44 protein-coding genes (1 of these 44 cut by a window edge) are annotated in these 45,802 nt (G+C 72.5%); 25 read left to right on the top strand and 19 right to left on the bottom strand.

Annotated features, from left to right (window positions below; genetic code table 11):
* Positions 1 to 26, bottom strand: partial view of a hypothetical protein gene (locus tag ACFYYF_RS21580; RefSeq protein ID WP_361679381.1) — the beginning only. The gene continues 232 nt to the left of window position 1, outside the view; the window shows 26 of its 258 coding nt (coding positions 1-26); its start codon is at positions 24 to 26; its stop codon lies beyond the left edge, outside the window.
* Between the two features lie 210 nt (positions 27 to 236).
* The gene (locus tag ACFYYF_RS21585; RefSeq protein WP_361679378.1) at positions 237 to 1,097 is read right to left on the bottom strand and encodes a 3-hydroxybutyryl-CoA dehydrogenase; all 861 of its coding nucleotides are present in this window, start codon (positions 1,095 to 1,097) and stop codon (positions 237 to 239) included.
* A gap of 168 nt (positions 1,098 to 1,265) precedes the next feature.
* Between ACFYYF_RS21585 and ACFYYF_RS21590 the strand changes: the two genes are divergently transcribed.
* Positions 1,266 to 2,513, top strand: a complete 1,248-nt coding sequence (locus ACFYYF_RS21590) for a glycoside hydrolase family 10 protein (protein WP_388778011.1) — start codon at positions 1,266 to 1,268, stop codon at positions 2,511 to 2,513.
* A gap of 37 nt (positions 2,514 to 2,550) precedes the next feature.
* Here the strand turns inward: ACFYYF_RS21590 and ACFYYF_RS21595 are convergent, their stop codons facing one another.
* Positions 2,551 to 2,748 carry a DUF1918 domain-containing protein gene (locus ACFYYF_RS21595; protein WP_361679372.1) on the bottom strand — a complete coding sequence of 66 codons (198 nt, stop codon included), beginning with the start codon at positions 2,746 to 2,748 and terminating at the stop codon, positions 2,551 to 2,553.
* An 88-nt stretch (positions 2,749 to 2,836) separates the two neighbouring features.
* Positions 2,837 to 3,811 carry a DMT family transporter gene (locus ACFYYF_RS21600; protein ID WP_388778015.1) on the bottom strand — a complete coding sequence of 325 codons (975 nt, stop codon included), beginning with the start codon at positions 3,809 to 3,811 and terminating at the stop codon, positions 2,837 to 2,839.
* Here ACFYYF_RS21600 and ACFYYF_RS21605 point away from each other — a divergent pair.
* Positions 3,810 to 5,246, top strand: coding sequence for a PLP-dependent aminotransferase family protein (locus ACFYYF_RS21605; protein WP_388778017.1), 1,437 nt, complete (start codon positions 3,810 to 3,812; stop codon positions 5,244 to 5,246). The genes ACFYYF_RS21600 and ACFYYF_RS21605 overlap by 2 nt on opposite strands.
* Before the next feature lie 164 nt (positions 5,247 to 5,410).
* Complete coding sequence (locus ACFYYF_RS21610; protein WP_361679363.1) at positions 5,411 to 6,004, top strand: histidine phosphatase family protein; 594 nt, start codon at positions 5,411 to 5,413, stop codon at positions 6,002 to 6,004.
* On the opposite strand, the gene ACFYYF_RS21615 is transcribed toward ACFYYF_RS21610, so the two are convergent.
* Together ACFYYF_RS21615 and ACFYYF_RS21620 are read right to left on the bottom strand one after the other, a co-directional pair.
* The gene (locus ACFYYF_RS21615) at positions 5,986 to 6,429 is read right to left on the bottom strand and encodes a DUF6314 family protein (protein ID WP_388778020.1); all 444 of its coding nucleotides are present in this window, start codon (positions 6,427 to 6,429) and stop codon (positions 5,986 to 5,988) included. The two genes, ACFYYF_RS21610 and ACFYYF_RS21615, sit on opposite strands and share 19 nt — an antisense overlap.
* 1 nt (position 6,430) lies before the next feature.
* Positions 6,431 to 7,246, bottom strand: coding sequence for a LysR substrate-binding domain-containing protein (locus ACFYYF_RS21620; protein ID WP_388778023.1), 816 nt, complete (start codon positions 7,244 to 7,246; stop codon positions 6,431 to 6,433).
* Positions 7,247 to 7,328: 82 nt separating this feature from the next.
* Here ACFYYF_RS21620 and ACFYYF_RS21625 point away from each other — a divergent pair, with 82 nt between their 5' ends.
* The gene (locus ACFYYF_RS21625) at positions 7,329 to 7,721 is read left to right on the top strand and encodes a DUF5997 family protein (RefSeq protein WP_361679356.1); all 393 of its coding nucleotides are present in this window, start codon (positions 7,329 to 7,331) and stop codon (positions 7,719 to 7,721) included.
* A gap of 46 nt (positions 7,722 to 7,767) precedes the next feature.
* On the opposite strand, the gene ACFYYF_RS21630 is transcribed toward ACFYYF_RS21625, so the two are convergent.
* A complete protein-coding gene (locus tag ACFYYF_RS21630) occupies positions 7,768 to 8,112 on the bottom strand; it encodes a hypothetical protein (protein WP_388778027.1) in 345 nt (114 codons plus the stop codon).
* A 78-nt stretch (positions 8,113 to 8,190) separates the two neighbouring features.
* Positions 8,191 to 9,240, bottom strand: a complete 1,050-nt coding sequence (locus ACFYYF_RS21635; protein ID WP_388778030.1) for a hypothetical protein — start codon at positions 9,238 to 9,240, stop codon at positions 8,191 to 8,193.
* A 288-nt stretch (positions 9,241 to 9,528) separates the two neighbouring features.
* Here ACFYYF_RS21635 and argC point away from each other — a divergent pair, with 288 nt between their 5' ends.
* From argC to ACFYYF_RS21660, 5 genes are read left to right on the top strand one after another with little or no spacing between them, the layout of a single operon-like run.
* Entirely contained in the window at positions 9,529 to 10,557 is a 1,029-nt protein-coding gene (gene argC, locus ACFYYF_RS21640; protein WP_388778033.1) for an N-acetyl-gamma-glutamyl-phosphate reductase, read from the top strand.
* Positions 10,554 to 11,708 (top strand): bifunctional glutamate N-acetyltransferase/amino-acid acetyltransferase ArgJ, encoded by a 1,155-nt coding sequence (argJ, locus tag ACFYYF_RS21645; protein ID WP_388778036.1) that lies wholly within the window; start codon positions 10,554 to 10,556, stop codon positions 11,706 to 11,708. The genes argC and argJ overlap by 4 nt, the downstream gene beginning before the upstream one ends.
* Entirely contained in the window at positions 11,705 to 12,619 is a 915-nt protein-coding gene (argB, locus tag ACFYYF_RS21650; RefSeq protein WP_361679342.1) for an acetylglutamate kinase, read from the top strand. Before argJ ends, argB begins: the two co-directional genes overlap by 4 nt.
* Positions 12,616 to 13,824, top strand: a complete 1,209-nt coding sequence (locus ACFYYF_RS21655; RefSeq protein ID WP_388778039.1) for an acetylornithine transaminase — start codon at positions 12,616 to 12,618, stop codon at positions 13,822 to 13,824. Before argB ends, ACFYYF_RS21655 begins: the two co-directional genes overlap by 4 nt.
* 23 nt (positions 13,825 to 13,847) lie before the next feature.
* The gene (locus ACFYYF_RS21660) at positions 13,848 to 14,384 is read left to right on the top strand and encodes an arginine repressor (RefSeq protein WP_328454389.1); all 537 of its coding nucleotides are present in this window, start codon (positions 13,848 to 13,850) and stop codon (positions 14,382 to 14,384) included.
* Positions 14,385 to 14,464: 80 nt separating this feature from the next.
* Here ACFYYF_RS21660 and ACFYYF_RS21665 read toward each other — a convergent pair whose 3' ends face one another.
* The 5 genes from ACFYYF_RS21665 to ACFYYF_RS21685 all read right to left on the bottom strand — a co-directional run bounded on the left by ACFYYF_RS21665 (position 14,465) and on the right by ACFYYF_RS21685 (position 19,404).
* Positions 14,465 to 15,202, bottom strand: a complete 738-nt coding sequence (locus ACFYYF_RS21665) for an FAD:protein FMN transferase (protein WP_388778425.1) — start codon at positions 15,200 to 15,202, stop codon at positions 14,465 to 14,467.
* A 46-nt stretch (positions 15,203 to 15,248) separates the two neighbouring features.
* Complete coding sequence (locus ACFYYF_RS21670) at positions 15,249 to 16,052, bottom strand: FMN-binding protein (RefSeq protein WP_388778042.1); 804 nt, start codon at positions 16,050 to 16,052, stop codon at positions 15,249 to 15,251.
* 19 nt (positions 16,053 to 16,071) lie between these two features.
* Positions 16,072 to 17,451 carry a ferredoxin reductase family protein gene (locus ACFYYF_RS21675; protein ID WP_361679333.1) on the bottom strand — a complete coding sequence of 460 codons (1,380 nt, stop codon included), beginning with the start codon at positions 17,449 to 17,451 and terminating at the stop codon, positions 16,072 to 16,074.
* 83 nt (positions 17,452 to 17,534) lie between these two features.
* The gene (locus ACFYYF_RS21680) at positions 17,535 to 18,035 is read right to left on the bottom strand and encodes an FMN-binding protein (protein WP_388778045.1); all 501 of its coding nucleotides are present in this window, start codon (positions 18,033 to 18,035) and stop codon (positions 17,535 to 17,537) included.
* 7 nt (positions 18,036 to 18,042) lie between these two features.
* On the bottom strand, positions 18,043 to 19,404 hold the full coding sequence (locus ACFYYF_RS21685) for a ferric reductase-like transmembrane domain-containing protein (protein ID WP_388778048.1): 1,362 nt from the start codon (positions 19,402 to 19,404) through the stop codon (positions 18,043 to 18,045).
* A gap of 617 nt (positions 19,405 to 20,021) precedes the next feature.
* On the opposite strand from ACFYYF_RS21685, the gene ACFYYF_RS21690 reads away from it, so the two are divergent.
* Both ACFYYF_RS21690 and ACFYYF_RS21695 read left to right on the top strand, forming a co-directional pair.
* Positions 20,022 to 20,711: a response regulator transcription factor gene (locus ACFYYF_RS21690; RefSeq protein ID WP_388778050.1), complete on the top strand. Its 690-nt coding sequence runs from the start codon at positions 20,022 to 20,024 to the stop codon at positions 20,709 to 20,711.
* A 98-nt stretch (positions 20,712 to 20,809) separates the two neighbouring features.
* Positions 20,810 to 22,249 carry a sensor histidine kinase gene (locus ACFYYF_RS21695; RefSeq protein WP_388778427.1) on the top strand — a complete coding sequence of 480 codons (1,440 nt, stop codon included), beginning with the start codon at positions 20,810 to 20,812 and terminating at the stop codon, positions 22,247 to 22,249.
* A 255-nt stretch (positions 22,250 to 22,504) separates the two neighbouring features.
* Here the strand turns inward: ACFYYF_RS21695 and ACFYYF_RS21700 are convergent, their stop codons facing one another.
* The 3 genes from ACFYYF_RS21700 to ACFYYF_RS21710 all read right to left on the bottom strand — a co-directional run bounded on the left by ACFYYF_RS21700 (position 22,505) and on the right by ACFYYF_RS21710 (position 24,771).
* Positions 22,505 to 23,203 (bottom strand): L,D-transpeptidase, encoded by a 699-nt coding sequence (locus ACFYYF_RS21700; RefSeq protein ID WP_388778053.1) that lies wholly within the window; start codon positions 23,201 to 23,203, stop codon positions 22,505 to 22,507.
* A gap of 3 nt (positions 23,204 to 23,206) precedes the next feature.
* The gene (locus tag ACFYYF_RS21705) at positions 23,207 to 23,794 is read right to left on the bottom strand and encodes a pyridoxamine 5'-phosphate oxidase family protein (RefSeq protein WP_388778056.1); all 588 of its coding nucleotides are present in this window, start codon (positions 23,792 to 23,794) and stop codon (positions 23,207 to 23,209) included.
* Between the two features lie 134 nt (positions 23,795 to 23,928).
* Positions 23,929 to 24,771, bottom strand: a complete 843-nt coding sequence (locus ACFYYF_RS21710) for a hypothetical protein (RefSeq protein WP_388778058.1) — start codon at positions 24,769 to 24,771, stop codon at positions 23,929 to 23,931.
* Between the two features lie 248 nt (positions 24,772 to 25,019).
* Between ACFYYF_RS21710 and ACFYYF_RS21715 the strand changes: the two genes are divergently transcribed.
* The 5 genes from ACFYYF_RS21715 (at position 25,020) to ACFYYF_RS21735 (ending at position 31,219) form a co-directional block, all read left to right on the top strand.
* Entirely contained in the window at positions 25,020 to 26,213 is a 1,194-nt protein-coding gene (locus ACFYYF_RS21715) for an argininosuccinate synthase (RefSeq protein ID WP_361679316.1), read from the top strand.
* Positions 26,214 to 26,343: 130 nt separating this feature from the next.
* Positions 26,344 to 27,777: an argininosuccinate lyase gene (gene argH, locus ACFYYF_RS21720; RefSeq protein WP_365486304.1), complete on the top strand. Its 1,434-nt coding sequence runs from the start codon at positions 26,344 to 26,346 to the stop codon at positions 27,775 to 27,777.
* A 244-nt stretch (positions 27,778 to 28,021) separates the two neighbouring features.
* A complete protein-coding gene (locus tag ACFYYF_RS21725; RefSeq protein WP_388778062.1) occupies positions 28,022 to 28,993 on the top strand; it encodes an aldo/keto reductase in 972 nt (323 codons plus the stop codon).
* A 160-nt stretch (positions 28,994 to 29,153) separates the two neighbouring features.
* Positions 29,154 to 29,705 carry a TetR/AcrR family transcriptional regulator gene (locus tag ACFYYF_RS21730; protein ID WP_388778065.1) on the top strand — a complete coding sequence of 184 codons (552 nt, stop codon included), beginning with the start codon at positions 29,154 to 29,156 and terminating at the stop codon, positions 29,703 to 29,705.
* A complete protein-coding gene (locus ACFYYF_RS21735) occupies positions 29,702 to 31,219 on the top strand; it encodes an MFS transporter (protein WP_388778067.1) in 1,518 nt (505 codons plus the stop codon). The genes ACFYYF_RS21730 and ACFYYF_RS21735 overlap by 4 nt, the downstream gene beginning before the upstream one ends.
* A 378-nt stretch (positions 31,220 to 31,597) precedes the next feature.
* Here ACFYYF_RS21735 and ACFYYF_RS21740 read toward each other — a convergent pair whose 3' ends face one another.
* Entirely contained in the window at positions 31,598 to 32,287 is a 690-nt protein-coding gene (locus ACFYYF_RS21740; protein ID WP_361679301.1) for a lysophospholipid acyltransferase family protein, read from the bottom strand.
* Between the two features lie 399 nt (positions 32,288 to 32,686).
* Between ACFYYF_RS21740 and ACFYYF_RS21745 the strand changes: the two genes are divergently transcribed.
* The 3 genes from ACFYYF_RS21745 to ACFYYF_RS21755 all read left to right on the top strand — a co-directional run bounded on the left by ACFYYF_RS21745 (position 32,687) and on the right by ACFYYF_RS21755 (position 35,071).
* Positions 32,687 to 33,847 (top strand): glycerophosphodiester phosphodiesterase, encoded by a 1,161-nt coding sequence (locus tag ACFYYF_RS21745; protein ID WP_388778069.1) that lies wholly within the window; start codon positions 32,687 to 32,689, stop codon positions 33,845 to 33,847.
* A 170-nt stretch (positions 33,848 to 34,017) separates the two neighbouring features.
* Entirely contained in the window at positions 34,018 to 34,512 is a 495-nt protein-coding gene (locus ACFYYF_RS21750; protein ID WP_388778072.1) for an RNA polymerase sigma factor, read from the top strand.
* A gap of 55 nt (positions 34,513 to 34,567) precedes the next feature.
* Positions 34,568 to 35,071, top strand: a complete 504-nt coding sequence (locus ACFYYF_RS21755; protein WP_361679293.1) for a GNAT family N-acetyltransferase — start codon at positions 34,568 to 34,570, stop codon at positions 35,069 to 35,071.
* A gap of 24 nt (positions 35,072 to 35,095) precedes the next feature.
* Here ACFYYF_RS21755 and ACFYYF_RS21760 read toward each other — a convergent pair whose 3' ends face one another.
* Positions 35,096 to 35,542 (bottom strand): hypothetical protein, encoded by a 447-nt coding sequence (locus tag ACFYYF_RS21760; protein WP_388778429.1) that lies wholly within the window; start codon positions 35,540 to 35,542, stop codon positions 35,096 to 35,098.
* Between the two features lie 40 nt (positions 35,543 to 35,582).
* Positions 35,583 to 35,942 (bottom strand): hypothetical protein, encoded by a 360-nt coding sequence (locus ACFYYF_RS21765; protein ID WP_361679290.1) that lies wholly within the window; start codon positions 35,940 to 35,942, stop codon positions 35,583 to 35,585.
* A gap of 582 nt (positions 35,943 to 36,524) precedes the next feature.
* Between ACFYYF_RS21765 and ACFYYF_RS21770 the strand changes: the two genes are divergently transcribed.
* The 6 genes from ACFYYF_RS21770 (at position 36,525) to cobT (ending at position 45,655) form a co-directional block, all read left to right on the top strand.
* Complete coding sequence (locus tag ACFYYF_RS21770; RefSeq protein ID WP_388778076.1) at positions 36,525 to 37,559, top strand: methionine ABC transporter ATP-binding protein; 1,035 nt, start codon at positions 36,525 to 36,527, stop codon at positions 37,557 to 37,559.
* Positions 37,556 to 38,293, top strand: coding sequence for a methionine ABC transporter permease (locus ACFYYF_RS21775; protein ID WP_388778079.1), 738 nt, complete (start codon positions 37,556 to 37,558; stop codon positions 38,291 to 38,293). The genes ACFYYF_RS21770 and ACFYYF_RS21775 overlap by 4 nt, the downstream gene beginning before the upstream one ends.
* Positions 38,294 to 38,391: 98 nt before the next feature.
* Positions 38,392 to 39,225: a MetQ/NlpA family ABC transporter substrate-binding protein gene (locus tag ACFYYF_RS21780; protein WP_388778082.1), complete on the top strand. Its 834-nt coding sequence runs from the start codon at positions 38,392 to 38,394 to the stop codon at positions 39,223 to 39,225.
* A gap of 176 nt (positions 39,226 to 39,401) precedes the next feature.
* The gene (locus ACFYYF_RS21785) at positions 39,402 to 40,040 is read left to right on the top strand and encodes a GNAT family N-acetyltransferase (protein WP_361679278.1); all 639 of its coding nucleotides are present in this window, start codon (positions 39,402 to 39,404) and stop codon (positions 40,038 to 40,040) included.
* A gap of 374 nt (positions 40,041 to 40,414) precedes the next feature.
* Positions 40,415 to 41,626 (top strand): precorrin-6y C5,15-methyltransferase (decarboxylating) subunit CbiE, encoded by a 1,212-nt coding sequence (gene cbiE / locus ACFYYF_RS21790; protein ID WP_361679276.1) that lies wholly within the window; start codon positions 40,415 to 40,417, stop codon positions 41,624 to 41,626.
* A gap of 345 nt (positions 41,627 to 41,971) precedes the next feature.
* On the top strand, positions 41,972 to 45,655 hold the full coding sequence (gene cobT, locus ACFYYF_RS21795) for a nicotinate-nucleotide--dimethylbenzimidazole phosphoribosyltransferase (RefSeq protein ID WP_388778086.1): 3,684 nt from the start codon (positions 41,972 to 41,974) through the stop codon (positions 45,653 to 45,655).
* The last annotated feature ends 147 nt before the right edge of the window (positions 45,656 to 45,802 follow it).

The following is a 45,802-nucleotide window of genomic DNA, read 5'->3' on the forward strand; positions in this document are numbered from 1 at the left end:
GCGGGATGCTCGGGGTCGGCGGTCACGAGTCCGCTCCTTTCCGTGGTCGGCACATCCCTGTGTCTGCGCACGGAAAGTCAACTCGCCTGGTGGACAGGTGGGGAGAGTGTGCGCCGGGCATATGCGGGCCCGGTCCGCACACGGCGTGTGAACACCGCGGGCCCGGCACCGTGGAAGGTGCCGGGCCCGCGTGAACTCAGCGAAGCGGAGCGGGTGTTCTCCCGCCGTTCGGCAGCTCAGCCGTAGCTGTAGAAGCCCGAACCGGACTTGCGGCCCAGCCGGCCGGCGTCGACCATGCGCTGGAGCAGCGGGGGAGCGGCGTACAGCGGCTCCTTGTACTCCTGGTACATCGAGTACGCGACCGAGGCCACCGTGTCGAGGCCGATCAGGTCGGACAGCTTCAGCGGGCCCATCGGGTGGGCGCAGCCCATCTCCATGCCGTTGTCGATGTCCTCGCGGCTCGCCATGCCCGACTCGAACATCCGGATCGCGGACAGGAGATACGGGATCAGCAGCGCGTTGACGACGAAGCCCGAGCGGTCCTGGGCGCGGATCGCGTGCTTGCCGAGCGCCTTCTCGGCGAAGAGCTGGGCGCGGCCGATGGTGCCCTCGGAGGTGGTCAGCGCCGGGATCAGCTCCACGAGCTGCTGCACCGGGGCCGGGTTGAAGAAGTGGATGCCGATGACCTGGTCCGGACGCGAGGTCGCGACGGCCAGCTTCACCAGCGGGATCGAGGAGGTGTTGGAGGCCAGGATCGCGTCCGGCCTGGTCACCACCTGGTCGAGCACCTGGAAGATCTCGGTCTTGACCTGCTCGTTCTCGACGACGGCCTCGATCACCAGGTCACGGTCGGCGAACTCGCCGAGGTCCGTGGTGAAGCTCAGCCGGTCCTGGGTGGCCTTGAGCTCGTCCTCGGAGATCTTCCCGCGCCCGGCCGCCTTGGACAGGGAGGAGAAGAGCCGGGTCCGGCCGATCTCCAGGGCTTCGCCGGTGGTCTCGGCGACCTTCACGTCCAGTCCGGCGCGGGCGCACACCTCGGCAATGCCCGCTCCCATCTGGCCGCAGCCCACCACTCCGACGCGTTCGATGTCGGTCACATCGTCCCCTTCGCTGATCCGCACTGCCTGGCAGGTCGTCCGTTGTTCGGTCCCTGCTCCGAACGTGCACGTTACTCCCAAGTATCGATGATCGATCGTCGGGGTGGTGCATGCTGAGTGCCGATACGGTACGTGACCGGACGGATCCGAGACGTGAGGGGTACGGATATGGGGCGACTGCCACGCAGGGCGTTCGCGGTGGCCGCGCTCGCGACGCTGTCGGGGCTCGGTACGGCGGGGGACGCGGCGGCCGTCCAGGACGCGGCCGCGCCGCGGCGGCAGGCGGCCCGGCCCGCCATGCGGGGCATGTGGCTCGCGACCGCCTCGAACCGCGACTGGCCCTCACGCACCGGCCTCACCCCCGCACGCCAGCGCGCCGAACTGCTCGGCCACCTGGACACGGCGGTACGCCTGCGCCTGAACACCGTGATCTTCCAGGTCCGTCCCGCCGCCGACGCGCTGTGGCCCTCGCCGTACGAGCCCTGGTCCCGTTACCTGACCGGCGTCCAGGGCCGGGACCCCGGCTGGGACCCGCTGGGCACCGCGGTGCGCGAGGCCCACGCGCGCGGTCTGGAACTGCACGCCTGGTTCAACCCGTACCGCGTCTCGGGACAGCCGGACCCCCGCAGACTCGCGCCCTCGCACCCCGCGCGCCTGCACCCGGACTGGACCGTGCGGTACGGCGGGAAGCTCTACTACAACCCCGGGCTGCCCCCGGTCCGCACCTTCGTCCGGGCGGCGATGCTCGACGCGGTGCGCCGGTACCCCGTCGACGGCGTGCACTGGGACGACTACTTCTATCCGTACCCGGTACGGGGCGAACGCTTCGACGACGACAAGGCGTACGCCGAACACGGCGCGGGCTACCGGGACAGGGCGTCCTGGCGGCGCCACAACATCGACCTGCTGGTGCGGGAGATGGCGGAGGGCGTCAAGAAGGTCCGCCCCGGGGTCCGCTTCGGCATCAGCCCCTTCGGCGTCTGGCGGAACGCCTCGACCGACCCGCTCGGCTCACCGACCCGGGCCGGCGTCGAGACGTACGACGACCTGTACGCCGACACCAGAAAGTGGGTCGCGCGGCGCTGGATCGACTACATCTGCCCCCAGCTCTACTGGAACATCGGCTTCCCCGCCGCCGACTACGCGCAGCTGCTCGCCTGGTGGGCGCGGGTCGTCCGGGGCACCGGCGTCCAGCTCTACGCGGGCGAGGCGCTGTACAAGGCGGGCGACCCGGCGCAGCCCGCGGCCTGGCAGGACCCGGCCGAACTCTCCCGCCATCTCACCCTCGCCCGCCGCCATGCCGAAGTGCGCGGGCACGTCTTCTTCGCGGCCTCGGAAGCCGGTGACGACCGGATCGGCGCGATGGCACGGGTCGTCGCCGACCACTACCGGCAGCCGGCGAAACCCCCGCGCTGAAGCGTCCGCCGGCCTCCCGGCGTCCGTCACGGCCGCCCTACTTCGGCGGCATCTCCCGGTGACGGATCTCCGAGTCCGGGCCCGGCGAGCACACGGCCTCGTGTCCGTCCTCGAACCGCACGCGGTAGGGGGGAGAGCCTTTCGCTCCCATGACCTCGGTGATCTCCGCGACCTTGTCGTGCTGGCCGACGGTCCGGCCGTGCTGCACCAGCTTGTCGCCTTTGCTTGCGTGCATCTGAACGGTCTCCTCGCCTGTACGGGAGCTGCGGTTCACGGCCTTGGGTCCAAGGCCCGGGGCTGCGGCGCGGCCCGTGCGGATGAGATCAGCCCCGTGCCCGCTGGGTCAGAGCGATGCAGACGAGGACGGCGGCCGCCGTCAGGGGCGCCGCCGGGGTGAGCCGCTCGCCCAGGAGCAGTACCGACCACACCAGTGTGAGCAGCGGCTGGGCGAGCTGCAACTGGCTGGCCCTGGGAATCCCGATCGACGCCATCCCCCGGTACCAGACGACCAGGCCGAGGAACTGCGAACCGACCGCGACCCACAGCAGACCGGTCACGCTGTGCGCCGTGAGGTGGACCGGTTCGTACGACAGCGCCAGCAGCGCGCCCGGGACGCTGAGCGGCAGACACAGGAGCAGAGCCCAGCCGATGACCTGCCAGCCCGGCATCACCCGGGCCAGCCTGCCGCCCTCGGTGTAGCCCGCCGCGCAGATCAGCAGGGCCGCGAAGAGGTAGGCGTCCGCGCCGGTCAGGGCGCCGCCGCTCTGCTGCACGGTGAACGCGATCACGGCCGCCGCGCCCGCGCAGGCCGCGAGCCAGAACGTCCGCGAGGGCCGGGCGCCGGTGCGCAGTGCCGAGAACAGCGCCGTCGTGAGCGGCAGCAGCCCGACGACGACGGCGGCGTGGGCGGTGGTCGAGGTCCGCAGCGCGAGCGTCGTCAGGAGCGGGAAGCCGAGGACGACACCGGCGGCGACGACGGCGAGGCCCGCCAGATGCCGCCGGGCGGGCCGGGGGACCCTCAGCGCGAGCAGCCAGCCGCCCGCGACGACCGCCGCGAGGACGCAGCGCACCGTCACCAGCGACCAGGGGCCGAAGCCCTCCAGGCCCCAGGCGGTGGCGGGGAAGGTGAGGGAGAAGGCGGTGACACCCAGGGCCGCCTGAAGGGTGCCCGAGCGACGGTCCGCCGGAGCCGGATTCCAGGCCGGGGCGGGACCCCTGTTCCGGGCGGAGGCCGTCGGCTCGGCGGCGGTGCCGACCGCTATCCCGGTCCGCTCGATAGCGCTACTCTGTGCTCTCATGCAAGAGCGTAGCAGTGTGGATGATCTGGCGGAACGGTTGCGGCAAGAGCTGGACCGCTACTCTCCAGGTGGAAAGCTGCCGTCCAGCCGGGCGCTCGTCGAGCGGTTCCGGGTGAGCCCGGTGACCGTGTCACGGGCGCTGGCGCAGCTCGCGGCCGAAGGGCTCGTGGTCACCCGGCCCGGTGCGGGCGCCTTCAGGGCGCGGCCCCGGCCCGCCCTCACGTCCACCGGGGACACCTCCTGGCAGGAGGTCGCGCTCGGCGCGGACGCCGCGACCGAGGCCGTCCCGCGCACCCTGGACGCCTCCGGCGTCCTCGTCTCGCTCGCCGCGCCCGCACCCGGTGTCATCGAGTTCAACGGCGGCTATCTGCACCCCTCGCTCCAGCCGGAGCGGGCGATGGGCGCGGCCCTCTCCCGGGCCGGCCGCCGCCCAGGGGCCTGGTCCCGGCCGCCGATGGAGGGCCTGCCCGAACTGCGCGAGTGGTTCGCGCGCGGTATCGGCGGGGCGGTCGGCGCCGCCGAGGTGCTGGTCGCGGCCGGCGGTCAGACCGCCCTGACGACCGCCCTGCGCGCGCTCGCGCCGCCCGGCGCCCCGGTCCTGGTCGAGTCGCCCACGTATCCGGGCATGCTGGCCATCGCCCGTGCCGCCGGCCTTCGCCCCGTGCCGGTCCCGGTGGACCCCGACGGGGTGAAGCCCGACCTCCTGGCCGACGCCTTCAGGGCCACCGGCGCCCGGGTCTTCGTCTGCCAGCCGCTCTTCCAGAATCCGACCGGCGCCGTGCTCGCGCCCGAGCGGCGCGGCGAGGTGATGCGCATCGCGCGGGACGCCGGGGCCTTCGTCGTCGAGGACGACTTCGTACGCCGCCTGGTGCACGAGGACGCGGGCCCGCTGCCGCGTCCGCTGGCCGCCGAGGACCCGGACGGAGTCGTGGTGCACGTCGGCTCCCTGACCAAGGCGACCTCGCCGAGCTTCCGGGTCAGCGCCCTCGCGGCGCGCGGGCCGGTGCTGGAGCGGCTGCGCGCCATCCAGGTGGTCGACACCTTCTTCGTGCCGCGCCCGCTCCAGGAGGCCGCGCTCGAACTCGTCGGCTCACCGGCCTGGCCGCGTCATCTGCGTACGGTTTCGGCCGAGTTGAAGGCCCGCAGGGACACCATGACCGCCGCGCTGCGGCTGCGGCTGCCCGAACTCGCCCTGCCCCACGTCCCGTTCGGCGGCTACCACCTGTGGGCGCGGCTGCCCGACGGCACCGACGAGTCCGCGTTCGTCGCCGCCGCCCTTCGCGCCGGAGTGGCCGTGACCCCCGGCCGTCCCTACTACAGCGCCGAACCCCCGGCCGCCCAGATCAGGTTGAGTTTCGCGGCGGTGGCGGGGACGGAGGAGATCACGGAGGGCGTACGACGGCTGGCGGCGGCGTACGACGAGGTGCGGACCTGAACGGACGTCAGGGCGACCGGCGCCCGGGGCCGCACACGGCGGGCCGGCCGGTTCCGGGTCGCCCGCACAGCCGGTGCACAGACCACTGGCCGATGTTCTGTGAATATTCGGATACTCTGCGTCACACCCTTGACCTGCGGAGGCGGGCGCTCCACGATCTGCGCATGCATCTTCGGGTCACGTTCGTCGCTGCGGCGCGCAGCTCGGCGCTGCTGGCGGAGCGCTTCGAGGACGACCGGCCGCTGGACCAGGCGGGATGGGAGGAGGCGCAGCGCGCCGCCGCGGGACTGCTGCCGCTGGCGGCGGCCGAGCTGCGCTACTGCGCCCCGACACCCCGCAGCCGGGCCACCGGTGACGTCCTCGGCTACGCCCCGCTGGTCCAGCTCGCTCTGCGTGACTGCGACATGGGCCGCTGGCGGGGCTTCACGCTGGGCGAGGCCATGGCCCGTGAACCCGAGGCCGTGGACTCCTGGCTCTCCGATCCCCGCTCCACGCCCCACGGCGGTGAGAGTCTGCTGACCTTCATCGCCCGGGTCGGCGCCTGGCTCGACACCCGGCCGGGGGAGGACGGCGGCAGCATCGTCGCGGTGGCCGAGCCCTCGGTGGTACGGGCCGCCCTGGTGTACGCGCTGAAGGCGCCGCCCTCCACGTACTGGAACATCGACGTCCGCCCCCTGTCGGCGATCACCGTGACGGGCCGGGCGGGCCGCTGGAACCTCCGCGTCGACGGGGCGCCCGCTCAGCTGGGACGCGTGTAGGCGGTGCTCAGCACCAGGTCCTTGGCGGGCCCCCGCACCCGCCAGACGGACCGCCAGTGGTGCTCGTCCCGGACGGTGAACTCACCCCGGTAGAGATCCGCCGCGCACGGGTGGTCGGCGACGTGACGCCCGCTCGTCAGGTCCAGGTCGTGGAACGGGCGGCCGTCGGAGAACCGTACGAGAGCGGTCCCGGCGGTGGGGCCCGGCAGGAATCGCAGCGTGCGCTCGGCGGGCCGTGCGACGCCCTGCCACACGAACGTGCCCGACTCCCGGTGCAGCAGCCCGCCCTCGTCCAGCGGCCCGAACACCGTCGTGCCGGTGAAGCGTCCCTCGGCGTCGCCCGCGAGGTCCCGCACCGTGCGCTCGACCCGCCAACTGCCCGCCAGGTACGCCAGTACGTCCTCGACCGGCCAGAACCCGTCCATGTCAGGAACTGCGGCGGGGCTTGCCGCGCTTCGCGCCGCCCTTCGGGCCGCCGTTGCCGCCGCGGGGGTTCTTGGCCGCGGCCCTGCCGCCGCCCTTGCCGCCCGACCTGCCGGGCGCGGGCTTGCGCCGGGCGCTGCCGCCCGCGTCCGCCTTGCGGGCGCCGGCCTTCGCCGCGCCCTTCTGCTGGGCCGCGGGCGGGGTCTGGGCACGCCCGCGCGTGCTGTTGACCGTACGTCCGCGCACGATGCCGATGAAGTCCTCGACCAGATCGGTCGTCCGCTCCTCGGGCCAGGCCAGCGCGACCCGCGACTCGGGGGCGTCGGTGACCGTCCGGTAGGTGAGGTCCTTGCGGTGGTGGAGCCTGGCGAGGGACTGCGGTACGACCACGACGCCGATGCCCGCCGCGACGAGTTCCACGGCGTCCGCGGTGCCGGCGGGCCGCTCCAGGGCCGGTTTGCCCGGCAGCCGCTCCCATTCCAGCGGGTCGTCCTCGGGGTGCAGCACGATGTCGTCGGCGAGGTCCTCGCCGCTGACCTGCTCGACCGCCGCGACGATGTGGTCCTTGGGGACCACGACGACCGTCGTCTCCGTGTAGAGGGGGATCGCGCTGAGGTCGGTCCCGTCGACCGGCAGCCGGACGAAGCCCGCGTCCGCGTCGCCGCGCCGCAGGACGTCGTACACCTCGGCGGCGGGCACCGGGACGAGGAGCAGGGGCACGTCGGGCAGGCGCTCGTTCCAGATCCGCACCCACTTCGAGGGCGTCACCCCCGGAACGTAGGCGAGCCTGAACGAGGGGGTTGCTTCGGAGCCGGTCACCCCGTCAGATTACCCGGCGTGGCCGCCGTCGCCGTACCGGCGGTGGTCGGCGGGGGCCCGAGCGCTCGATACCCTTGGCTCCATGAGTTCGCACCAGACCGCCCAGACGATGAAGCCCGCCACCGCGGCGAAGAAGCTGGGTGTGTACCTCGAGGCCACCCCCGCCGAGTTCCAGGAGGGTGTCGTCTCGCGTGCCGAGCTGAACGCGCTGCAGACCGACCCGCCCGCCTGGCTCCAGGAACTGCGCCGCACCGGCCCGCACCCGCGGCCCGTCGTCGCCGCCAAGCTCGGTGTCTCCATCGCGGGTCTCGCCCGCGGCGGCGTCAGCGAGGCCCTCACCACCGAGCAGATCGAGACGCTGAAGACGGAGGACCCCGAGTGGCTGCGGCGTGAGCGCGCCACCCAGGCGGAGGTCCGCAAGGAGTCGGCGCGCATCAAGGAGAAGAACGCGGAGCGGGACGCCAAGCGCTCCTGACCCGGGGAGCCCCGCCGGGATGCCGTCGGCGGCGTCCCGCGGGGGCTCAGCCGCCGGTCCCCGGGGTGCCCGCCCCGTGGGAACCGGGCGTTCCGGGGCCGCTCGCGCCGGGCGGCGGGTTCCGGTCGCCCGAGTTGCCGAACGCCTTGACGAGCAGGTAGATCACCGCGCCCGGCGGGATCAGGAAGATGACGACGGGGAACTGGAACGTACCCGTCGTCTGATGGGCGACGTACCACCCGTAACAGGTGAGGAAGATCCCGCCCAGGACGGCCCAGGCACGGTTCTTGACCGAGGTGCCGGGCACGAAGGCCGCTCCGATCAGGATGATCCCCGACAGGACGGCGAAGATCTCGTACGCGCTCCAGTGAGCGGACGACGACGATGACACGGTGGGTCCTCCACGGTTCTCGGTACGGGGCTCCCGCACGGCTTGTGCGGGAGCCCATTCAGCTGTGCGGCCGCCGGGTCACGTTCCGTCGTGCGGCAGCCGGGTCACGCCGCTGACGGTCACGGGGGCCGGGAGCGCGCCCGAGCCGAGGGTGACGGCGAGTTGTTCGGCCGATTCCCGGGTGAAGCTTCCGGAGATCTCCGTGGTGCCGCCGTCGAGCCGCTGATTGACGGACGGGGCGGAGATCACGGCGCCGTCCAGGACGATGGCCATCTGGTTCTGCGGCGACATCCGCGTGGACAGGCTCCCCGTCAGCTCGGAGAACTGCCGGGCGCCCACGGAGTCGAAGTCCAGCTGTACGACCCAGCGCCCGGTCTGCCGGTCGTTCACCGCCTTGGCCGAGGACACATGGGCCCCGTCCACCGCCGTCGGGCCCAGGATGAACCTGGCGCGCGAGCCGGACCCGCCGCCGTCGCTCCCGCAGGCGACGACGGAGTCCCCCGCGGCGGCCTCCCGCTCCGCCGCGGGCCGCTCCCGTGCCGTGCAGTCCAGCGCCGCGAAGCGCGCCTGGAGCGCCGCGTCCGGGGCGCTCCCCTCGGCCGGAGCCGGCACGGCACTCGCGCTCGCGCTCGCCGAGCCGGCGGTACGGGGGCGCAGGCCGTCGGTGACGGCGCGCCCCCGCGTGGGGGCGGAACTGGCCGACGGCGTCGGGGTCGACGTCGGCGTCGCGCCGACGGGCTCCTCGGCCAGGACGGGACGGAAACCGAGCCGGCCGGACGTGCCCAGCTCGGTGAGGCGCTTCTCGTCCGCGGTGCGGCCCGTGACGGTGATCCCGCCGTCGCGCGCCTCCACGCTCACGTCCGTGAGCCCCAGCGCCCCGGCGCGTGCCCGCATGCGGTCCACGGTCCGGCGCAGGGCGTCGGCCCCCAGCGGTGCCGTCCCGGCGAAGTCCACCACGGACCGCCCCGCGTCCGCCGCCACGGAGGCCGGCGCGGTACCGGACCGGACGGACCCCGAGGTGCCCGGCGGCTTCTTCGCGGATCCGGATCCGGTCACGGAACAGCCCGCGAGCGCCGCCGCGACGGCACAGACGAGGAGAGCCCTGCGCGGGGCCCGGGGAAGAGGCATGCGGGGGATGGTTCCAACGGGCGGCCCTCCGCCGAAGGCGATGCCACCCTTTGACCGGAATTCATCCGAAGGGTGCCCGCTCTTCCCCCGGAACCGATCGACCGATGCTCGAGTGGGGGGCGCGGTAATGGTGGGTATACCGGCTGAGGTGGCCCTCGTCCGCGCCGGGCGTACGGGCCCGGGTGTCGTCGCCCCTTCGCGCCGGGCGGAGCCTCCGGCGGCCGATCACGGAGGATTGCATAAACGTGCAGCGAAACGTATAGTCATGCCATCCAAGAGGAGGGTTCCATGGCGATGCGTGCGGCGGTGGCGGGAGCGAGTGGCTACGCGGGCGGGGAACTGCTGCGTCTGCTGCTGGCACACCCCGAGATCGAGATCGGCACCCTGACCGGCAACTCCAACGCGGGCCGGCGGCTCGGCGGCATCCAGCCCCATCTGCTGCCGCTCGCGGACTGCGTGCTCACCGAGACCACCGCCGAGGCGCTGCGCGGCCACGACGTCGTGTTCCTCGCGCTGCCCCACGGCCAGTCCGCCGAGGTCGCCGAGCAACTCGGCGACGAGGTCCTCGTGGTCGACATGGGGGCCGACTTCCGGCTGAAGGACCCGGCCGACTGGGAGCGGTTCTACGGCTCCCCCCACGCCGGGACCTGGCCCTACGGCCTCCCCGAACTGCCGGGTGCCCGCGCCGCGCTGGAGGGGTCCAAGCGCATCGCGGTACCCGGTTGCTACCCCACGGCCGTCTCGCTCGCTCTGTTCCCCGCCTATGGGGCCGGGCTGGCGGAGGCCGAGGCCGTGATCGTCGCCGCCTCCGGCACCTCGGGCGCGGGCAAGGCACCGAAGGCGCACCTGCTCGGCAGCGAGGTCATGGGGTCGATGAGCCCGTACGGCGTCGGCGGCGTCCACCGGCACACCCCGGAGATGATCCAGAACCTCTCCGCCGCCGCCGGGGAGCCCGTCACCGTCTCCTTCACCCCCACCCTCGCGCCCATGCCCCGCGGCATCCTCGCCACCTGTAACGCGAAGGCGAGGCCGGGCGTCACCGCCGAGTCGGTCCGGGCCGTGTACGAGAAGGCCTTCGCCGACGAACCCTTCGTCCACCTCCTCCCCGAGGGCCAGTGGCCGGCCACGGCGTCCGTCTACGGTTCCAACGCCGTTCAGGTCCAGGTCGCGTACGACGCCGCCGCACACCGCATCATCGCGATCAGCGCCATCGACAACCTGACCAAGGGCACCGCCGGCGGTGCCGTCCAGAGCATGAACCTCGCTCTCGGCCTCCCCGAGGACCTGGGGCTTTCCACGATCGGAGTCGCACCGTGAGTGTCACGGCAGCAAAGGGATTCACCGCGGCCGGTGTCGCCGCGGGAATCAAGGAGAACGGCAACCCGGACCTGGCCCTCGTGGTCAACACCGGGCCCCGCCGCGCCGCCGCGGGCGTCTTCACCTCCAACCGTGTCAAGGCCGCGCCGGTCCTGTGGTCGGAACAGGTCCTCAAGAGCGGCCGGCTGGACGCGGTCGTCCTCAACTCGGGCGGCGCCAACGCCTGTACGGGACCCAAGGGCTTCCAGGACACCCACGCCACCGCGGAGAAGGTCGCCGAGACGCTCGGTGACATCGGCGCGGGCGGTGTCGCCGTGTGCTCGACCGGCCTCATCGGCGTCCTGCTCCCGATGGACAAGCTGCTCCCGGGCATCGGCCTGGCCGCCGCCCAACTCGGCCCGCACGGCGGCGAGAAGGCCGCCATCGCCATCAAGACCACCGACACCGTGCACAAGACGGCCGTCGTCACCAAGGACGGGTGGACCGTGGGCGGCATGGCCAAGGGCGCCGGCATGCTCGCGCCGGGCCTGGCCACCATGCTCGTCGTGCTCACCACCGACGCGGACGTGGACAGCGCCGACCTGGACCGGGCGCTGCGCGCGGCCACCCGCACCACCTTCGACCGCGTCGACTCCGACGGCTGCATGTCCACCAACGACACCGTGCTGCTGCTCGCCTCCGGATCCAGTGAAGTCACCCCGGACCGGGCGGAGTTCGCCGAGGCGGTCCGCGTGGTCTGCGACGACCTGGGCCAGCAGCTCATCCGGGACGCCGAGGGCGCCAGCAAGGACATCAAGGTCGAGGTGATCAACGCCGCGACCGAGGACGACGCCGTCGAGGTGGGCCGCTCCATCGCCCGCAACAACCTCCTCAAGTGCGCCATCCACGGCGAGGACCCCAACTGGGGCCGCGTCCTGTCCGCGATCGGCACCACCCGGGCCGCCTTCGAACCCGACCGGCTCAACGTCGCCATCAACGACGTGTGGGTCTGCAAGAACGGCGGCGTCGGCGAGGACCGCGACAAGGTCGACATGCGCTACCGCGAGGTCCGCATCGTCGCCGACCTCGCCGCCGGCGACGCGACCGCCACCATCTGGACCAACGACCTCACCGCCGACTACGTCCACGAGAACAGCGCGTATTCCTCATGAGCAACGTGACCCGCAAGCACACCGCTCTGCCCAAGGCGCAGATCCTCATCGAGGCGCTGCCCTGGCTGACCCGGCACCGCGGCAAGACCGTCGTCGTCAAGTTCGGCGGCAACGCCATGATCGACGCCGAGCTGAAGGCCGCCTTCGCGCAGGACATCGTCTTCCTCCACCACGCGGGACTCAGGCCCGTCGTCGTGCACGGCGGCGGCCCGCAGATCAGCGCCGCCCTCGACAAGCACGGCATCGTCACCGAGTTCAAGGCGGGCCTGCGCGTCACCAACGAGGACGCGATGGACGTCGTGCGCATGGTGCTGGCCGGGCAGGTCCAGCGCGAGCTCGTCGGACTCCTGAACGAGCACGGACCGCTCGCCGTCGGCCTCACCGGCGAGGACGCGCACACCATCACCGCCACCAAGCACCGGCCCAGGATCGACGGAGAACTGGTCGACATCGGGCGGGTGGGCGAGATCACGGCGATCGACACGGGCGCGATCGAGGCACTGCTCGCCGACGGCCGGATCCCGGTCGTCTCCTCGATCGCCCGGAGCCAGGACGACGGACATGTCTACAACGTCAATGCTGATACGGCGGCTGCGGCACTCGCTGCCGCGCTGGATGCCGAGACCCTCATGGTCCTCACCGACGTCGAGGGTCTCTACGAGGACTGGCCCGACAGCGACGAGGTGATCAGCCGCCTCACCGCCTCCGAGCTCGAAAAGCTCCTTCCCGAGCTGGCCAGCGGCATGGTGCCGAAGATGGAGGGCTGTCTGCACGCCGTACGCAACGGCGTGACCACCGCCCGTGTCATCGACGGCCGGGTCCAGCACTCGATCCTGCTGGAGATCTTCACCGACGAAGGCATCGGCACGATGGTCGTGCCGGACGACGAGGAAGCGGGGGACGCCGAATGACCGGCAGCGCGACGAACGCGGAGCTCACCGAGCGGTGGCAGGGCGCGCTCATGGACAACTACGGCACCCCGCGACTGCCGCTCGTCCGCGGTGCCGGAACCAGGCTGTGGGACGCCGACGGCAACGAGTACCTCGATTTCGTCGGCGGCATCGCGGTCAACGCCCTCGGACACGGCCACCCCGCGATCGTCGAGGCGGTGAGCCGGCAGATCCGCTCGCTCGGCCATGTCTCCAACCTCTTCGTCGCCGAGCCGCCCGTCGCCCTCGCCGAAAGGCTCCTCCAGCTCTTCGGCCGCGAGGGCCGGGTGTACTTCTGCAACTCGGGCGCCGAGGCCAACGAGGGCGCGTTCAAGATCGGCCGGCTGACCGGCCGGACCCACATGGTCGCCACCACCGGCGGCTTCCACGGCCGGACCATGGGCGCCCTCGCGCTCACCGGCCAGTCCGCCAAGCAGAAGCCCTTCCTGCCGCTGCCCGGCGACGTCACGCACGTCCCGTACGGCGACGCGCAGGCCCTCGCCGAGGCGGTCACCGAGGACACCGCGCTGGTGATCATCGAGCCGATCCAGGGCGAGAACGGCGTGGTCGTACCGCCCCCCGGCTACCTGAAGGCGGCCCGCGCCATCACCGCCGCCCACGGCGCGCTGCTCGTCCTGGACGAGGTGCAGACCGGAATCGGCCGCACCGGCCACTGGTTCGAGTACCAGGCCCACGAAGGCGTCCTGCCCGACATTGTCACGCTCGCCAAGGGCCTCGGCGGCGGACTGCCGCTCGGCGCCACCGTCGCCTTCGGCCGTGCCGCCGGCCTGCTGGAGCCGGGCCACCACGGCACGACCTTCGGCGGCAACCCGGTCGTCTGCGCCGCCGGACTCGCCGTGCTCGACACCATCGAGTCCGAGGGACTCCTGGAGAACGTGAAGCGCGCCGGCGAGAAACTGCGCGACGGGATCGAAGGGCTCGGCGACGGTTCCGGCCATCCGCTGATCGACCACGTCCGGGGCGCCGGCCTGCTGCTGGGTATCGTGCTCACCGAGCCGCTCGCGCCCCAGGTGCAGCAGGCGGCTCAGGACGCCGGTCTCCTGGTGAACGCGCCCGCCCCCGATGTCGTACGGCTGATGCCGCCGCTGAACCTCGGCGACGACGAGGTGGACGCGTTCCTCCGGGCCCTTCCCGGCATCCTCGACGCAGCCAACGGGGACGGGTGATCCCGGGAAATGGGACGACGACGATGAGTCAGGCGCAGGACCACGAGCACGCAGGGCCTGCCGTGCCGCAGACCCGCACCGCACGCCACCGCCGGATCGTGGACATCCTCAACCGGCAACCGGTGCGCTCACAGAGCCAGTTGGCGAAGCTCCTCGCCGACGACGGGCTGAACGTCACCCAGGCGACGCTCTCCCGGGACCTCGACGAGCTGAACGCGGTGAAGATCCGCAACAACGACGGCGACCTCATCTACGCGGTGCCGAGCGAGGGCGGATTCCGCACCCCGCGCGCACCGCTGGGGGAGTCGGCCAAGGAGGAGCGGATGCGCCGGCTCTCCTCGGAGCTGCTGATCTCCGCGGAGGCCTCGGCCAACCTCGTGGTCCTGCGCACCCCGCCGGGCGCCGCGCAGTTCCTCGCGTCGGCGATCGACCAGGCGGAGCTGCACGACGTCCTGGGCACGATCGCGGGCGACGACACCCTGATGCTGATCAGCCGCGATCCCACGGGCGGACAGGCGCTGGCCGACCATCTGCTGCGGCTGGCCCAGAACGATCACTGACGCGTACGACGGTGGAGGCGCACCCCGCTCGGGGGTGCGCCTCCACCGTCGTACGCCCCCCGGGGTGAGGCCGGCGCCGCTCACCCCAGGCGCCGGGCGAGACCTCCCGTGCAGCGGACCTCGTTGCCCGCCGTGATGAGCAGCGCCTCCACGTCCGGAAGCGACTCCAGCCAGTCCAGGCCCGCCCGCGAGCCCATCGCGAAGGCCGCGGTCGCCCAGGCGTCCGCCCAGGTCAGCCGGGGGCCCACCACGGTCACGGCCACCAGGTCGGTCACCGCCGACTTCCCGGTGCGCGGGTCGACGATATGGGCGCCGCGCTCGGCGGTGCCCGAGGTCGCGACCGCCAGCTCGTCGACGCCGGCCGCGGAGACCACCGCGGCGAGCGCTCCCGGGCGCAGCGGGTCGGAGACGCCCACCCGCCAGGGCCGGTGCGGTCCGGGGACCCCGCAGAGCTGGACGTCGCCGCCGCCGTTGACGCTCACCCCGCTCGCCCCGGCCCCGGCGAGGTGCAGGGCCGCCCGCTCGGCCGCCCAGCCCTTGACGATCCCGGTGGGATCGAGCCGCCCCTCGTACCGCGTGCTGAACCAGCCGTCGCTGACCCGTTCCGCCTCGGCACCCAGCTCCAGCACCTCGGCGACCTGCGGGTCGCACTCCTCGACGGTGACCTCTCCGCGCGCCAGCCGCGAGATCTGGCTGTCCTCGCGGTAGGTGCTGAACACCTCGTCCACGCGGTGCAGTCGGGCGACCGCCTCCTCCAGCGCCGCCCGCACGGCGGCGGGTTCGCCGCCGCGCACGTCGAAGGAGAAGACCGTGCCCATCACCTCCTCGGCATGGCGCAGCTCCTGCGGCGCGTCCTGCCCGGGCTCAGACACCGGCCTTGTCCAGAGCCGACTGGAGGGACTTCTTGTAGCCCTCGCTGGTGTAGGTCGCGCCGGAGACGGTGTCGATGTCGGCGCTGCCCGCCGCGACGGCCTGCTGGTTGAGCTTGGGCACCGAGAGTTCGGTCTTCTGGGAGCTGGTGCCGCCCGAGGGCGCCTGGACCGCCTCGGCCTTGGTGATCTTCTTGCCGGTGAGCGTGAGCCGGACCTGGACGGGCCCGTACTGGGTGTCGGCCACGGTCCCGGTGACGACGCGCGCCTGCGCGGCCGGTGCCGCCGACGCGGACCCGGCGTCGCCCGAGGACCCGGAGGACCCCGACGTGCCCCCGGCGGTCTTCGCCTTGTCCAGCGCCGACTGGAGGGACTTCTTGTACCCGGTGCTGGTGTAGGTCGCCCCCGAGACGGCGTCGATGTCGGCGCTCTGCGCCGCGACGGCCTCCTGGTTGAGCTTGGGCACCGAGAGTTCGGTCTTCTGGGAGCTGGTCCCGCCCGAGGGCGCCTGGACCGCGTCGGCCCTGGTGATCCTGCCGCCGCTCATGGTGAGGCGGACCTGGACCGGACCGTACTGGGTCTGCACCGCGTCGCCGAGGACGGTGCCGGCGCCGGCCTGTTCGGCGGCGCCGCCCTGCGCCGCTCCCTGCGCTGCCCCCGTCTGCTGGGGCGCGCCCCCGGCCTGCGCCGAGGCGGCGGCCGGGTCGGACGCGGGCTTGAGCGCCAGCAGCAGCACGATCCCGGACACGGTCGCGGCGCTGGCCAGCATGAACCGGCGGATGGGGTGATTCTTCTTCATCGCTCCTGACTCCCGTCGCTCACATCTCGAACGACTCGTGATGGATGCGGCGGGCGGGGACCCCCGCGCCGCGCAGTGCCGCGTACACCTCCTGGGCGAAGCCGGGCGGCCCGCACATGAAGACGTCGTGGTCGTCTATGTCGGGCAGCTTGCGGCGCAGGGAGTCCGCCGAGATGTCCGGACGTTCGCCCTCGGGGCTGTTCACCGCGTACATCAGACGCGCCCCGCGCTCCTTGGAGATGGCGGCCAGCTCGTCCCACAGGGCCAGGTCCTGGGTGGTGTTGGCCCGGTACAGCAGCGTGAGGTCGCCCGACGCGCCGGGCAGGGTCTCGAACAGCGTCCGCATCGGGGTGATGCCGACGCCGCCCGCCACCAGGAGCACCTTGCCGCGGCTGCGCTTTCCGGCGGTCAGGGCGCCGTAGGGGCCCTCGGCCCAGACCCGGGTGCCCGGCTCCAGATCCCGCAGGGCGGCACTGTGGTCGCCGATCGCCTTCACGGTGATGCGCAGCATGTTGGGGCGGGGCGACGCCGAGAGCGAGTACGGGTGGGAGCTGAAACGCATCCCCGGCGCCAGGAAGCGCCAGCGGAAGAACTGGCCCGCCTCCGCGCCCATCCGGTGCAGCTTGCGTCCGCTGATCAGCACCGACACGATGCCGGGCGTCTCCTCGATGACCGCCTGGACCCGCATCTGGTGCTTCAGGTTCAGCCGGATCGGAGAAAGGATTCGGTACCACAGGACCAGGGCGGTCACCGATCCGTACAGCCCGTACCAGACGGTCTTGGCGACGGGCTCGACCGCGAAGTCGTTGCCGGTGGAGAGCTGGTGCCAGAACGTCAGGAACACCGCCGCGTACGTCAGCAGGTGGACGTGGTACCAGGTGTCGTACGGGATCAGCCGGCGCAGCCAGCCGACGGAGATGAACCCGATGACCACGAGCAGACCCGTCCCGATCGCGGCCTTGCCCATGTCGGGAAGCTGGTTGACCGAGTCGACGGTCTGCTGCACGATCCCGCCGAGCCCCTTGCCGGACTGCAGGGCGTAGCCCCACATCGTCAGGAAGAGGTGGGCGAGGACCATGCAGATGGTGTAGCGGCCGGTCATCGCGTGCCAGCGCGCCACCCGGTCGGATCCCACCCGGCGTTCGAGAGCGGGGACACGGGCCATCTGGAGCACCACGAGGGCCATCAGGTACCCGGCGAGCAGCCCGGTGATACGGCCGGCGTTGAGGATCCTGCTGTTGTTGTCCGCGATGGACGGGGTGTTGTTCCACCACAGCCACAGGACCGCGGCGGCGCCGGCCCAGACGGCGATCAGCAGCGGGACGGCGGGCGAGCGGCGAGGGCGGATTCGGCGCAGGGTCTGGCGCCGCGCGGCGCGACCACCGGCGATCGTGGACACGGTTCCTCCGTGTTCGTCCTGGAGAGACGGGGTGAGGGGAGTGGCCCCCTGGCCCAGAGATACGGTCCACGACGCCCGTGCGTTCAGAGGCCCGCCGAGTCGAGTGCGGACTGCAGCGACTGCTTGTATCCGTCACTGGTGTACGTGGCTCCGGACACCGAGTCGATCTGCGCGCTCTGCGCCGCCAGCGTCTCCCGCGCGAGCATGGGAAGCGCGTAACTGTTGATCTCCTGGTCCCTCGGATTGTCGGAAGGATAGACGACCGCGGTGGACTCGGTGATCTTGCCGTCCCTCACCGTGACGCGCACTTGCACCGGGCCCCAACGGGTCTGCACCGCATCGCCGGTGACGGTCTTGGTTCCCGTGCTCTTCGACCCGCCGGACGTTCCCGAGGAGCTTTTGGAGGAGTCCCCGGACGAACCGCCCGGCGACGAGGTGGACGAATGACCCGCGGACGACGAGGCGTCGGCCGCCGTCGGCGCCGTGTGCGGCTTCAGCGACAGCAGCAGGACGAAACCGGTGACCGTGGCGGCGGCCGCCAGCGTCACCCGGCGCAGCGGACGGTTCTTCTTCAGGGCGTGCACGGGGGCCTCACAGCTCGAACGACTCGTGGTGGATACGGCGGTCGGGGACACCCGCTGCGCGCAGCTCCCCGTACAGGTCCCGGGCCATCGCGGGCGGCCCGCAGAGATAGACGTCGTGCTCGGCGATGTCCGGCACGGCCTCGCGCAGCGACCCGGCCGTGAGCCGCGGGCGGGTGCCGTCGGCGGCGTTGAGCGCGTACAGGACACGGGCCCCGCGCCACCGCGCGATGTCCTCCAGTTCGCCGCCCAGCGCGAGGTCCTCGGCGGTGCGCGCCCGGTAGAGCAGCGTGACCCGGCCGGGCAGCGTCTCGAACAGGGCGCGCAGCGGGGTGATGCCGACGCCGCCCGCGATCAGCAGGGCCTTCGACGACGTGCTCCGGTCGGCGGTCAGCGAGCCGTAGGGGCCCTCCGCCCACACCCGGGTGCCGGGACGCAGCATCCCCACGGCGGCGCTGTGGTCGCCGAGGGCCTTCACCGTGATCCGCATCCGGTCCGGCCGGGGCGGCGCCGACAGCGAGTACGGCGTCGAGGTCCACCGCAGCCCGTCCGCGAGGAACCGCCAGCGGAAGAACTGGCCCGCCCGTGCGTCCAGTTCGTCCAGGCGCTCCCCGCGGACCACGACGGAGAAGACCCCGGGCGACTCCCGGTGCACGGACTCCACGCGCAGCCGGTGGCGCAGGTTGAGCCGTACCGGGGTGAGCAGCCGGAACCACACGACGAGCGCGGCCGTGCCGAGGTAGAGGGCGTACCAGGCGAACCGGGCCGCCGCGTCGCCGACGAAGTCGGAGCCGAGCGCGAGCTGGTGGAAGAAGGCCAGGAAGACCGCCCCGTACGTCAGCAGGTGCACGTAGTACCAGAACTCGTGGCTGATCCGGCGCCGGGCCGCGCGCGCCGAGGTGATCCCGACGGCGAACAGGATGAGCGTGCCGGCCGTCGCCTTGAGCATGTCCGGGTAGTCGAGGACGACGCTGAGCGTCTCGTCCACGATGCCCGACCCGTCCTGGGCCGCGTAGCCGAAGAGGATCAGTGCCACGTGCGCGACCAGCAGGCAGATCGTGTAGCGGCCGGCCATGGCGTGCCACCGGGCCACCCGGTCGGAGCCGACGCGCCGCTCCAGCAGCGGGACCCGGGCCATCAGCGCCACCAGGACGGCACACGCGTAGCCGCACAGCAGCCCGGCCATCCTCCCGGCGTCCGTCAGCCAGCCCGCGACGCCCACCACCGACCGGGTGTCGCTCCACCACAGGGCGAGGACCCCGGCCGCTCCTGCCCACAGCAGGGCCAGCAGCGGCCCGGCCGGCGAGGGCCGGGGCCGCCCGCGTCCTCGTGTCGTGCGCGGGTCCGCCGCCCGCTCGTGCACCGTGGTCATCCGTCCGTCCCTCTCTCCTGCGCTCCGGGAGGAAACTGTGCGTCGTGAACCTCTGAGGAGTCTCTGAACGTGCCCCTTCGGAGCGGACTCACAGGAAACTCAGAGCGGGTTCGCGCTCGGCGGCGGGCTGGGCACGGGGCTCGGGCGGAGGCGACTCAGAGGAAACTCAGAGGCCGCACAGAGGGGAGGGACCCCCGGGAGGGGCGATGCTGGAAGGCGACATGAACACTCCCACCCCAGCCCCGGACGCTTCGGACCCCGGCCGCCCCGGTACCGACCCGGAGGACCCAGGCCCCGTTACCCGCCGCGAGGGTCCCGACCCCGGCACTCACCGGGAGGGTCCCGGCCCCGGCACTCACCGAGAGGGTCCCGACCCCGGCACTCACCGGGAGGACCCCGGCCCCGGTGCCCACCGGGAGGACCTCGGTCCCGGCACTCACCGGGAGGGTCCCGGTCTCGGCACGCACCGGAGGGACCCCGGTCCCGGTACTCACCGGGAGGGTCCGGGTCCCGGTGCCCACCAGGACCCGGGTACCACCCCGGAGCGGGGCACCGGAGCTCCCGGGCCCGGCAGCCCGCGCAGGTCCCCCTCGCTCACCCGGCCCGACGGCACGCCCGTGCGCGTCCTCGTCGTCGACGACGATCCCGACCTGGCCGAGGTCCTGTCCGGCGCGCTGCGCTACGAGGGCTGGGAGGTCCGTACCGCCTGCGACGGCGCCTCGGCCGCCGCGGGCGCGCGCGAGCTGCTGCCCGACGCCGTCGTCCTGGACGTGATGCTCCCCGACACCGACGGCTTCGCCGTGCTGCGCGACCTGCACACCGTGCTGCCGGGCGTCTGCGTCCTCTTCCTCACCGCCCGGGACGCGGTGGAGGACCGCATCGCCGGCATCACGGCGGGCGGCGACGACTACGTCACCAAGCCGTTCAGCCTGGAAGAGGTCGTCGCCCGGCTGCGCGGACTGCTCCGCCGCGCCGGGATGGCCCGTCGCGCCGACGAGGGCCCGCGGCTCGTCGTCGGGGACCTGTCGATGGACGAGGAGGCCCGGGAGGTGACCCGGGGAGGCGATCTGGTCGAGCTGTCGCCGACCGAGTTCGAGCTGCTGCGCTATCTGATGCGCAACCCGCGCCGGGTGCTCAGCAAGGCGCAGATCCTCGACCGCGTCTGGTCGTACGACTTCGGGGGTCAGGCCCATGTCGTCGAGCTGTACATCTCCTACCTGCGCAAGAAGGTCGACGCGGGCCGGGAACCGATGATCCACACCGTCCGGGGAGCGGGCTACGTCATCAAGCCCGCGACGGGCCGGTGAAGCCCGTGAAGCCGGAGACGCAGGACCGGGCCGGGGCCGGGCGGCGCCTGCGGGCCCGGCTCGCGGCGGCCCTGCGCGCGCTGCCGCGGCCCCGCACGATGCGCGCCCGCCTCACCGCCGGCCTCGTGGTGCTCCTGGCCGTGAGCTGCGCGGCCGTCGGCGTGGCCGCGGTCTACGAACTGGACGGCTTTCTGACCGGCCGCCTCGACCAGCAGCTGCAGGAGGCCGGGCCGCGGTTCCCAGCGAGCCTGGAACACGGTACGGCCCGGCCCTCCGGCAAGCCGTCCGACCACGACGGCGACGAACACGGCGACACCCGGCGTCAGGCCACCGGCACGTTCGGAGCACGCCTGGTCGGCGACGACGTCACCAACGCCGCCGTCGTGCCGCCGGGCTCCGGCACGGCCGTCCGGAACGTCGATCCGACCGCCCACGACGAGGCGGCCCTGGCCGCGGTCCCGGTGGACGGCCGTGCCCACACCGTGTGTCTTTCGGGCCTCGGCGACTACCGCGTCCTGGCGACGTCCGGCAAGGACGGTGACGTCCTGATCACCGGGCTGCCCACGGAGCCGGTCGACGCGGCCGTCCACCGGCTTGAACTCGTCGCCGCGCTGGTCCTCGGCGTGGCCCTCGTGGTCGCCGGGGTCGCCGGGGCCCTGTGGGTGCGCTGGTCGCTGCGACCGCTGAACCGGGTCGCCGCGACCGCCACCCGGGTCAGCGAACTCCCGCTCGCCAGCGGCGAGGTGGCCCTGCCTCCCCGGGCGCCCGAGTCGGACCCGCGCAGCGAGGTCGGCCGCGTCGCCGGCGCCTTCAACCGCATGCTCGGCCACGTCGAGGACGCGCTCACCAAGCGGCACGCGAGCGAGGAACGGCTGCGCACCTTCGCCGCCGACGCCAGCCACGAGCTGCGCACGCCGGTCGCCTCGGTACGCGGCCACGCCGAACTGGCGCTGCTGCATCCCGGCCCGGTGCCCCCGAAGGTGACGCGCGCCCTAGAACGCATCGCCGCCGAGTCGGCGCGCATGGGCGAGATGGTCGACGACCTGCTGCTGCTGGCCCGCCTCGACGCCGGGCGGCCGCTGGAACGCCTTCCCGTCGACCTCACCCGTCTCGTCCTCGACGCCGTCACCGACGCCCGCGCGGCCGGCCCCGGTCACCGCTGGGTCCTGGAACTGCCGGAGGAACCGGTGACCGTGACGGGCGACGTCCACCGGCTCCAGCAGGTGTCGGCCAACCTGCTGGCCAACGCGCGGCTCCACACGCCTCCGGGTACCCGGGTGACGGTGTCGCTGGAGCGGGCCGGAGGGGAAGCCGTGCTGAAGGTCCACGACGACGGCCCCGGGGTTCCCGAGGACGTCCGGCCCGGCGTCTTCGAACGCTTCACCCGGGCGGACCGGCGCCGCGCCGACGCCTCCGGCAGCGGGGCGGGACTCGGCCTGTCGATCGTCGCGGCCGTGGTCGAGGCCCACGACGGCACGGTCACCCTGGAGAGCATGCCGGGGGCCACCACGTTCGCGGTCAGGCTTCCGGCGGTCTGAACGGCGGCCGGCCCGGTTCCGGTGGCCGGGTCGAGTGGCCTGATCCAGCTCCGGCTCCGGCTCCGGGTTCGGCCGGTGGGGCGGGGCCGTGCCGGTGCATCAGCCCGTCGCTGTCGGTCAAGTGGTGAGCGTTGGTGGCGACGGGCATCGATGTACCGGCACGGCCCCTCGCGCCGCATCCCGGCTGCGGGTGATTCGTGGCTGGGGTTCAGCCCCCTCCCGCCGGATTTCGCCTGCGGGGAGGCGGTGGGTGCCTCAGTACCGGGTGATCCTCGTCGTTCCGGTTGTCGTGCCGATGGCGATGTGGGGGGCTCGTGCGGGGTCTGCCCAGGTGAGGAGGCGCCGCATCGTGTCCTTGGGCACGGAGATGCAGCCGGCCGTCGGGCCCTTGCCGTTGACGTGCAGGAAGATTCCCGCGCCCCGGCCCCGTGCGGGGCGCTCGTAGTTGAAGCCGATGACGAGGGCGTGCGCGTACTGGCCGGTGTAGGTGATCAGGTGCTCGGACTCCTTCGCCCGGCAGTCCGCGGGGCGCGGTTCGGTCCACCGGTTGTACGAGCGGGACGCGTTGTCCTGGCACCACCAGGAGTCCTTGGTCACCCGGCGGTACGGCATCGAGGTCCCTCCCGGTGCCGCCCGGGTTCCGAACGCGTACGGCAGCTCGTACAGACCGGTGGGTGTCGTGTTCGTGCCCTGGAGCCGGGCTCCGCCCTCGACCAGTCCGCGCGCCCCGAACCGTGCCGGCGCCGAACCGGACCGCACCCAGCGCCCGCCCCGCAGGTCCCACCAGGTCAGGGTCCCCGAGGTCGCGCCCGGGCGTGGGGCCTCGGCCGTGATGAGCTGGCTCCCGCCGCCGGTGTCGGCCAGCCGCGCGGGAAGGACGGTGGTGGGCGGTGGCCCGCTCGGGGCCAGGACGAACAGGGACGCGGACGCGAGGGCGGCGACTCCGAGGCGCATGGCTCAGACCGTACTGGGGGGCAGCGGCAGCGGCAGCCCGGGAAGTCCGTCCAGGCTCGTCGCGATGTGCTCCTTCTTGGTGAAGTACGCGCTCAGCGAGGCGTCGTCCTCGCGCGCGAAACGCTTGCCGTGCAGGTCGCGGTCCTCGTCGTAGGACATGAAGGGCACCGCGTATCCGCAGGAGTCGCGGACGAGTTCGGCCGTCACGACGATGATCGCGCGCAGCCCGTGCCGGGTCGGGTCGATGCCGTCGAAGTGGGTGAGGAGTTCCGCGAAGCGGGGGTCGTCGCGGAAGACCGGTTCGCCGCGGCCGTGCACCCGGACGATGTTGGGCGGGCCCTGGAAGGCGCACCACATCAGGGTGATCCGGCCGTTCTCGCGCAGGTGCGCGATCGTCTCCGCGGTGCTGCCTGCGAAGTCCAGATACGCCACGGTCAGTTCGTCGAGAACGGCGAACGACCCGGTGAGCCCTTTGGGGGAGAGGTTGACCGTGCCGTCCCCGGACAGGGGCGCGGTCGCGGTGAAGAAGAGGGGCTGGGCCTCGATGAACGAGCGGAGGCGGCCGTCGATGCGCTGATAAGTCTTTCCCATGTCTAACGATTATCGGGGAAAGTCTTTTGTCTGTCTAAGGGATTGCGGGTTCCGGCGGCGTCGTTCAGGGGCACCGCCGGAACCCTCGGACCGCCCCGGCCCTTGCCGGCGGGGTGGTCGTATCGCGGGTCAGGTCACTTGGTGAGCGTGCAGGCGGCGAGCGTGTCCAGGCCGGTCGGCTTGGCGGCGGTGCGGCCGATGGCCGTCGCGATGCGGTTGACGGTGGCGACCCGCTTGTCCTTCAGGGGACCGAGGATCGCGTTCTGGACGAAGTTGGGGCCGCCCTGTCCGACGGTGTCGACCAGCCGCTTGTTGGCCTCGGCGATCTGGGTGTTCAGCAGGGCGAGGTTCCGGTCTACCTCGGCCTTCGCCGACGCGGGGACGGCGGGCAGCTGCGAGGCCACGTCCGGGCAGGTGATGGTCCCCGCGGCGGTGGCCGCGCCCGCTCCGGAGCCCGCCCCGCCCGCCTGTGCGGTGGCCGGCGCGCTCGGTGCGGTGGCGCCGGTGCCCGCACCGCCGGCGGCCGCGCCGCCCGCGCCGTTGAGGGTGCAGGGCGCGAGCGCGTCCAGACCCTGCGGCTTGGCGGCGGTGCGGCCGATGGCCGTCGCGATGCGGTTGACGGTGGCGACCCGCTTGTCCTTCAGGGGACCGAGGATCGCGTTCTGGACGAAGTTGGGGCCGCCCTGTCCGACGGTGTCGACCAGCCGCTTGTTGGCCTCGGCGATCTGGGTGTTCAGCAGGGCGAGGTTCCGGTCGACCTCGGCCTTCGCCGACGCGGGGACCGCGGGCAGGCTCGGGGCGACCGCCGGGCAGTTGACCGTGTTCGCGGCGGCCTTCGTCGTGGCGTTCTGCGCACCGTTGTGCGTCTCGCCCGCCAGGGCGCTGCCGGCGATGACCGCCGCGGACAGCACCACGGCGGAGGCTCCGCCGATCATCACGACGCGCCGCTTGTTGTACTTCGGGAGAGCCCTGGACATGCGGAATCCTCACTCGGGTCGGGGGTGGACGGCCGCCCGGCGTTCGGCCGGTCGGTCAAGGTCCGTGTACCTGCCGTGCGTGAACGCGGCGCCTGCGTTCAGCGGGAGATACGCGGAAACGATTACGCGTGTTCAACCCTCGGTGAAGATTCCTCGGCCGAGCGTGCCGGGGCGGGTCGCGATTGACGAATCATGCAGAGTGCTGCATACTCATGCATGTCAGCGAATGCACTGTTGAGGAGAATCCCGTGACCGAGCGCGTCGTACTCGCCTACTCAGGCGGTCTGGACACCTCCGTCGCCATCGGCTGGATCGCCGAGGAGACGGGCGCCGAGGTCATCGCCGTCGCGGTCGATGTCGGCCAGGGCGGCGAGGACCTGGACGTCATCCGCAAGCGCGCCCTCGCGTGCGGCGCCGTCGAGGCCGAGGTCGCCGACGCCAAGGACGAGTTCGCCGACGAGTACTGCCTCCCGGCGATCAAGGCCAACGCCCTCTACATGGACCGCTACCCGCTGGTCTCCGCCCTCTCCCGGCCGACGATCGTCAAGCACCTCGTCGCCGCCGCCCAGAAGCACGGCGCCACCACGGTCGCCCACGGCTGCACCGGCAAGGGCAACGACCAGGTGCGGTTCGAGGCCGGCATCGTCGCCCTCGCCCCCGACCTCAAGTGCATCGCCCCGGTCCGCGACTACGCGATGACCCGGGACAAGGCGATCGCCTTCTGCGAGGAGAAGCAGCTCCCGATCGCCACCACCAAGAAGTCCCCGTACTCCATCGACCAGAACGTCTTCGGGCGCGCGGTCGAGACGGGCTTCCTGGAGGACATCTGGAACGCCCCGATCGAGGACATCTACGAGTACACCTCGAACCCGGCCGAGCAGCGTGAGGCCGACGAGGTGATCATCACCTTCAAGCAGGGTGTCCCCGTCGCCATCGACGGCAAGCCCGTCAGCGTCCTGCAGGCCATCCAGCAGCTCAACGAGCGCGCCGGGGCCCAGGGCATCGGCCGGATCGACATGGTCGAGGACCGGCTCGTGGGCATCAAGTCCCGTGAGGTGTACGAGGCTCCGGGCGCGATCGCGCTCATCACCGCGCACCAGGAGCTGGAGAACGTCACGGTCGAGCGCGAACTCGCCCGCTACAAGCGGCAGGTCGAGCAGCGCTGGGGCGAACTGGTCTACGACGGCCAGTGGTTCTCCCCGCTCAAGCGCGCCCTGGACGGCTTCATCGACGAGGCCAGCCAGCACGTCAACGGCGACATCCGGATGACCCTGCACGGCGGCCGCGCGGTCGTCACGGGCCGGCGCTCCGACACCTCGCTCTACGACTTCGACCTCGCCACGTACGACACCGGCGACACCTTCGACCAGGCCGCGGCCAAGGGCTTCATCGACATCTACAGCCTGTCGTCGAAGATCGCCGCCAAGCGGGATCTGGCGTAACCGGTAAGGGACTTGGCGCGGGCCGTGTCGTGTCCGCCGCCCGGTCTCCCGAGCACTAGCCTGGCCACCGCCTCCTCACGCACGCGTGGGGAGGCGGTGGCACATCCACACCTTTCGAGGAGTAACGCAAGTGAGCAGCAACAGCGGTGACGTCCGGCTCTGGGGCGGACGGTTCGCCGACGGTCCCGCCGAGGCCCTGGCCAAGCTGTCCGCGTCGGTCCACTTCGACTGGCGCCTCGCGCCGTACGACATCGCCGGTTCGCGTGCCCACGCGCGCGTGCTGCACAAGGCGGGCCTGCTCACCGAGGACGAGCTCACACGCATGATCGAGGGCCTCGACCTGCTGGAGTCGGACGTCGCCGACGGCTCCTTCACGGGCACGATCGCCGACGAGGACGTCCACACCGCCCTGGAGCGCGGCCTCCTCGAACGCCTCGGCCCCGACCTCGGCGGCAAGCTCCGCGCCGGCCGCTCCCGCAACGACCAGGTGGCCACGCTCTTCCGGATGTACCTGCGCGACCACGCCCGGATCATCGGCGGTCTGATCGCCGACCTCCAGGAGGCGCTGATCGGCCTGGCGGAGGCCCACCCGGACGTGGCGATGCCGGGGCGCACCCACCTCCAGCACGCCCAGCCCGTGCTGTTCGCGCACCACGTCCTCGCCCACGTGCAGTCCCTGTCCCGGGACGCGGAACGGCTGCGCCAGTGGGACGAGCGGACCGCCGTCTCGCCGTACGGCTCCGGCGCCCTGGCCGGTTCCTCCCTCGGTCTGGACCCGGAGGCGGTGGCGAAGGACCTCGGATTCGAGCACGGCAGCGCCGCCAACTCCATCGACGGCACGGCCTCCCGCGACTTCGTGGCGGAGTTCGCCTTCGTCACCGCGATGATCGGCGTGAACCTCTCCCGGATCGCGGAGGAGGTCATCATCTGGAACACGAAGGAGTTCTCCTTCGTCACCCTCCACGACGCCTTCTCCACGGGCTCGTCGATCATGCCGCAGAAGAAGAACCCGGACATCGCCGAGCTGGCGCGCGGCAAGTCGGGCCGCCTGATCGGCAACCTGACCGGGCTGATGGCCACGCTCAAGGCGCTGCCCCTCGCGTACAACCGCGACCTCCAGGAGGACAAGGAGCCGGTCTTCGACTCCTGCGACCAGCTGGAGGTGCTGCTCCCCGCCTTCACCGGCATGATGGCCACGCTGACCGTCCACCGCGAGCGCATGGAGGAGCTGGCCCCGGCCGGTTTCTCGCTCGCCACCGACATCGCCGAGTGGCTGGTCAGGCAGGGTGTGCCGTTCCGTGTCGCGCACGAGGTCGCCGGCGAGTGCGTGAAGGTCGCCGAGGCGGAGGGCAAGGAGCTGGACGAGCTGACCGACGAGCAGTTCGCGAAGATCTCGGCGCACCTGACGCCGGAGGTGCGGACCGTCCTCGACGTCCCCGGAGCCCTCGCCTCCCGCGACGGCCGCGGCGGTACGGCACCGAGCGCCGTCGCCGTCCAGCTCGCCGAGATCAAGACGGACGTCGCCGCGCAGCAGACGTGGGCGGCGGCCAAGCGGAAGAAGTAGCACCCCGCCAGGCGCCGTTCGCCCCGCCGGAGCGGGCGGCGCCGCCGCGGGCGAGCCGCGTGCGAGCTGCGTGTGAGCTTTGGGCGAGCTGCGGGCGAGCTGCGGGTGGACACCGCCCGCAGCCGCGGCGGCCCACCCGGGAAGCGGACACGGACCTCGGGGCCGGGGCGGGTGCCGTACGGCGGAGGGTGTCGCGGGTTACGTTGGCCGGGAGCCGTAAAGGAGCCCACCGAACGGAGCCGCGATGCCCTTCGCACGTCTCGCCTCAGCCACGACTCCCACCGCCCACCTGGGCCTGGGGCTCGCCGCGGTGGGCCGCCCGGGCTACATCAATCTCGGGCGGGAGGAGGACCTGCCGGGCGACCGCAGTGTCGACGCCCTGCGCGAGCGCACCCACGAACTGCTCGAGGCCGCCTACGCCCAGGGCGTGCGCTACTTCGACGTGGCCCGCTCCTACGGCCGCGCGGAGGAGTTCCTGGCCGCCTGGCTGAACAGCCGTCCGGACGTCGACGACGTCGTCGTCGGCAGCAAGTGGGGCTACACGTACACGGCCGACTGGCGCACCGACGCCGAGGCGCACGAGGTCAAGGACCACGGCCTCGCCACGTTCGAGCGGCAGCGCGCCGAGAGCGCCGCCCTGCTCGGCGACCGGCTCGACCTCTACCAGATCCACTCGGTGACCCCGGACAGCCCGGCCCTCACCGACAAGGAACTGCACGCGGCCCTCGCCGAAGCCGCCGCCCAGGGCCTGTCGATCGGCTTCTCCACCAGCGGGCCCGCGCAGGCTGAGGCCATCCGCGCCGCGCTGGCCGTCACCGTCGACGGCGCACCCCTCTTCCGTACCGTCCAGTCCACGTACAACGTCCTGGAGACCTCCGCCGCCCCGGCGCTCGCCGAGGCCCACGACGCCGGGCTCACGGTGATCGTCAAGGAGGGCGTGGCCAACGGCCGGCTCGCCGGGCCGCACGCGCCGGAGGCGCTGCGCGCCGTCGCCGCGGAGAACTCCCTCGGCTGCGACGCGGTCGCCCTCGCGCTGATCCTGCGGCAGCCCTGGGCCGGTGTCGTTCTGTCGGGGGCGGCCACCGCCAACCAGCTCGCCTCGAACCTGCACGCGGCGGTCGTCGACCTCGACGACGACCAGCTCTCCCGGCTCGCCGCCCTGGTGGAGGAACCGCGCGTGTACTGGGAACGGCGCGGACAGCTTCCCTGGCACTGAACGCCTGAGGTTCAGGAGCCGTGACGGAAGCACCTCGGTCGCTCTCCTGGCGTGACGGATGACGCTCTTGGCGCGATAGACCGCTCTTCTGGCGCGACAGATGTGAGACGCGTGCGCCCCGAATGAGACATCACTGTCTCATGTGCGGTACAGTTGTCTCATGGCTGTCGACCGTGATCACGTGCTGCGCAGCGCAGCCGCCCTGCTCACCCGGAAATCCACCGCGACGATGGACGAGGTGGCGAAGGCCGCCGGGATCAGCCGGGCCACGCTGCACCGCCAGTTCGCCGGCCGCGACGCGCTCGTACGCGCGCTGGAGGCGCTCGGCATCGAGGAGTGCGAGGCCGCCCTGGACGCGGCGCGCCTCGACGAGGGCACCGCCCAGGAGGCCGTGCGCCGCTTGGTGCGGGAGCTGGAGCAGGCGGCCGGACTGCTCGCCTTCCTCTACACGGAGAACCAGCTCTTCGAGGGCGACGGACAGCACGAGGGCTGGGCCCGGCTCGACGCCCGGATGGCCGCGCTGTTCCGGCGCGGCCAGGAGAGCGGCGAGTTCCGCATCGACCTCACCCCGGCCTGGCTCACCGAGGCGCTCTACGGACTGATGGCCTCGGCGTCCTGGGCCGTCACCGAGGGCCGGGTCGCGGCCAAGGACTTCCACCACATGATCGTCGAGCTGTTGCTCGGCGGCGCGCTCAGGAGAGAGGAACCATGACCAGCACCCTGCGGCCGGCGACGGTGACGGAGGCGCCGAAGCGCCCGGGCCGCTGGCTCGCGCTCTGCGTCCTCGTCCTCGCCGTGCTGCTGGTGACCGTCGACGCCACCGTCCTCGGTCTCGCGACCCCGTACATCAGTGAAGACCTCGAACCCTCGGGCACCCAGCTCCTGTGGATCGGCGACGTCTATTCCTTCGTCATCGCCGGCCTGCTCGTGTCCATGGGCAGCCTCGGCGACCGCATCGGCCGCAAGCGGCTGCTGCTGACCGGCGCCACGGCGTTCGGTCTGATATCCGTGCTCAACGCCTATGCCACGACACCCGAGATGATGATCCTGGCGCGGGCGCTGCTCGGCGTCGCGGGCGCGACCCTGATGCCGGCCACCCTCGCCCTGATCCGCAACATCTTCCACGACCCGCGCGAGCGCAGCCTCGCCATCGGCATCTGGGGCGCGACGGCCTCCGCGGGCACCGCGGTCGGCCCCGTCGTCGGCGGTTTCCTGCTCGAACACTTCTGGTGGGGCTCGGTCTTCCTCATCAACCTTCCGGTGATGGTGGTCCTCGTGCTCGTCGGCCGCAGACTCCTCCCGGAATCGAAGAGCCCCAACCCCGGTCCCTGGGACCTGATCAGCGTGACGCTCTCGCTCGTCGGCGTGATCGCGCTGGTGTACGCGGTGAAGGAACTCGCCGCGCACGGGGCGTCCGGCGAGGCACTGGCCGCCGGACTGCTGGGCGCGGGCGCCCTCTTCTGGTTCGTGCGCCGCCAACTGACGCTTCCCACACCGCTGCTGGACGTCCGGCTGTTCCGCAACCGGGGATTCTCCGGCGCGGTGCTCGCCGACCTGTTCACCGTGCTCGGCATGTCCGGGCTCGTGTTCTTCCTCTCCCAGTACCTGCAACTGGTGCAGGGCCGGGGTCCGTTCGAGGCGGGGCTCGCCGAAGTCCCGGCCGCCGTCGGCGCGGTGGCGGCGGGTCTGGTCGCGGGACGGGTCGCGCGGCGCTTCTCCGTGCGGACCGTCGTGTCCGGCGGACTCGCCGCGGTGGGTCTCGCGCTCGGCGCGCTCACCGTGCTGGACCGCTCCACCGGCTATCCGCTGCTCGGCGCGGCCCTGCTGGTCGTCGGCGTCGGCGCGGGCTTCTCGTTCACCGTCACCGCCGACGTCATCCTCTCCGCCGTGCCCAAGGAGCAGGCGGGCGCCGCGTCCGCGGTCTCCGAGACGGCGTACGAACTCGGCGCGGCGCTGGGCATCGCCCTGCTCGGCTCCGTCGTGACCGGCGTCTACGCCGGCTTCACCGGCCCGGCGGGCACACCGGCCGCGGCGCACGACTCGCTCGGCGGAGCGGTGGAGGCCGCCGGAAGCCTGCCCGAGCACACCGCCGAGGCGCTGCTCACCGCGGCCCGGGAGTCCTTCGTGGACGGTCTGGCGCTCGCCTCGGGCGCGGGCGCCGCGGTCCTGCTCGCCACCGCGGTGGCGGCCTGGTTCCTGCTCCGCGGCCAGAAGCTGGAGGCGTAACCGCCCGGGAACGGGGGCCTGGCGGGATGCGCCGGGTCCGCCGGAACGGGGACCCCGGCGCCGGACGTGCGGCCGCGCCGGAGCGGGCACCCCGGTCGCGGCGCTGGGGCCGCCGGGGAAGGACCCTGGCCGTGTCGGACCGGCGCCCCCCGGTTGAGGCGCTGAGTCCGCCGGGGTGGGATCCCGGCTGCCGGACGCGTGGCCGTGCCGGAGCGCCGACCCCGGTCGAGGCGCCGGGTCCGCCGGGGCAGGACCCGGTCACCGGGCGCGTGGCCGTGCCGGACCGCCGACCCCGGTGGGAGACACGGTCGCAAAAGGGTGGGCTCCGACCGGAAACCTCCGGTCGGAGCCCACCCTTCTGCCTGGTGTGCGGCGCTGCTAGGCGGCCTTCGCCTTGGTGGCGTACATGTCGACGTACTCCTGGCCGGACAGCCGCATGACCTCGGTCATCACGGAGTCGGTCACAGCGCGCAGCACGTACCGGTCGCGGTCCATGCCCTCGTAGCGCGAGAACTCCATCGCCGGGCCGAAGCGGACCGTGACCTTGCCCGGACGGGGCATGCCCGCGCCGCCCGGCTGGAGCTTGTCCGTGCCGATCATCGCGAACGGGACGACCGGGGCGCCGGTCATCAGGGTGAGCCGGGCGATACCCGTGCGGCCGCGGTACAGCCGGCCGTCGGGGGAGCGGGTGCCCTCGGGGTAGATCCCGAAGATCTTGCCCTCCTCCAGGACGCGGCGGCCGGTCATCAGCGCGGCCACGCCGCCGTTGGCGCCGTCCCGGTCCACCGGGATCATGCCGACGCCGGTGAAGAACCACGCCATGAGCCGGCCCTTGAGGCCCTTGCCCGTGACGTACTCGTCCTTGCCGATGAAGAACACCTGCCGGTCGCAGACCAGCGGAAGGATCATCGAGTCGATGAACGTGAGGTGGTTGCCGGCCAGGATCACCGGCCCCTTGCCGGGGATGTTCTCCACGCCTTCCACCCGTAGGCGGAACATCAGGCGCATGATCGTTCCGAGCACTGCCTTGATGAGCGCGAAGCGGGACAACGGGCCCTCCGGTGTCAAGGGATCGGTATGGAGTCTGTGCAGGTGAGGACCATACTCGCGGTTCCCGGTCGATTGCACATCGGGTTCATCGACCGGATACGCACTGTTGACCTACGTTTACCTGCGATTGCGTGCCTGTGAGCGGCGGACACGGGGGCCGTCCGGTGTGACGGACATCGCGCGCCGGTTCCGGCGAACGGGTGAGCGCCCGGCGAAGGGCCGTGCGCCGGTCTCCGTCCCACGCCTACCCCCGACCGCCCGGCCGATGCCGACGGACCGTCAAGTTCCGCGTCCCGCGGTGGATCCGGTGGATCCGCGGTCATCCACTGTTCCGCCGCGGGCCTCCCTCCCGTCACACGGCGGCACCTACGATCGTCCCGCTTCGACAGGCAGGCACCTACGGCGGGAGGAGCGCTCATGGGAGCGCAGGAGTCGAACGGTCAGGAGCGGGGCACGGCGCGGCGGACGCTGCTCTCGGCCGCGGTGCTCGGGGCGGGCGGAGCGGCCCTCGGCCTGCCCGGCACCGCGAGCGCGGACGAACGCCACGGCGGCGGCTACCGGAGCCTGCCCAGACCGACCGTCATCGGTCACCGCGGCGCCAGCGGCTACCGGCCGGAGCACACCTTCGGCTCGTACCAGCTCGCCCTCGACCTGGGCGCCGACGTCGTCGAGGCCGGCGACCTGGTGCCCACCAGGGACGGGCACCTCGTGTGCCGTCACGAACCGGAGATCGGCGGGACCACGGACGTCGCCGCGCACCCCGAGTTCGCCGGCCGCAAGACCACCAAGACCCTCGACGGCGTCCCCACCACCGGCTGGTTCACCGAGGACTTCACGCTCGCCGAGCTGAAGACCCTGCGCGCCGTCGAGCGCATCCCCGCCAACCGTCCGCACAACACCCTCTACGACGGCCGCTGGGAGATCCCCACCTTCGAAGAGGTGCTGCGCTGGCAGGACGAGCAGACCCGCAAGCGGGGCAAACAGGTCTGGATCTACCCCGAGACCAAGCACCCCACCTACTTCCGGGCCCTCGGCCTCGGCCTGGAGGAGCGGGTCGCGAAGCTGCTGCGCAAGTACGGCAAGGACAGGAAGGACTCGCCGGTCATCCTCCAGTCCTTCGAGCCGAGCAGCATCCAGCGGCTGGACAAGCTCGTCGGCAACCCGCTCGTCGTCCTGCTGTCCGCCGCGAACACCCGCCCCTGGGACTTCGTCGCCGCCGGCGACCCCCGCACGGTCGCCGACCTCGTCACGCCCGCGGGCCTGGAGTGGATCGCCTCGTACGCCCAGGGCATCGGTCCCACCCTCGACCTGGTCATCCCGAAGGACGCGGCCGGCAACCTCACCACCGCGACCACGCTCGTCGCCGACGCGCACCGCGCCGGCCTGATCCTGCACCCGTACACGATGCGCAACGAGAACCCCTTCCTGCCCGCGAACTTCCGCAAGGGCACCGCCGTGGACGCCTACGGGGACCCCTTCGGCGCCTTCAAGGCCTACTTCGAGACGGGCATCGACGGCGTGTTCTCCGACAACGCGGACACCGCGGTGCTGGCCCGCGCGGACTTCCTGATGCGGTGAGTCCACCGCCCCGGCCCGCCCCCGGAACGGGGCGCGGAACGGGACAGGAGCAGGGAACGGGAGCTGGACGGGCGCCCGTCCTTCGTCAACGCAAGGCCCGCTCATCCCGGATGGGGTGAGAAACGGCCGCCCCGGCAACCTCGTGCCGGGGCGGCCACGTCGTGCCGCACATGACCCACGAACTGCTCACCACCCTGCGCCCGCTGCTCACCGCCGAGGCGTCGGCGGAGGCCCATGCCTCCGGCGCCGAGCGGGGCGACCTGGAACAGACGGTCTGGCTGCGGCTGCTGGAACGTCTGGAGACGACGGGACCGCCCGCGGACCCGCAGCGCTGGGTGCGCCGGGCCGTGCGCTCGGAGGCCCGCCGCTGCCGTCGCAGGGCCCGCGTCGAGCAGCCCTACGCCGTCGAGCCCGCCGACGACCGGGGCTTTGGCCCGGAGCAGCGGGCGCTGGCCGCCGCCGGCCGGCGCGAACTGCTCGCGGCGGTGCGCCGGCTGCCCGGCCGCTGCCCGGGTCTGGTGGCCGCCCTGCTGTCCCCGCACGACCTCACGTACCGGGAGATCGCAGGCGAGTTGGGTATCTCACAGGGCAATCTTGGTCCGGAACGCTCCAGATGTCTTGGATGTCTTCGGCGATTGCTGACGCCGGAGGTTGCGGCCCGCTGACGACGGGGATAGGAGTGGGGGACGACCGGAACAGGTGAGCGGGAGGCATGCACACATGGGCATGAGCGTGACCATCTCGGCGGCGACCGAGCAGGATGCGGAATCGATCCTGAAGCTGCAGTACCTCTGCTATCAGAGCGAGGCCGAGCTGTACGGCGACTACGGCATCGAGCCCCTCACGCAGCCGCTCGACTCGCTCCGGGCGGAACTGGCGGGCGGCACCGTACTGGTGGCCCGGCTCGGCGACGAGGTGGTGGCCTCCGTACGCGGCGCCGTCGACGCCGACGGCACGGCCCGCATCAACAAGCTCATCGTGCACCCCCGCATGCAGCGGCACGGACTGGGCGGACGTCTGCTCGACGCCATCGAGGCCCGCCTCGGCACCGAGGGCGCGGCCAAGTCCTTCCAGCTCTTCACCGGCCACCGCAGCGAGCGCAACCTGCGCCTGTACCGCAAGCACGGCTACGCGCCCGTCTCGCAGGAGCGGGTCGGCGAGCGGATGACGCTGGTGACGCTGGCCAAGGGCGCCGACACCGGCGCGTACGCCACCAGCGCCTGACGCGCCCGGCCTCGCCCGCGGCCGTCAGACGGCGTTCGTACGCGCCTTGCGCAGCCAGTACATCGCCGACAGCGGCAGCAGGACCGGGATGAAGAGATAGCCCATGCCGTAGTCGGACCACACCGTGGCGTCGGGGAAGGCGGACGGCTCGGCCAGCGTCCAGGTCCCGACGACCAGCACACCCGCGAGCTCGGCGGCGCAGCACACCAGCGCCGCCCTGCGCGCCTTCTCGCCGCCGCGCACGAGCGAGTACGTGATGAACCCGTAGACGAGACCGGCGACGGCGGACAGTGCGTAGGCGAGCGGCGCCTTGTCGAACTGGGCGGAGATCTGCACGGCCGACCGTGAGACGGCGCCGACCACCATCACCCCGTACAGCCACACCAGCAGGATGCCCGGGCCGCTGATGAGCCGCGCGCGCTTCGGGCCGGCGGCCCCTTCCACCGGCGTCCCGCCCTGTCCGTCCGTCATGTCCTGACTCACCGTCGTGTTCTCCTTCGCGGCCGTCATCTCAGCCTCCCCAGATGTCGTAGAGCCGGACCTCGAGCACGGCGAGGACGATGCCGCCGGCCGCCACCGTGACCGAACCCCAGCGGGAGCGCTCGGCGAGCGACATGAACCCCGCGGCGGGAATGCACGCGAAGGCTCCGATCAGATAGGCCACGAAGATGGTCGTGCCCTGCTCCGGCTTCTCGCCGCGCGCGAGCTGGACGACGCCCGTCACGAGCTGGACCAGCGCGAGCACGCTCACCACGGCCATGCCGATGAAGTGCCAGTCCTTGGTGGGCTGATCGCGGTGGGCGGCCCAGCCGCACCAGGCCGCGAGCGCGAGCGCGGCGACAGCCGTCACGACCGTCAGGGCATCAAACATGCCGTGACCCTATTACGGGCCAAAAGACCTGATGCGCTCGCCCCCGGGCTGCCCTCCGGGCGGGCCGCGCCGCGGGCGTGACCGTCGTGGCGTTGGCCACAGCGTGCCGGGCCGGCGGACCCGGCGCGGACCTCGTGGCCGGGGACCCTGCGCCCTGTGCGCACTGGTGACGGACAAGGGAACCGGGATCTCCGTGCGGGGCTGGGGTGTCTCAGCAGCCGTCCATCGCTGTCCGCTATTCGGACAGGATTGGCGGTCCCCGCCCCCCGGTCTGCTTTACTTCCTTCCATGACCACGACGAGCGACCGCATCCTTGCGACCGAGGCGACCATGACGCCCGGTGCTCGTTGTATGTGTCGAATGTGTGCCTGCTAGAGGGCCCTCGCACCACCGCCTGATCCCGCGCCCCGAAGCGGGACCGCCGCGCCCGGTGTCCGTACCGCGTACGTGACCGGGCTGCCCCGCGCACACGTTCTCCTTCCGGTTCCATCGCCATCGCGAGAACCGTGCCGCGTTCCGACCGCATGCACCCGTGCCCGGCGCACACCCACGCCCCGCACTCGACAGTGACGGAATTTTCCAGTGATCACGACAACGGGCCTCACCAAGGTCTACCGCTCGCGCGGCCGTGAAGTGACCGCCCTCGACGGCGTCGATCTGCACGTCCGCGAAGGCGAGGTGTTCGGCGTCATCGGCCAGTCCGGCGCCGGCAAGTCCTCGCTCATCCGCTGCGTGAACCTCCTGGAGCGTCCCAGCTCCGGAACGGTCACCGTCGACGGCCGGGACCTCACCGCCCTCGCCGGACGCGGCCCGCGCGCCGGGCGGGAACTCCGCCAGGCGCGCACCCGGATCGGCATGGTCTTCCAGCACTTCAACCTGCTGTCCTCGCGGACCGTCCAGGAGAACGTCGAGCTGCCGCTCGAAATCCTCGGCGTGTCAGGGAAGGAACGTTCTTCCAAGGCGCTCGGACTGCTCGACCTCGTCGGCCTCTCCGACAAGGCCAAGGCATACCCCGCGCAGCTCTCCGGCGGTCAGAAGCAGCGCGTCGGCATCGCCCGCGCGCTGACCGGCGACCCGAAGGTGCTGCTCTCCGACGAGGCGACCAGCGCGCTCGACCCGGAGACGACCCGCTCCATCCTGCAGCTCCTGCGCGACCTGAACCGCCGGCTCGGTCTGACCGTCCTGCTCATCACCCACGAGATGGACGTCGTCAAGACCGTCTGCGACTCGGCCGCGCTGATGGACAGGGGCCGCATCGTCGAGTCGGGCACCGTCAGCGAACTCCTCGCGACGCCCGGCTCCGAACTGGCCGCCGCGCTCTTCCCGGTCAGCGGGACCGCCTCCGGCGACGACCGCACGGTCATCGACGTCACCTTCCACGGCGAGTCGGCGACCCAGCCGGTCATCTCGCAGCTCTCGCGCACGTACAACATCGACATCTCGATCCTCGGCGCCGCCATGGACACCGTCGCGGGCAAGCAGGTCGGCCGGATGCGCATCGAACTGCCCGGCCGCTACGAGGAGAACGTCGTGCCGATCGGGTTCCTGCGCGAACAGGGCCTGCAGATCGATGTCCAGGGGCAGCAGCCCGTCCTGGCGAAGGAAGGTGCCAAGTGACCTGGTCCGAGATGCAGCCGCTGCTGTCCGAGGAGTGTTGGAACACGCTCTACATGGTCGGCTGGTCCACGCTCATCGCGATCGTCGGCGGTCTGCCGCTCGGCGTCCTGCTGGTCCTGACGGACCGAGGGGGCCTGCTGCAGAACGTCGTCGCCAACAGGGTCGTCGGGCAGGTCGTGAACATAGCCCGCTCGATGCCGTTCATCATCCTGATGGTCGCGCTGATGACGTTCACCCGGTGGGTCACCGGCACGACCATCGGCCGCGACGCCGCCATCGTGCCGCTCGCCATCGGCGCGATCCCGTTCTTCGCGCGTCTGGTCGAGACGGCCGTACGTGAAGTCGACGGCGGTCTCGTCGAGGCCGTGCAGGCGATGGGCGGCAACACCTGGACCGTCGTCCGCAAGGTCCTCGTCCCCGAGTCGCTGCCGTCGCTGATCTCCTCGGCGACCACCACGGTCGTGGCCCTCATCGGCTACTCCGCGATGGCCGGCACCGTCGGCGCGGGCGGCCTGGGCGACCTCGCCATCCGCTACGGCTACCAGCGCTTCGAGACCCAGCTCATGTGGATCATCGTCGCCATCCTCGCCGTCGTCATCTCGGCCATCCAGTTCGCCGGCGACTACGCGGCCCGCACCCTGGACCGCCGCGGGGGTCACTCGGGACCCGCCCCCAGGCTGCGCCTGCTGAAGGCCGGCCGGCCCGCCGCCACCGACGTCGGCGAGGCCGCCTGAACCACCGGGGACCCGCACGCGGGTCCCCGGCCCCACCCGCAGATTTCCCCGTCCACCCCATGACGGGGTCGCTCCACCCCTCAGGAAAGGCACTTTTCGTGCGTAACACTGCCAAGATCACCACTGCCGTCCTCGCCGCCGGAGCCCTCACCCTGGGCCTCTCCGCCTGCGGCTCCGACAAGGATTCCTCCGCCTCCGACAGCAACGGCGCGCTCGTCGTCGCCGCGAGCCCGGTTCCCCACGCCGAGATCCTGAACTTCATCAAGAAGAACCTGGCGAAGAAGGCTGGCCTCGACCTCGAGGTCAAGGAGTTCCAGGACTACATCGTGCCCAACACGGCCACCGAGGACGGTTCGGTCGACGCCAACTACTTCCAGAACCAGCCGTACCTGGACGACTTCAACAAGAAGCGCGGCACCCACATCGTGCCCGTCGTCACGGTGCACCTGGAGCCGCTCGGCCTCTACTCCCACAAGGTGAAGAGCGCCGACGCCCTGAAGAGCGGCGCGACCGTCGCGGTGCCGAACGACGCCGTGAACGAGGCGCGTGCCCTGAAGCTGCTCGCGGCCAACGGGCTCATCACCCTCAAGGACGGCGCCGGCAGCGAGGCGACCCCGCAGGACATCGCCAAGAACCCCAAGAACCTCAAGTTCAAGGAGGTCGAGGCGGCCCAGACCCCGCGCTCCCTGGACGACGTGGACGCCGCGGTGATCAACGGCAACTACGCCATATCCGCCGGCCTCAAGCCCGCCAAGGACGCCCTCGTCCTGGAGTCGGCGACGAACAACCCGTACGGCAACTTCCTCGCGGTCAAGAAGGGCAACGAGAACGACCCGCGCGTGAAGAAGCTCGCCAAGCTCCTCACCTCGCCCGAGGTCAAGAAGTTCATCGAGGACAAGTACGCGGGTTCCGTCATTCCGTCGTTCAAGTAGACAGGCGCCCGGGCCGATTTGCGGCCCGCGGCCCGACTCGTCACCGCACGGGGTCCACTCCATTACCCGGAGTGGACCCCGTTGTGCCGTTCAGTGGTTTCATGCTGCATGCTGGGCAGTTCAGCGGACCCGACGGCATATCAGGTCCGAAGTCCCCGACGGTTACGGAGCGTCGCATGACGAGCACCTTCCCCGACATCTCCATCAGCACGGAGCGGTTGGTCCTGCGTGCGCTCGACGAGGACGACGTGCCCGCGCTGACGGAGATGATGAACGACGAGATGGTGGCGGCCTGGACGTCGATCCCCCAGCCGTTCACCGAGGACGGCGCCCGCGGCTGGATCGACGACTACGCCCCCACGGAACGCGCCCGGGGCCGTGGACTCGACCTCGCCGTCACCGAGTTCCTCACCCAGCGCCTGGTCGGCGTCATCCAGCTCGGCAAGACCAACTGGCGGGTCAGGTCCACCGAGCTGTCGTACATCATCGCCCCCTGGGCGCGCGGCGAGGGCTACGCGTCCGAGGCCGCGCTCGCCACCGCACGCTGGCTCTTCCGCGACCAGAAGTTCGAGCGCGTGGAACTGCGCACGGCGGCAGGCAACACCGCCTCGCAGCAGGTGGCCCAGAAGATCGGCTGCATCAGCGAGGGCGTGCTGCGCAACGCCTGCATAGCGCGCACCCGGACCGAGGACGGCACCTGGGTCGACCTGCGCACCGACTTCATCGTGTGGAGCCTGCTGCCCGAGGACCTCGACGGCATGGACGGGCACCTCACGGACACGGGCGGCTTCGCCTCCTTCAACGACTGGAACTGAGGCGCCGGCAGGCCCGCGCGACAGCCGCCCCCCGCGAACGGGAGCTCTCGGAACGGGTCGTGCGCGGCCGTACCGGGACAAGTACGGCATGGCGAGTCGTGCGGGGCCATGGCCGGTCGTAAGCGGTCACGGCGGGTCGTATACGGTCGAGTCGAGTCACATGGGTGTACGGAAGTCAGCTCGCCGGACACCGGTCGCGCGGACCCGGTCCCGTGGACCCGGACCGCCGTCCGGACCCCCGTCCCGGCAGGGCGGCACCGCTCCGAGCGCCACGCCGACCGCCGCACGCCCGCCGCGCCGCACCGGGGTACCCTCACCAAGCCCGCCCGGGCTGCACCTGAGACCCGCGAAGACCTGTCTGGAGACTGACGACGATGGCCGACCGGGTCACGGTGATCGGCTGGGACGGCTCGCCGCCGACCGCCGCGGCGCGCTCCGCCCTCGGTGCCGCCACGCTGGTGGCCGGCGCGGCCCACCATCTCGACCTCCCCGAAGTGCCCGAGGGCGCCGAACGCGTCCGGCTGGGCAGCGTCGCGCTGGCCGCCCGGCGCATCGCGGGCCACCGGGGCACCGCCGTCGTCCTCGCCGACGGGGACCCGGGCTTCTTCGGCGTCGTACGCACCCTGCGCGCACCCGAGTTCGGCCTGGAGGTCGAGGTCGTGCCCGCCGTCTCGTCCGTGGCCGCCGCCTTCGCCCGCGCCGGAATGCCCTGGGACGACGCACAAGTAGTCGTCGCACACAGCCGCACCCTGCGACGCGCGGTGAATGTATGCCGAGCCCACACCAAGGTCGCCGTCCTCACGTCTCCCGGCGCCGGACCCGCCGAACTCGGCCTGCTGCTCGAAGGGGTGCACCGCACCTTCGTCATCTGCGAGGAGCTCGGCACCTCCCGGGAACAGGTCACGATCCTCACCTCCGACAAGGCCGCCGACCACACCTGGCGCGACCCGAACGTCGTGATCGTCATCGGCGGCTTCGTGGCCGCGGCCGAGGGCGGCGGCTGGATCGCCGGCCGGGAACCCGCCGGCGGGACGCGCGGCTGGGCACTGCCCGCGCGGGCGTACGGAGGGGCCCTCGGCGAGGGCGAGACGGATCTGCTGCGCGCCGCCCAACTCGCCCGGCTGGGACCGCGCGTCGGCGACCTCGTCTGGGACATCGGCTGCGGCAGCGGCGCCTTCGCGACCGAGGCCGCCCGCACCGGCGCCGCCGTCATCGCGGTGGACCGCAGTCCGGGCTCCTGCGCCCGCACCGAACACTCGGCCCGCCGCTACGGCGTGCAGATGCAGATCGTGCACGGCAGCGCCCCGCACGTCCTGGAGGACCTGCCCGAACCCGACGTCGTGCGGGTCGGGGGCGGGGGAGCGGCCGTCGTCTCCGCGGTCGCCGACCGCCGTCCCCAGCGGATCGTCGCGCACGCCGCGACCCGTGACGCCGCCGAACTCATCGGCCGCGATCTGAGCGAACACGGCTATGACGTCGAGTGCGCTCTCATTCAGTCCGTCGAACTCGATACACGGGCCTGGACGGAGAAGGAGCGGAGCGTCGCGTTCCTGCTCAGCGGCCGTCTGCCGGATCGCGCCCCGTGATCCTGTTGTCGTACTGCGCGCGGTAGGCTGGCCGATCGTTGTACCGCTCCCGGGGGTCGGCCTTTCGTAGGTCAATGTCCGGAAAACCCGCCCGTTTTGAGGCGTGTGTGGTACGGCGGAACCCGGGGGACGCGCAACGTGGCGTAGTCCACAGCGGGCTCTCGCGGATCACGCTGTCGCGAGGGCGGGATGACCGGGACAATGCCTGTTAATGGCTTTGTCGTCTTTGTTGGCCGGTCGTACGTGCCGCTGGGCACGCACGCTCGTTCTTCACTGTGGGGCGGTCGGTGCGCCGTTCCGGGCGAGCTGGACTTTGGAGCACTAACCGATGGGCGAGGGGTACGCATGACCGACACCGGCCAGGTCCCGGGCGAGGGAATGCCGGAGAACGCAGGCATGGTGGAGCAGCCGGGCGTCACCACACCGGGCGCGTACACCTACCTCGACTCCGCCGAGAGCCCCGTCGAGGAGGAGGACCTCCTTCTCCTGCCGGGCGCGCCCGGTGCCCAGGGTGCCTGGGGCAACGAGGTGCCGCCGCCGGCCCCGATGCCCTTCACGGACGAACCCGGCCCGCACGAGACGGACGGGCGCGACACCGGCGCGATCGACCTCGGCGCCGTGCGCGCGCCGAGTCCCGCGCCCGTTCCCCAGCCGGTCCCGCAGCCCGTGACGCCGCGCCGTCCGCTGCACCTCGGCCCGCCCACTCCGGACGGTTCCTCCAGCCCCGTGCGCTCCCTGGCCGACCGCGGACCGGCGGGCGCCCGCCCGAGCGCCATGGCGACCCCGGTCGCTCCGCCGCGCCAGGCGGGCCCGCCGACCGCCGGCCCCGAGTACCTGGACGTGCCCGCGTCCGGCGACGTCCCGCAGAGCGCCGTGTCGTGGACGGCCGCGCCCGGCGGAGAGGCCGTGGCCGCGGAAGCGGCCGGCCCCGAGGCGCTGCCCCAGTCCGCCGTGATCACGGAACCCGTACCGGGTCCCGAGGCGGCGCAGGCCGCCGAGGCCGGGCACGCGCCCGCCGTCGAGCCGGCACCCGTCCCCCACGACCCGGCCCAGGCGCCGGTGCCGGCGGCCGACGGCGTCCCGCTCGACCTCCAGGACCAGCCGCACGGTCCGGCTCCCGAAGCCGTGCCCGCGGCGGACGGCTCGGCCGCGCCGCAGTTCCAGGACGCCCCGGAGGTGCCGGTCGCCCCGGTTGCGCCGGACACCGCCGACCTTTCCGCGCCGGTCGCGGGCCAGGCGCAGCCGCCCGGGCCCGGACCCGAGGACGTGCCCGCGCAGATCGCGGGGGACGCCGGGCACGCCTTGCCCGCACAGCCGCTCGCCCCGGTCGAGGGCCTCGCGCCCGCCGAGGACGCCGCCGCGCAGGTCCCGGCGCAGTCCGACGGCCAGGACACCCCCGGAGTGGACCCGGCCGCAGCCGTCGCCCAGGAGCCCGGGCTCGCGGAGCCCGTCGTCCCGATGCCGGAACCCGCCGCCCCCGTCGCGGACGACGCCGACGAGGTGACCCCGCCCGCCGCCGAGGAGCCCGCCGCCGTCCCGGCCGCCCACGCCTACGAGACCCCGGAGTCCGCCCTGTCGGCGCTCTCCGCGCGCTCGGGGGAAGCCTCGCTCGGCGGTCAGGAGTTCGCCCTCGACGCGGTCCGGGCCCAGCAGTTCACCGACCTGTCCGCCCTCGCCGAGAACGGCGTGGCGCCGTCCGAGGACGTCGCCCTCGCCCAGGACCTCACCGTCCCGGCCGCCGTCGCCGTCGACGCCCCGCAGGCCGTTCCGGTCGGCGTGGCCGCCCGGACCGAGGCCGCGCACCTGGCCGCCGGGGACCCGCACCACCCGTCCGCCGGCGACCGGCAGCCCGAGAGCGCCCCTGACGCGGAGAGCGTCCCCGGGTTCCCCGGCGCGCCCCTCGTACCGCAGGCAGACCAGAGCCTCGGCGCGTTCGTGCCCGTGGACAGCACCGTGCCCATGACCGGGCACCTGGCCCCGACCCCGCCGCACGGCATGACCCTGGCTCCGCTGCCCGAGGAGGAGCAGCCGCCGGTCCAGGAGCCCGCGCAGGCCGCCCCGGCCGTGACACCCCTCCCGGCCGAGGAGACCCCCGCGGCGGAGGCCGGGCCCGTCGCCCAGGCGTCGGTGCCCGCCCCCCGTGAGGCGGAAGCCGCTCCCGAGGCCCTGCCCCTGGCGGAGCCCGTCGCCGCGGAGCCGGAACCCGTGGCCGCGCAGCATGCGGAGGACCTGCACACGCAGGTCGCCGACCAGGAAGAGAGCACGGCCGTGGTGGAAGACGTACGCGAGTCCACCGGTCCGGCGGCCCCCGGCTTCAACGACGCCGAACGCGAGGCCGTCCTGCGCGTGATCCGCGAGCGCCGTGACATCCGCAACGGCTTCCGCAGCGACCCGATCCCGCACGACGTGCTGCTGCGCGTCCTGGAGGCCGCGCACACCGCGCCGTCCGTCGGCCACTCCCAGCCCTGGGACTTCGTCGTCATCCGCTCCGCCGAGACCCGGCGCAGCATGCACGAACTCGCCCAGCGCCAGCGCGAGGCCTACGCCCAGTCGCTTCCCAAGGGCCGTGCCAAGCAGTTCAAGGAACTGAAGATCGAGGCCATCCTCGACACCCCGGTCAACATCCTCGTCACCGCCGACCCGACCCGGGGCGGCCGGCACACCCTCGGCCGGCACACCCAGCCGCAGATGGCGCCGTACTCCTCCGCCCTCGCGGTCGAGAACCTGTGGCTCGCGGCCCGTGCCGAGGGCCTCGGCGTCGGCTGGGTCAGCTTCTTCGACGAGCGTGAGATGGTCCGCGCGCTGGGCCTGCCCGAGCACCTCGAAGCGGTCGCCTACCTCTGTGTCGGTTACGTCGACGAGTTCCCGGACGAGCCCGAGCTGATGCAGGCCGGCTGGTCCAAGCGCCGCCCCCTCTCGTGGGTCGTGCACGAGGAGACGTACGGCCGCCGCGCACTGCCCGGCGAGGAGCCGCACGACCTGCTCGCCGAGACGGTCGGCAACATCCGCCCGCTGGACGCCAAGGCGCTCGGCGAGGCCTGGGAGCGTCAGAAGCGGATGACCAAGCCCGCGGGCGCCCTCGGCATGCTGGAGATCATCTCCGCGCAGCTGTCGGGCCTGTCCCGGATGTGCCCCCCGCCGATCCCGGAGCCCGCGGCCGTCGCGATCTTCGCCGGCGACCACGGCGTCCACGCGCAGGGCGTCACCCCCTGGCCGCAGGAGGTCACCGGCCAGATGGTGGCCAACTTCCTCGGCGGCGGCGCGGTCTGCAACGCGTTCGCCAACCAGGTGGGCGCCGAGGTCTGCGTCGTCGACGTGGGCGTCGCCTCCGACCTGCCCGCCACCCCGGGTCTGCTGCCGCGCAAGGTCCGCGCGGGCACCGCCGACATGACCACGGGTCCCGCCATGACCAGGGAAGAGGCCGTGGCCGCGCTGGAGGTGGGCATCGAGACGGCCCGCGACCTGGTGGCCGCTGGCAACAAGGCACTGCTGACCGGCGAGATGGGCATCGCCAACACGACCGCGTCGGCCGCCCTGATCTCGGTCTTCACCGGTGCCGACCCGGCCGAGGTGACGGGCCGCGGCACCGGCATCAACGACGAGACCCTGGCCCGCAAGACCGAGGTCGTCCGCCGCGCCATCGAGTTCCACCAGCCGGACCCGGCGGACCCGATCGGCGTCCTCGCCGCGATCGGCGGCCTGGAACACGCCGCCATGGTTGGTCTCCTCCTCGGCGGCGCGTCCCTGCGGACACCGGTGATCCTGGACGGCGTCAGCGCGGGCGCCGCCGCGCTGGTCGCCCGCGCCATCGCCCCCGAGGTCCTGGCCGCCTGCATCGCGGGCCACCGCAGCGCCGAGCCCGGTCACGTGGCCGCTCTGAACAAGCTGGGCCTGCGCCCCCTGATCGACCTCGACCTGCGTCTGGGCGAGGGCACCGGCGCCCTGCTGGCCCTGCCCGTCGTGCAGAGCGCGGCGCGGGCGATGCACGAGGTCGCGACGTTCGACTCGGCCGGGGTGACCGAGAAGTAGACCCCCGGCACCCGTGGGGGGGGGGGGGGGGGGGGGGGGGGGGCGCCCCCCCCCCCCCCCGCGGGGGGGAGTGAAACAAGAACACACCCCCAGCCCGCCCCCCCCCCCGCCCCCCCCCCCCCCCCCCCCGCCCCCCCCCCGGGGCCC

Origin of the sequence: Streptomyces sp. NPDC001914, assembly GCF_042891215.1 — a bacterium.
Classification (GTDB): Bacteria; Actinomycetota; Actinomycetes; order Streptomycetales; family Streptomycetaceae; genus Streptomyces.

Coding starts and splice junctions, on each gene's coding strand:
- ACFYYF_RS21695 (WP_388778427.1), top strand. CDS start 20,810: ATGCGCGCCCGCCTCACCGCCGGCCTCGTGGTGCTCCTGGCCGTGAGC.
- ACFYYF_RS21610 (WP_361679363.1), top strand. CDS start 5,411: ATGCATCTTCGGGTCACGTTCGTCGCTGCGGCGCGCAGCTCGGCGCTG.
- ACFYYF_RS21760 (WP_388778429.1), bottom strand. CDS start 35,542: ATGACGGACGGACAGGGCGGGACGCCGGTGGAAGGGGCCGCCGGCCCG.
- ACFYYF_RS21745 (WP_388778069.1), top strand. CDS start 32,687: ATGGGAGCGCAGGAGTCGAACGGTCAGGAGCGGGGCACGGCGCGGCGG.
- cbiE (WP_361679276.1), top strand. CDS start 40,415: ATGGCCGACCGGGTCACGGTGATCGGCTGGGACGGCTCGCCGCCGACC.
- cobT (WP_388778086.1), top strand. CDS start 41,972: ATGACCGACACCGGCCAGGTCCCGGGCGAGGGAATGCCGGAGAACGCA.
- ACFYYF_RS21700 (WP_388778053.1), bottom strand. CDS start 23,203: ATGCGCCTCGGAGTCGCCGCCCTCGCGTCCGCGTCCCTGTTCGTCCTG.
- ACFYYF_RS21600 (WP_388778015.1), bottom strand. CDS start 3,811: ATGAGAGCACAGAGTAGCGCTATCGAGCGGACCGGGATAGCGGTCGGC.
- ACFYYF_RS21625 (WP_361679356.1), top strand. CDS start 7,329: ATGAGTTCGCACCAGACCGCCCAGACGATGAAGCCCGCCACCGCGGCG.
- ACFYYF_RS21710 (WP_388778058.1), bottom strand. CDS start 24,771: ATGTCCAGGGCTCTCCCGAAGTACAACAAGCGGCGCGTCGTGATGATC.
- ACFYYF_RS21665 (WP_388778425.1), bottom strand. CDS start 15,202: ATGGGCACGGTCTTCTCCTTCGACGTGCGCGGCGGCGAACCCGCCGCC.
- ACFYYF_RS21670 (WP_388778042.1), bottom strand. CDS start 16,052: ATGAAGAAGAATCACCCCATCCGCCGGTTCATGCTGGCCAGCGCCGCG.
- ACFYYF_RS21705 (WP_388778056.1), bottom strand. CDS start 23,794: ATGGGAAAGACTTATCAGCGCATCGACGGCCGCCTCCGCTCGTTCATC.
- argC (WP_388778033.1), top strand. CDS start 9,529: ATGGCGATGCGTGCGGCGGTGGCGGGAGCGAGTGGCTACGCGGGCGGG.
- ACFYYF_RS21765 (WP_361679290.1), bottom strand. CDS start 35,942: ATGTTTGATGCCCTGACGGTCGTGACGGCTGTCGCCGCGCTCGCGCTC.
- ACFYYF_RS21590 (WP_388778011.1), top strand. CDS start 1,266: ATGGGGCGACTGCCACGCAGGGCGTTCGCGGTGGCCGCGCTCGCGACG.
- ACFYYF_RS21685 (WP_388778048.1), bottom strand. CDS start 19,404: ATGACCACGGTGCACGAGCGGGCGGCGGACCCGCGCACGACACGAGGA.
- ACFYYF_RS21605 (WP_388778017.1), top strand. CDS start 3,810: ATGCAAGAGCGTAGCAGTGTGGATGATCTGGCGGAACGGTTGCGGCAA.
- ACFYYF_RS21785 (WP_361679278.1), top strand. CDS start 39,402: ATGACGAGCACCTTCCCCGACATCTCCATCAGCACGGAGCGGTTGGTC.
- ACFYYF_RS21595 (WP_361679372.1), bottom strand. CDS start 2,748: ATGCACGCAAGCAAAGGCGACAAGCTGGTGCAGCACGGCCGGACCGTC.
- ACFYYF_RS21735 (WP_388778067.1), top strand. CDS start 29,702: ATGACCAGCACCCTGCGGCCGGCGACGGTGACGGAGGCGCCGAAGCGC.
- ACFYYF_RS21635 (WP_388778030.1), bottom strand. CDS start 9,240: ATGCCTCTTCCCCGGGCCCCGCGCAGGGCTCTCCTCGTCTGTGCCGTC.
- ACFYYF_RS21660 (WP_328454389.1), top strand. CDS start 13,848: ATGAGTCAGGCGCAGGACCACGAGCACGCAGGGCCTGCCGTGCCGCAG.
- ACFYYF_RS21750 (WP_388778072.1), top strand. CDS start 34,018: ATGACCCACGAACTGCTCACCACCCTGCGCCCGCTGCTCACCGCCGAG.
- ACFYYF_RS21730 (WP_388778065.1), top strand. CDS start 29,154: ATGGCTGTCGACCGTGATCACGTGCTGCGCAGCGCAGCCGCCCTGCTC.
- ACFYYF_RS21755 (WP_361679293.1), top strand. CDS start 34,568: ATGGGCATGAGCGTGACCATCTCGGCGGCGACCGAGCAGGATGCGGAA.
- argB (WP_361679342.1), top strand. CDS start 11,705: ATGAGCAACGTGACCCGCAAGCACACCGCTCTGCCCAAGGCGCAGATC.
- ACFYYF_RS21725 (WP_388778062.1), top strand. CDS start 28,022: ATGCCCTTCGCACGTCTCGCCTCAGCCACGACTCCCACCGCCCACCTG.
- ACFYYF_RS21655 (WP_388778039.1), top strand. CDS start 12,616: ATGACCGGCAGCGCGACGAACGCGGAGCTCACCGAGCGGTGGCAGGGC.
- ACFYYF_RS21615 (WP_388778020.1), bottom strand. CDS start 6,429: ATGGACGGGTTCTGGCCGGTCGAGGACGTACTGGCGTACCTGGCGGGC.